The following is a 56365-nucleotide window of genomic DNA, read 5'->3' on the forward strand; positions in this document are numbered from 1 at the left end:
CACATTCGGCTGCCAGGCTTCCACAAACTTCATCTGGCCACCTGCTTGTGCCATGGCCTTTGCCGGGTAGAAGCGCAGCTTGTCGCCCTTCAGGGTGTCTTCAAACACCTTTTCTTCGGGGTCCGAGAAGATCGTCATGCGGTAGCCGTTGTAGATCCAATTCGTTGCCTGGGGCTGGCTGTTCTTGACCAGGGCCTGCTCATACCCACGGGGGTCGTCCTGGGCAGCCAGGAGCGTGATCGGCCCATGGCAGATGGCGGCGGTGGGTTTGCCTTTTGCATGGAAATGCTGCAGCAGCGCCCCAACCTCAGGGTTGTTCGACAGGTCGATCAGCGGTGCGTGGCCGCCCGGAATGAACACGGCCGCATATGCCTCGAGACCGGACTTGATGACTTCGGCCAGGGGCTTGATCTTCCCCGGGGCAGTGAGCTCGGCGACGACGCCCTGGATACGCTGCATTTCAACGGCATTACCCCCGAAGTACATCGGATCAATGGAACTCTGGTCCGGTTTCGGTTGATTACCTTTCGGCGTGACGATTGTCAGTTGGTAACCAGCGCGCAGCAATGCATCGGCGGGAACACCGAATTCATTGAGGTAGTAACCCGACGGGAAGGTCTGGCCGTTCTGCAACGGCAATTCGGTTTCGCTGGAGAGCAAGACCAGCACCTCGCCCTTCGGCGCAGCATGAGAGGTGGCGGAGACGGCAAGTGCCAAGGTCAGCAACAGGGACTTGAATAGTATTTTCATGGCGATCAGTCGATTCATCGTTGAATGGAAGGTGCGTTTTCTCAAGAGCCGAAACGACATCTTGTGTGGAACGAACTTTATTGATCGACGCCATGGAGATAAACTGGCTACAGCGTAATTTATCTATTACACAAAAGAACAAATGAGAACCTTCGACCCCGTCCAACTGGGAAGCATCGAGTTGTTTTGCAAGGCCGCAGAACTGGGCAGCTTTACCGCTGCCGCTGAAGTGCTGGGGCTGACACCCGCTTCAGTCAGCCGCTCGATCAGCCGCCTGGAGTCGAGATTGGGGGTACGGCTTTTCGCTCGCACGACCCGGCACATACGGCTGACCAGCGAAGGCGAGCTGTATCAACAGCAATGCCAGCAAGCCCTGGAGCAGATCGCCGAAGCGGAGCGGATGATTACCGGAACCCAGAAAGTCCCTAGTGGCGTGCTGCGCCTGAGCGTGGGCACGCCTTATGCCCATTACCGGTTATTGCCCTTGCTGCCCAAATTTCAGGCCGCTTACCCGCAGGTTGAAGTCGAGTTGAGCATTTCCAATCGCGTGGTGGACTTCGTCGATGAAGGGTTTGACCTGGCCATCCGGCTGGGCATCCCGCAGGATTCCAGACTGATCGCCCATACGCTGGAGGATGCCTCTCTGGGCGTTTTTGCAGCGCCCTCGTATCTGGCGGCCCGCGGCACCCCCAAGACCTTGGCCGATCTGGATGGCCATGACTGCATCCAATTCGTGCTGCCGAGTACCGGACGCGCCATGCCTTGGATTTTCAAGGATGCTGCCGGCAAGGACATCGATTTCAATTTCCGCAGCCACAAGCGGGTGCATGATGACGTGCTAGGGTGCGTCAATTGGGCGATTGCGGGTGGCGGGTTGTTCCAGATTTATCATTTCATTGCCCAGGCGGCAGTCAAACGTGGCGAACTCGTGGAAGTTCTACAAGGCGCTGGCGGGCGCACGCGCAGGTTCTCCATTCTTTATCCGCAAAACCGGCACCTTTCTGCCCGTGTACGTGCCTTTGTGGATTTCATGGCGCGAGCAGTGCGCCGATGACTCATTAGTGACCACGGTTCACCTGAGATGGGAGGTTAGCCTGGAATCACCCATCGACAACATGCAGGAAACATGCACCCTCCCCTTTTGAAACGAGGCTGTCAGCCCCCCAGCGACTCCCGCAAAAACCCCACCGCAATCCCCGCCGCCTCGGCCGCATCGCCATAGTCGTCGTGGCTACCCGGAATACAGGCCAGTTCAACCTTCGCCTCGCCACGGGCAGCGTGGATTTCTTCGGCTTCGGCGTAGGGAACCAGGTCGTCGCGGTCGCCGTGCAGGAGCAGGACCGGGCAATGGGCGCGGGCGATGGTGTTGACCGGGGCGATGGCGTCGAAGCGCCAGCCGATGGTGCGCTGGACGTAGGCCAGGATCAGCGCGCCGAAGGGGCGGTAGGGAATGCGCTTGGCGGCCAGCCAGCGGCGCATCATCCGCGCCGGGTGGGCGAAGGCGGCGATGCTGACCACCGCCCGCAGGCCGGGCCGGCGGCTGGCGACGAGCAGGGCCGCGCCGGCGCCGACCGAGTGGCCGAGCACGCCCAGGCGGTCGCGGTCGGCTTCCGGCTGCTCTGCCAGCCAGGCCAGTGCGGCTTCGATGTCTTCGGCAAAGCGCGGCAGCGAGGCGAAGCGGTCGCCGTCGCTCAAGCCGTGGCAGCGGGCGTCGACCAGCAAGAGCGCGAAGCCGGCGGCGTTGAGCGGCGCGGCCACCGGCAGCATCAATTCGGCGTTGCCGCCCCAGCCGTGCATCACCACCAGCGCCGGGGCGGCGGCTGTTGCTGCCGGCAGCAGCCAGCCGCGCAGGGTCTTGCCGTTGGCGCCGGCAAAGGCGACGGCGCAGCCGCTGCTGCCCGGCGGCGCTTCGGGCCGGGCGATGCGCTCGGGCGCCAGACCCCGGCGCACCGCCAGGGCAAAACCGGCATAGGCCAGCGGCAAGGCCGCCAGGCCACCGGCCACGGCAAGCAGCCCGCTCATGGATGCGGCTGGAAGATGCGGCCGCTGAGCAGACCGCGCGCGGTGTGCCAGGCGGTCAGGCTCCAGAAGAAAAGCAGCAGGCCCCAGGCGGCAAGGGTGACGACCAGTACGCTGTGCCAGGCCAGTTGTTGCTGCAACAGCAGGCCGGCATTGACGAAGGCGCCAAGCGGAAAGGTGAAGCCCCACCACGACAGCGCGAACGGCAGTTGCCCGGCGCGGCGGGCGGCCAGCGTCATCAGCGATGCCATTGCCAGCCACCAGACACCGAAGCCCCAGCACAGCAGCAGCGCCAGCGTGCCGAGTTCGCGCAGGCCGGGCAGCGGCAGTTGCGCCAGCAAGGCGTTGAGGCTGACCGGGATGACCCCGAGCGGCGCCAGGTGAATCCACACCGTCGGCGTCAGGATGCCCTGCGCCGGCTTGTGCAGATATTTGCGGAACAGGGTCAGCCCGAGCAGGCCGAGATACATCAGGCTGCCAGCACCCAAGCCGACGCCGTTGATCAGCCAGGCCCAGTCGCGCGCGGTTTCGCCCATCGCCGGCAGCAGCGGTGCGCCGGCGAGCGGGATCACCACCAGCCCGACCGCCGGAATGAAATTGGCCGGGGTAACGTGGTCGACCGTGACTTGCTCGCCACGGAACATCTGGTACGGCACCGCCAGGCTGAAACCGAGGTGCAGCAGCGCCCCCAGCCACCACAGGCCGAGCGCGATCTCGATGCAGGGCGTAAACACTCGCCATTGCGCCGCCAGGATCAGCAGCGCAATCGAAAAGGTCGGGTAGAAATTGCCTTGCACCGGGTGCTGCAAGGTCTGCATCGCCTCGGGACGAAAGCGCAGCCAGCGCCACAGCCAGGGGATGGCAAAGAGCAGGAACAGCAGGTTGTTGGCCCAGTGCAGGGCCAGCGCCGGGCCGGCCAGCCACGGCCAGAATTGCGCCAGCCCGTGGGTGGTCAGCGCCAGCACGCCGCTGCCCATCACGGCGGCAAACCAGCCGGGCGCCAGGGTGCGCGACAGGGTGGAAAAATCGGGGTGAGCCATGCGCCTTGCCTCAAAACAGAATTAGACAATTCTAATATAAAGCCTGAGCCAACGCAGCCTGCGGGCGACTCGCCCCCGACTTTGCCGGCAGCACGGCAGCGATGGACGATGGAAAGCGCCCCGCCGCATCGCCGGCTTGCCGCCGCTACAAGCCGCGAAACTGCGCCCGCCAGGCGCTGGGCGCGATCCCGAAACGGCGGCTGAAGTGCAGGCGGAACGAGGCCGGCGAGCCGAAGCCGCAACGTTCGGCAATCTGCTCAACCGACAGCGTGCTGTCTTCCAGCCAGTGCTGCGCTTGTGCCAGCCGTTCGCTGAGCAGCCAGTCGCCGACACTGCCGCCGGTGAGTTGGCGAAAATGCCGGCTCAGGCTGCGCCGGCTGGTTGCCAGCCGGGCGGCCAGGCTATCCAGACTGTGCGGCTGGTCGAGGTGCGCCCGCACCCAGTCGAGCAAGGCTGCCAGCCGCGTATCGCGCGGCGTCGCCGGCAGCGGCTGCTCGACGAACTGCGCCTGCCCGCCCTGGCGGTGCGGCGCCATCACCAGCCGGCGGGCGACGCGGTTGGCGACGGCCACGCCGTAGCGCTGGCGCAGCAGGTGCAGGCAGCAATCAAGGCCGGCGGTAGTCCCGGCCGAGGTCAGCACCGGGCCGTCTTCGATATAGAGCACGTCGGGATCGACCCGGCAGCCGGGGTAACGCGCCGCAAGATCGGCGGTCCAGCCCCAGTGGGTGGTCACCCGGCGGCCTGTGAGCAGCCCGGCTGCCGCCAGCACATAGGTGCCGAGGCAGAGCCCGACCAGTTGCGCACCGCGCGCGGCGGCCGCGCGCAAAGCGGCAAGGAGTTCGGCCGGCGGGGTTTCGGCGGCGTCGCGCCAGCTCGGCACGATCACGATGGTGGCCGCCTCAAGTGCGGCCAGCGAGTGTTCCGGCTGCAGCGAGAAACCGGCGCTGGTACGTAACGGGCCGGGCTCGGCGGCACACACCCGGAGGTCGAAACGCGGCGTTTCGGGGTGGCGGTCGCCGAACACGACGCAAGGCACCGAGAGGTGAAAGGGGCTGATCCGGTCGAAGGCGACGACAGCAACGATGGGCGCCGGCGCAGCATCCGCAGGCGGCGCGGAGGCATGGGAAGAACGGGAGCGCGGAACGGAGGCGACAGGAGCGCCGGACGGGTCGGTGGCAGGCATGAGCGAGGCAGCCAAATCAGGAGAAAAAAAAAGTCGATGGCCCGATCTTAATGAAATTTGACCATCGGGCCACTCGTGGGCGCAGGCCCCTGCCCGCACAATGCCCTCGCACCCAAGCTGCAACTACCCCATTTTTTCAGGAGTTCCCCATGTCTACCGCCCCCCGCCGTGCCCTGCTGGTCGTCGATGTCCAGAACGAATACTTCAGCGGCAATCTGCGCATCGAGTACCCCGATCCGCAACAATCGCTGGCCCATATCGGCCAGGCGATGGATGCCGCGACTGCCGCCGGCATCCCGGTGATCGTCGTCCGCCATCTGGCGCCGGCCGGCGCGCCGATCTTTGCGCCGGGCAGCGTCGGCGCCGAACTGCACCCGGAAATCGCCCGCCGCCCCTGCGACCTGCTGTTCGACAAGCACCTCGCCAGCTGCTTCGCCGGGACCGAGCTCGCCGACTGGCTGCAGCAGCGCGGCATCGACACCCTCAGCGTGGTCGGCTACATGACCCACAACTGCGACGACGCCACCGTCCGCCACGCCGCGCACCACGGCTGGAAGGTCGAACTGCTGCACGATGCCGCCGGTTCGCTGCCCTACCGCAACGCGCAGGGCAGCGCCAGCGCCGAGGAAATCCACCGGGTTTTCTGCGTCGTAATGCACACCGGCTTCGCCGCCGTCTGCTCGACCGCCGATTGGCTGGCGGCCGTCGCCAACGGCCAAGCCCTGGCTGCCGACAGCGTCTGGCAGTCGCACCAGCGGGCACTGGCCGGGAATGCTGCCTGAGCAGGGCCTGAACGCGGCCTGAGCCTGGCTGAACAGCCTCGCCCAGGTCCGATTCGCTGAAAACAAGCCAAGGCCGCTCCATGCTTGCGGCCCGACCTCACCCCGACCTCACCCCGGCCAGAGCCAGGCCTTGCGGCCAAACCCTGGCGGATGGCCTGCCCGGCCCGACGCAATCACATCCACCACGGTCGACTGGCAAAAAAGCCTTTTTTCCCGGTCGACCGTAGCAAGGGCTGCCTGCGTATCGCCAGAGGCAAAGGCAGGTTCTCATGGGGCGGCTCGACAAGCCTGCGGGCAGCGCCGACAATGCGCCACTTATCGTCGCTTGCCAGCCCATCCCCCCTTTTCCAGCCCGATGCCGATGCGCCTCTCCCGCCTGCCCCTCCTGCTTGCCGGCCTGCTGGCCGCCCACGGCGCTGCTGCCCGCGATGCCATCGACCCGACAAGCTGTACGCTACGCGGTCACAAGCTTTACGGCAAAATCCAGGTGGTCAATGCCTTTCCCGACCTCAAGGTGCGGGTAGTCACCGCCTTCCCGCAACTCAAGGTCAAAAAGGTCGATGCCTTTCCTGACCGCTGCGGCGAATGGCGCTATGTCGACTCTTTCCCCGACACCAAGATCCAGTTCGTTGACGCCTTTCCCGATCTCGAAATCGAATTCGTGACCGCCTTCCCCGGCATCAAGTAGAACCGCCACAGCGCAACCCGGCGCTTCATGGCGGGCGGCCTGAACCGCCCCGGCCTCGGCAGTTCACACCCGGAAGTGGTGGACTGCCTCGCTCAGTTCACGCGCCAGTGCCTGCAGGCGGCGAGTGGCATCGGCACTGCCAGCGACGGCGGCAGCGTTGGCCTCGCTCAGGCGGGCAATGTGTTCCACCCGCCCGACCACGTTTTCGCTCTGCGAGCGCTGCCGGCCAAGCGCGTCGCCAATCTCGCCGACTGCCCGCAGAACCTGCTCCGATTTTTCCTGCAGGGCGGCAATCGTCGCCCCGGCCTGCGCCACCTCGGACGACTCGGCACCGACCAGGGCCACCCCCTGCTCCATCCGCTCCACCCCTTGCTGGATGCCCTTGCGCACGATGTCGACCGTGCTGCTGATCTCGACCGTGGATAGCCCGGTCCGCTCGGCCAGCTTGCGCACCTCGTCGGCGACCACGGCAAAGCCGCGCCCCTGTTCGCCGGCCCGGGCGGCTTCGATGGCGGCATTGAGGGCGAGCAGATTGGTCTGGTCGGCAATCTCCTTGATCACCCCGACAATCGCTGAAATCTTCTCCGACTCCTGTTCCAGTTGCGCGATCACCGCCGCCGACTCGGTCACCGAACCAGCCACCCGCTGCATCCCATTGACTACTTCGCCGACCACACGGCTGCCGCTGCGCGACAGTTCGCCGGATTCGCCGGCTGCCTCGCGTGCCGCAGCGGCATGACCGCAGACGGCGCCCATCCCGCCACTCATCGCTTCAACCGCCGTCGCCACCTGCGCCAGGGCCTCGCTCTGTTCACGCGAATGGCCGGCAACTTCGCTGCTGCTACCGGCCAATTGCTCGGTAGCAGCAAGCAAGGCATCGGCGTTGTCGCGAATCTGGCGCACCATGGTCGCCAGTTGCGCCTGCATCCCCGCCATCGCAGCCATCACGCTCCCCGGCTGAGCCCGGCTGATTGCGCAACCGAGATCGCCCGCCGCCACCTGCCCGGCCACCCGGCATACTTCACTCGGATCGCCGCCCAATTGCCGCTGCAAGGTTGAAACAATCCGCCACAGCAACACCAGCGATACCGCCAGGCTTAACAGCAGCATCCCCTCCAGCCACAGTTCGGCTCGCTCAATCGCTGCCACGCTCTGCTGCCGGCCGCTTTCGAGCTCACCGCGCATCAGCTTGATCCGTTCCAGCAAGCTGCCGCGCACCTTGCGCCACAGCGGCGTTTCCTGTCCGTTGATCGCCGCTACCGCCGCTGCCTGATCACCGGCAACGGCCTGTTCGACAATCCGGGCCATCAGCTTCTGGCGCTCGGCCATCTGCCCGCCAAGCTCGTCAAGCAGCCGCAACCAATCGCCCTGACCGGCAGCCAGGCTCCGCGCCTGCTGCAGATGCAGGGAAAACTCCTCCTGCGCCTTGGCCAGATTGCCGTGCCCGGTCTTGTTGGCCGGATCGAGCACGATGTTGCGCAGCGCCTGCCCGCTCTGCAGACCCTGCGCATACATGCCGACCAGAGCCCGCTCCAGCTCGACATCGTGACCGAGATGCCGTTCAAAACTGTGGCGCGCGGAGTACAGACCATACAAGCCAAAGCCGCTGCCCGCGAGAAAGATCGCAAAGACGATGCCGAGCATCAGCACAATCCGCATTTTCAGGCTCATGCCCCCTCCTCATTCCACATAAGAAAATAATTTTCATCTAATGGAACAATAACAACAAAACCACTTCCGGTTAAGGGTTTTATCGGCGATCTGGCCCCCTGTCGTCTTGCCACAAATACCGCTGGCAGGCCAGGCGAGGCGCACGCCCGGGGGCTTTCACGGTACACTGGCCGGATCGGCAAAAAACAATATTCCAATTCACTGCTCCGCCGCATGCCCAACGCCCCGCTTCGCCTTCTTCGCCAGTTCATGCTCGGCCTGCTGTTATTCGCCGCCGGTTCGGCAATGGCCAGTGAAAAACTGGTTCTTGGCATCTTTGCCTATCGCCCGCCGGAAGTCCTGCAGCCGCGCTATCAACCTCTGATCGATTATCTGGCCCGGCAGCTCGACGGCGTCGAAATCGAATTGCGTGTCCTGTCGCAGGAGGCGATGGAAGCGGCACTCGCCGGCAACGAACTCGATCTGGTATTTACCAATCCCAGTCACTACATCGTCATTCGCACCCGCTTTCACCTGACCGGCGCGCTGGCCACGCTGATCAGTCTCGAAAGCGGCCAGGCCACCACCCGCCTGGGTGGGGTGATGATTACCCGCAACCACCCGCAAGCACCAACCGATCTGGCGGCGCTGACCCAGGCCCGGGTTGCGGTACCCGGACGCAAATACCTTGGCGGCTATCAGGCGCAGGTTTACGAACTGATGGCGGCCGGCTTCAAGCCGCCTCAGGAGTTTGAAATCATCGGCAGTCACGACGGCGTCGTGCAAGCAGTGCTGGCAGGCCGCGCCGAAGCCGGTTTCATCCGCAGCGGCGTGATCGAGGAAATGGAACGCGAAGGCAAGCTCGACCCCAGCCAGTTGCGCATCCTCAACGCTCGCCATTTCTCCGGCTTTCCATACCGGGTCTCCACCCGCCTTTACCCGGAATGGGCATTTGCCGCACTGCCGCATGTCGATAGCTGGCATGTCCGCAAGATCGCTTCCAGCCTGATGCTGCTGGAGGCCAGCCACCCGGCGGCGCGGGCGGCCGGGATCGCCGGCTTTGCGCCACCGGCGGACTACCTGCCGGTTGAAAATCTGATGCGTACCCTGCGCACCCCACCTTTCGACCAGAGTGCCGAGATCACCTGGCTGGACGTGTGGAACCAGTACCGAGCCACCGTGCTGGTTGCCCTCGCCTCGCTATTGGCCATTCTCGCCCTGCTTGCCCAGTTGTTCCGCCGCAATCGGGCGCTGCAGGAAGCCCGGCTGGCGGCGGAAACGGCGAACCGGACCAAGAGCGAATTCCTGGCGACCATGTCGCACGAAATCCGTACCCCGATGAACGGCGTGCTCGGCATGGCGCAATTGCTGCTCGACGACCACGTCTCGCCGGCCGAGCGCCGCGACTACGCGCTGACCATTCTCAACTCCGGCCAGATCCTGCTCTCCTTGCTCAACGACATCCTCGACCTGTCGAAAGTCGAAGCCGGGAAAATCGAACTGGAAAATCTTGATTTCAATCTTGCCCAGCTATTGCAGGATACGGCAGCGCTGTTTGCCGAGAGCGCCCGCCAGAAAGGCCTGGCGTTTACCGTCGACTGGCCGGAAAACGCTGGCGGGCTGTATCAGGGCGACCCGGTCCGGATTCGCCAGATGCTGTCAAACCTGATCAGCAACGCGATCAAGTTCACCGCCAGCGGCGGCATCCGGATCGAGGCCCGCTGCCAAGAACAGGCCGGCGACAGTTGCCGGATCGAGTTTGCCGTAGTCGATAGCGGCCTCGGCGTGCCGGAGGAAAAGCGCCACCTGCTGTTCCGCCCCTTCACCCAGGTCGATAGTTCGACGACCCGCCGCTTTGGCGGTAGCGGCCTGGGCTTGTCCATCGTCCGGCGACTGGCCGAACTGATGGACGGCGAGGTCGGCATCGACCCGGTCATGCCCCAGGGTTCGCGCTTCTGGTTCAGCATCCGCCTGACTCGCAGCGACCGCCCGCAGCCGGCAAGCACCCCGGCGCCACTGGCGACGACCGGCAGCCTGCGCCCGCAGCGGATTCAGGACATTCTGGTGGTCGAAGACAACGCGACCAACCGCAAGGTCATCGAACTGATGCTGAAAAAACAGGGCCTGAGTTGCCGCTGCGTCGAAAACGGCCAGCTTGCCGTCGACGCCATCCGCGCCGGCCATCGTCCCGATCTGATCCTGATGGATTGCCAGATGCCGGTGCTGGATGGTTTTGCCGCCACCGAGCAGATTCGTGCCTACGAGCAGGATAACGGTCTCGGCCGGCTGCCGATCGTGGCCCTCACCGCCGGCGCCTTTGCCGAAGACCGCGAACGCTGCGAGGCCTGCGGCATGGATGCGTTTCTGGCCAAGCCGCTGAAGCTCGACGAACTCCTCGCCGTGCTCGCGGCCTGTGCCGCCCCGGCACAGCCTGCGGCAGCCTGACGAGCTTGCCGGCTCGGCAAGCCGCGCGGGGATGAGGCACAATAGCCGCAAACCCCTTGCGGCGCCGGGCGCCGCTCATCCGGCAAGGAGAAGAACATGGTGGCAGAAACCCTGGTCAAGAAGCTGCGTTCGCTGATCGCCCCGAGCGCTGAACGGCAGGCGCTGACCGCGCGCGGCCTGGAACGCTTGCGCGAACAATTGCGCGAATGTGCGGCCGGCCTCGGCGGCGAAGTCTCGGCACGCACCCGTGCCGCCAAACTGGCGGAAACCTATCTCGGACTCAACGACGAAGGCCGCCAACAATTCCTCAAGCTGATTTCGCTCGAATTCGGCCCCGATCCGGCCAAGGTCGCCGCTGCTCACGAGCGCTACCAGGCGGCCGTCGGCAGCGCCGACCAATGGAAAGCCGAGGCGGCACTGCGCGGCGCGATGCGCTCGTCGCGGATCCGCATCCTGACCCAGTTCAATGCCATCCCGCAGGGGGTCAAGTTCCTCGTTGACCTGCGCGCCGATCTGCTCCGTTATCTGGAAGGCAGCAAGGGTAGCGGCGGCGACAAGGAACTCGCCGTGCTCGACCGCGAGCTCGAAAGCCGCCTCGGCGCCTGGTTTGATGTCGGCTTCCTCGAACTGCAGCGGATCACCTGGAATTCGCCGGCCGCGTTGCTCGAAAAATTGATCGAGTACGAAGCGGTACACGAGATTCGCTCCTGGGCCGACCTCAAGAACCGCCTCGATTCGGACCGTCGGCTCTACGCCTTCTTCCATCCACGGATGCCGGCCGAGCCGCTGATCTTCGTCGAGGTTGCACTCACCGACCAGCTCGCCGGCAATGTCCAGGCCCTGCTCGATGAAAACGCACCGGTCTTCGACCACCGCAAGGCCGACACCGCGATTTTCTACTCGATTTCCAATACCCAGGTCGGGCTGCGCGGCGTTTCCTTCGGCAATTTCCTGCTCAAGCGGGTGATCGACGACCTCAAACGCGATTTTCCGAGGCTGGCGCATTTCGCCACCTTGTCGCCGATGCCGGCGCTCGCTGCCTGGGTGCGCAAAAATCCCGAGGTGCTGGCCGAAGCCGGGATCAGCCTCGGGCTGGAAGAACTGAGCAACGGCACCTGGGCCGCTGACGACAAGCAGGCGCGCAGCCTGCGCGACGGGTTGCTGCGGGTTGCCGCGCGTTACCTGACCCAGGCCAAGCAGGGTGGCGCCGAGAATGGCCCGCCCTTCGACCCGGTTTCACGCTTTCACCTTGGCAATGGCGCCCGCGTCGAACGCCTGAATTATCTGGCCGACACCTCGCCCAAGGGTTTCCGCCAGTCCTTCGGACTGATGGTCAATTACCTCTACGACCCGGACGACCTCGAACGTAATCTGGAAGCCTTTGCCAGCGATGGCACGATTGCCGCCTCGGCGGCAGTGCGCCGGCAGGCGCGCAGCAAGGCGTGAGCGCCGGCATCCGGCGATTGGCAGCGGCCGATCTCGACGCGGTGATGCAGGTGCAGGCCGCCTGCTACCCGCCGGCACTCAACGAAACCCGGGCGGTTTTTGCCCGCCGCCTGGCGGCCGCCCCCGACACCGCCTGGCTCGCCGAAACCGCCGGCGGTGTCGGTGCCTACCTTTTCTGCTACCGCTCGCAGCCGGGCGGGATCACGCCCTTGGGCGGCGACTTTGCCCCCAGCCGGGAAGGCACGGCGCTGTACATCCATGATCTGGCCGTTGCTCCTGCGGCATCCGGGCAAGGCCTCGCCCGGCGCCTGCTGGAAACGGCCTGGGCCAGCGCCCGGGCCAACGGGCTGGCGTTCTGTACGCTGGTCGCGGTGCCCGAAGCAATTGCCTTCTGGACCCGGCTCGGCTTCGTGCCGGCGCAAGCGGCGGATCAGCGGCAACAGGCGAATCTCGCCAGCTACGGAACGCAGGTAGCCTATTTGCAGCGTGCGCTGTAAGTAAATCCGCCCATTTCAAGCGGAGGGAAAAACCGCTTTTTCAGCGGTCGACCGTGGCTCCGGCCTCACTGAGCAGGCCCTCACCCTCGGCGGGGAGAACCGGCTGCGGCCGACTCATTGCGTAAAGCACCCCGGCGCAGCAGCCAAAGAATGCGGCCGTGGCCAGGATGCTCGGGGTCCAGCTGTCGCCCAGACCGCGCGTCTGCCAGACCCAGACAAACCCAGCCAGCGCCGGCAGCATCATGAAAGCGCAAAACAAGGCGCTGGCGAGGGCAATTTTCTGGCCGATATGGCGGGGCTTGCGCATGAGCATTCCGATCTCGATGAAGTGGCCGCGATTGTACCGGCGGTAAAGCCGGCAGCGGATTTTTTCTGCCGCCGGGCAAGCGCCCCAGGTCAACCGCCTTTGACGAAATACACCATGCTCAACACGCTGCCGACGATGACCACCGCCCGCCGCAACCAGCGGGTCGGAATCCGCCGCGCCAGCAACACGCCGGTAAAGCCGCCGGCCGTAGCGGCCAGCAGCGCAACCAGCGTATGCGGCCAGCTGATGGCACCGGCGACGATGAAAGTCAGCGCCGCAACGCTGTAATTCACCGCCGAGCAAAGATTTTTCAAGGCGTTCAATTCCTGCATGTCTTCGTAGCCCTGGATCGAAAGCGCGGCCAGCGTCAGAATCCCCAGCCCAGCGCCGAAAAAGCCGCCGTAGATCGCTACCACCAGTTGCAGCAACAGCCAGCCGGGGCCGCGCAGGACACCGGCGCCGGCCTGCCGCCCGAGGCGGGCCTGCACCCACTTGACCAGACGGTTAACCTCGGCGCTGAAGGCAAACAGGCCGGTCGCCAGCAACAGCAGCCAGGGAATCAGCCGGGCGAATGCCGCGTTCGAAGTGGCCAGCAGCAACAAGCCTCCGAGCATGCCGCCGGTCAAGGCGGCAAACATCAGCGCCAAGGCCTGACGACCGCTGCGGCGCACCTCATGGCGATAGGCGAAGGCGCTGGACAGGCTGGCCGGCCACAAGGCCACCGCATTGCTGGCGTTGGCGGTCACCGGCGGCAAGCCCACCGCCAGCAGCGCCGGAAACGAAAAGAAGCTGCCGCCGCCGGCGATGGCATTCAGGTTGCCAGCAAGAAAGGCGCTGGCCGCAACCAGCAGATAATCGAACAAGCTCATCGGGAAAAATTCCGCAATCGTCATCGGAAGGACAGGCCGCCAGGCGGCCCGTCCGCTCACTCAAGCCGGCCAGGCCGGCGCGTAGGGATGCCGCCGCAAGCGGCCGCGCTGCGGCTGGCGCAAGACTCTGGCGATCTGCAGCAAGCTCGGCTGCAGGCGCGACCAGCCCTGCATTTTGCAGACAAAATCGACCGCTCCCAGCTGGATCGCCCGCACCGCCGTCGCCACTTCCCGGGTCCGCGAGAAATACACCAGGTAGAGCGGCAGTGCCTGCCGGTTAACCCTCTCCTGCACCTCCAGACCGCCGAGGTCAGGCAGTTCGCTCTCCAGGATCAGGCAGCCGCGCCGCAGCGTGCTGCTCCGGGCAAGAAAATCCCCGGCACAGGCAAAACGGGTGACGGCAAAACCCAGCCGCTGCAGTTCCGGCTGCAATTCGTCGGCCACCTGCGGATCGGCATCCAGCAGATAGGCCGGACAATGCTCCTCGATGCCCCCCATTCCTGTCTCCTTGCTGCGGGCCGGCTGGCCCATGGCTGGCAACCTTAACGGATCATGGATTTTCCGTCTAACGACAAAAGTACAGCTAATATCTACTAACAGACATCAGCAAGGAGCCGCCATGGCCCTGGACGCATTGCTACAACTGAGTGAATTGCCGCGACCGCTGTACGGCCAACAAGGCAGCTTGCCCAATCAGCCGATTGGCAGCTGGCACCAGCATCCTTGGGCGCAGTTTTCCTACGCCGCCGACGGGGTGCTCGAAGTCGACCTCAAATCCTGCCGCTTCGTCGCCCCGCCCCGCCGTGGCATCTGGATTCCGGCCGGAACCGTACACCGCGTCCGCTGCGCGCCCGGCACCGGCATCCGCAGTCTCTACCTGGCGGCAGCGGCGGCGCCGATGGCCGCCAGCGACGCGCGGGTGGTCGAAGTCAGCCCGCTACTGCGGGAAATGATCTGCCATTTCAGTACCTTGCCGATTGCTTACGACGAAGGTGGCGCCGATGGCCGCTTTGCCCAGGTTCTGCTCGACCAGCTGGCGCAGGCGCAGGCGGTGGATTTTGCGATTCCCTGGCCGCGCACGCCGCTGCTACGACGCTGGTGCCGGACGCTGCAGGCGCACCCGGAACGAGCGACAAGCCTGGGCGAACTGGCAGCCAGCGCTGGCGTGTCGGAAAAAACCCTGAGCCGCTGGTTCCGCCAGGAAACCGGGCTCGGCTTCCGGCACTGGCGGCAGCGGGTACGGCTGATGGCGGCCTTGCCGCTGCTCGAAGCCGGCGCCAGCGTGACCGAGGTCGCGCTGGCCTGCGGCTACGAATCCATCTCGGCCTTCATCGGCGCCTTCCGCAAGCAGTTTGACTGCACCCCCGGCGACTATCTGGTGGAAAGCACGGGGTTTTCACCGATTAAACACGGTCGACCGTAAATCGCGCCGATTTTGCCGCTCGCCGAGCGGCTCAGGCTCAGGCCGTGCCGCCGCCCTCGCTTTCGGCCTGCGGTTGCGGCGGAGGCGGCGGGGTCTTTTTGGCCGGAGCGCGTTTCTTCTCGGCGGCCGGCTTGGCTTCTGCCCGCGCCTTCCTGCTCTCCTCCGGGCCACTGTCGTGGCGGGCAGCGGTGAGTTCGAGCAGGGCCGACACCACCAGATGGTTGAGCGTTCCCGGCGCAACCGCGCCCTGCTCGTCGGGCTGGCCCATGGCAATGCCGGTCAGGATTTCCAGCGCCTCATCAACGTGGCTGACCGCATGCACCGCAAACTCGCCGGCAGCCACCGCTGCGACCACGTCGGGGCGCAGCATCAGGTGGGCAACGTTGGCGGCTGGGATGATCACCCCCTGCCCCGGCTGCAGGCCGCGCGCCCGGCAGAGATCGAAAAAGCCCTCGATCTTCTCGTTGACCGCGCCAATCGGCTGCACGCTGCCATACTGGTTGACCGAACCGGTCATCGCCAGCGTCTGCTTGATCGGCGCACTCGAAAGCGCCGAAAGCAGGACGCAGAGTTCCGCCAGCGAAGCGCTGTCACCCTCGACCTCGCCGTAGGACTGCTCGAAAACCAGGCTGGCCTTGAACGCCAGCGGCATGTTGCGGCCGTAGCGGGCGGCAACGAAGGCCGAGAGGATCAACATGCCCTTGCTGTGGATCGGGCCACCGAGGTCAACCTCGCGCTCGATGTCGATGGTTTCGCCGTCGCCGAGCGCCACCGTCGCGGTCAGCCGCGACGGGTGGCCGAAGGTGCAGCCGCCGTAATCGACCGCCGCCAGCGCATTGATGTGACCGACCGCTTCGCCGCTGGTGGCGATCAGCAGTTCGTCGCGCAGCATCGCCCGCAGGTATTCGCGGCGGGCGCGGTCGTGGCGGGCTTCGCGCGCAGCCAGCGCCGCCGCGATCTGGGCGGCGCCGATCTGCGGCAAACCGGTGCGGCCGGCCTGCCAGTCGGCTTCGATCAGCAGATCGACCAAAGGCGTGAAGCCGGTGGTCAGGCGGGTGTTGTCCTCGATCAGCCGCGAGGCCTGCTCGATGCCGGCGGCGAGGCCGTCGGCGGCGAGCGGGCGCAAACCTTCGCGGCGGGCCAGGGTGGCCAGCAAGCGGGCGTAGGCGGCGACGTTTTCCGGAGTGCGTTCGATGGCGCCGTCGAAATCGGCGACCACCTTGAACAGCGTCGGGAATTCGGGGTCGGCCTCGGCCAGCAGGTAATACACCGAAGGATCGCCGAACAGCACCAGCTTGACGTCGAGCGGAATGTGCTGCGGCTGCAGTTGCTGGGTGCTGGCCATGCCGTAGATTTCACCCAGCGATTCGATGCGGATTTCGCCGGCCTTGAGCAGCCGCTTGAGCCCTTCCCAGGCATAGGGCTGGGTCAGCAGGTGGTCGGCGTCGAGCAACAGGGTGCCGCCGTTGGCACGGTGCAAGGCGCCCGGCTTGATCAGCATGAAGTTGGAGACCAGGGTGCCGAGGTGGGCGATGTGCTCGACCCGGCCGACCAGGTTCTGGAAGGTCGGGTGATCCTCGAACACCACCGGCCGCTGCGCCGCCCTGGCGCTTTCTGCCGGATTTTCACGGTCGACCAGCAAATTGACCAAATAGCGCTGCAGGGAAACGCTGCCGGTGAACAGCAGTGCTTCCATCTCGCCTTCGCTTTTATGGCTGTCGTGCAGATTTTCGCCGACCTCGACAATGTCCTTCTCGACCGCCTGCAGATGCGCGACCACCTCGGGCAGATCGCCGTAACGCGCCTGCAGTTCTTCGATCAGATGCCCGACCGCGCCTTGCAAGGCTTTGGCGGCGGCGGCCTTGAGCTTGCCCTGGGTCTCGCGCCGCCAGCGCGGAAACTCGTGCAGCAACAGGTGCAGGCGCACATCGAAGCGTTCGATCGCATCCTCAAGCTGCTGCTGCCGTGCTGCCGGAAGCGCATCGAATTCATCCTGGCCCATGGTTTCTTCGCCGCCATCCTTTAGCGGCATGAAACTGAATTCCTCGTCGCTGCGTACCAGCGCAATACCTTCGCCCGCCGCCTCGCGCCCCAAAGCGCGCAACGCCTCGTCCTGGCGTGCCTGCAAGGCATCCCGCAAGGCACCGACCTGCTGCCGGTATTCGTCGCTGTCAAAAGCTGCCGCCAGCGCTGGCCCAAGTTCGCCGACAAATTGCCGCATGTCGTCGCGCAACTGGCGACCGCGCCCCAGGGGCAGCGAGAGCAGGCGCGGCTCACGTTCAGACTGGAAGTTATTGACGTAGCACCAGTCGCGCAGCGGACTGCGGCCGGCATCGCCCGCCGGGGCCAACGCGGCGGCGTTGCTCTCTTCCGCCAGCAGCCGGCGCACAATCGCTTCGCGCTGGTCGCCCGGCTCGCCGATCACGAACAGATTGAAGCCCTGGCGGCGCATGCCGAGGCCAAAGCGCAGTGCCTCGACCGCCTGCGGCTGGGCGAACTCCTCGCCAATCGCAGCAAGCGCGCTGCTATCCGGCCATTCCGCCTGCCAGCCGAACTCCTCGGGCGTGCATACCCGCCGCAGCTTCTCCACCGGCAGGGCAAGGCGGGCAGCGGTATCGCTCTTGACGATGCGCACCGGCTCGTCGCCGGCCATCTTGCCGGCCTGGTCTGCGCTATCGGCAGCGGGGCTGGCGGCGCTCATAGCGGCCTTGTCGCCCCCCTTCGCAAGCTCCTTGGCACTCCCTTTGCTGCGGCCCTTGGCCTCGTCCCCGTCCCTGGCCCCGGCCTTTTTCGCCCGGCCCTTGCCGCTGCTGCCTTTGCTCGTTCCCGACTCGCTGTATTTCTTCACTCGACTTCTTCCACTTTCAGCCACAGGCTGCGATTGTCACTTACATCACGGGTGCCGACGCTGAAGCCGTTGCCGGCCTCGCGCCCCTGCGCCTGGCGACCGCTACCGCCGAGTTCCAGCCATTCGCCGAGGCGCCCGGAAAGGGTAGTGCTCAGGCGCTGGCTGTCGACCACGCCCGGCGGCTGCGTGCCCCAACCGGGACGCTGGCCACCGGGCAGACTGTCGGCCTGCTGCGAAATCTCGACCCGCACCCGCTCGCCCTGAACATGCGGCGTGGCATGAAAACCCTGCGCCAGATCGCGATAAACGATACTTTCGCTGATCACCGCGCCGCCCGGCCCGAGCACCACCTGGCGCAAGGGCACCGGCAAGGAACGGCCGACCTGGATGAAGGCCCGCTGGCCGTCGAGGGTTTGCACCATCTGTGCCGAATTTTCGCGGCGCCCGCTGCGGCTGTCCCACACCCGCGCTTCGGCCTCGCCGTGGCGGCTGCTGCCAAGCACCACCTGGCCGCCGGCCTGTGCCCCCCGGCTGCTCTCGACCTGCTGGCGGTCGAAGGCAACGCGGATGATCAGGCTTTTTTGCGGCTGGTCGAGCGCCGCCAGCGCCCGCTTGATTTCTTGCCGGTTGCGCGGCGAAGCGCGCAGGAACAGCTGGTTGTTCACCCCGGTCAGCGTGCCGCCGGGCTCGACCAGCGGCAACAAGGTAGGCAGCACCTGATCGGCGCTGCGCTGTTTTAGCTCAAGGATTTCCAGCCCTTGCGCCCGCGCCGGCAGAACCAGCAGGGTCAGTAGCAGAAAAAGCCCGGTGCACACGGTCGACCGTAAAAAACACCCTTTTTTCATCGCATTCCTCTCCGGCACCGCCGCGCCCGACACGGGGTTGGACCGCCAAACCCGCCACTCATTCAGAGGGAATGTGCGGCAGCGCCAGATATTCGCGCGAATTCATCTCGGTCAGGCGGCTGACCGTACGCTTGAACTCCGAAGCCTGCGTGCCCTCGGTGTACAACTCGTCGGCAGCGCAGTCGGCGGTGGCGATCAGCTTGACCTTGTGGTCGTAGAACACATCGACCAGCCAGGTGAAGCGCCGCGCCTCGGACGCCTGGTGCAGGCTCATCTTGGGAATCCCGGAGAGCAGCACGGTGTGGTAGCTGCGCGAAATTTCCAGATAGTCGTTCTGCGAACGCGGGCCGCCGCAGAGGGTGCGGAAGTCGAACCAGATCACCCCGTGGCCACGGCGGATAGTCGCGATCTCGCGGCCGAGCACTTCGATCTGACCGCCGCGCTTGCCCTCCTCGCCGGCAACCATCTTGAAGTAGTCGAGCATCTTCTTCTCGGCGGCGTCGTCGGCCGGGTGGTGGTAAATCTCGACCTGCTCCAGCGCGCGCAAGCGGTAGTCGATCCCGGCTTCGACCTCGAACACGTCGAGATGCTTGTTGAGCAGCGCAATCGCCGGCAAAAAGCTTTCGCGGTGCAGACCGTTCGGGTAGAGCAGATCGGGCGGGTAGTTGGAGGTCATCACCAGCACCACGCCATGGCGAACCAAGCCTTCAAGCAGGCGGCCAAGGATCATCGCGTCGGCGATGTCGGAGACGTGGAATTCGTCAAAACAGAGCAGCCGGGTTTCCTTGGCCACCTGCTCGGCGATCTTCAGCATCGGGTCCGGCTCGCCCTTGAATTTGTCGAGATCGCGGTGAATCTGCTGCATGAAGGCATGGAAGTGGATCCGCTTCTTGCGGCGATACGGCACCGACTCGAAAAAGCAGTCCATCAGAAAGCTCTTGCCGCGCCCCACCCCGCCCCAGAAATACACGCCCTGCGGCGGCTTGGGCGGCGCCAGCAGGCGCTTGAAGGTGCTGCCGCGATTGACCTTGAACGCCAGCAAATTCGTATACAGGTCCTGCAAAGCCTGCGCCGCCCGCAGTTGCGCCGCGTCGGCGACATAGCCGCGCGCGGCGAGCAGCGCCAGATAGGCGTCAAGCATGCCGTTCTCGGCAACCTTCAGTTTCTTGTGGGGCATGGGGATGATCTTGTTATCGGCGGAAACCCGCTATTTTGCCAAAGCTGGGGCGGCGGGGGAAATCGGGCCGTAGCGCGGGCCGAAGTATCCGGCTGAATGGGCAAGGGCTTGGGCTGCTACGGTCGACTTGGGAAATCGAGGTTTTTTGCGGGTTGACCGTGTGAGGGGGTAGGTGTTGGCTGTCCATGCTTCTTGGTAAGAAGTGATGCCTCACCCACAATTTCGGACAGGCTCGCTTTCAGCAAAAACTGCCACAGTCTCCAAACCCATTAAAAATCAACCAACTGCACTTTTGCCCAAGTTTGCGGCAAAGCAGCAAAAAGCCTTACACCGCCGGGACTTGGCCTCCCCTTCCCCGCCTCACCCACAGACTTATTCACAGCTTTTGGGGATAGAAAACGGGCATGGCCACGGTCGACCGTGAAAATTCGGGTTTTTCAGGAATTCGGAACAAAAAAACGGGCGCCCCCAGGGCGCCCGCCGGTTTGCTGCGGAGGCAGCTTAGAAATGCAGCGCGCGCTTGTCGCAGGCCAGGGCCGCTTCGTGCATCGCTTCCGACAGGGTCGGGTGAGCATGGCAGATGCGGGCCAGGTCTTCGGAGGCACCGCCGAATTCCATCGCCACGACGGCTTCGGAAATCAGCTCGGAGGCATTGACGCCGATGATGTGCACGCCGAGGATGCGGTCGGTCTGGGCGCAGGCGAGCATCTTGATGAAGCCGTTCGGCTCACCCATGCCCAGCGCGCGGCCGTTGGCCAGGAAAGGCATCTTGCCGACCTTGTAGGCCACGCCTTCGGCCTTGAGCGCCTGCTCGGTCTTGCCGACCCAGGCGATTTCCGGGGCGGTGTAGATCACCCAGGGGATGGTGTCGAAGTTGCAGTGACCGGCCTGGCCGGCCATCAGTTCGGCAACCATCACACCTTCTTCGGAGGCCTTGTGCGCCAGCATCGGGCCGCGCACCACGTCGCCAATCGCCCAGACGCCCGGCAGATTGGTGGCGCAGTGACCGTCGACTTCGACGAAACCACGGGCGTCGAGCTTGAGACCAACGGCTTCGGCATTGAGGCCGTCGGTGTTGGGCACGCGACCGATGGAAACGATCAGGCGATCAGCTTCGAGCTTCTGCTCCTTGCCGTCCTTGTCGGTGTAGGCAATCGAGACATCCTTCTTGCCAGCCTTGATCTCGCCGATCTTGACGCCCATCTGGATGTTCAGGCCTTGCTTGGTGAACAACTTGAGCGCTTCTTTGGCGACGTCCTGGTCAGCCGCCGCGAGGAAGTCGGGCATGGCTTCGAGGATGGTGACTTCGGAACCGACACGACGCCAGACCGAGCCCATTTCCAGACCGATGACACCGGCGCCGATGATGGCCAGCTTCTTGGGCACCGATTCCTGGTTCAGCGCGCCTTCGTTGTCCATCACGATCTTGTTGTCGACCGGCAGGTTGGGCAGGTGACGGGCCTTGGAGCCGGTGGCGACGATGACTTGTTTGGCCAGCACTTCTTCGGCACCGACCTTGACCTTCCAGAAATCGCCTTCCTTGGCGACGAAGGAGCCGTGACCGGCGAGGAAGGTGACCTTGTTCTTCTTGAGCAGGCCCTTGATGCCGGCGGTCAGCTGATTGACCACGCCGTCCTTGCGCGCCTTCATCGTCGGCACGTCGATGCTGGCCTTACCGACCTTGATGCCCTGGGCTTCAAAGCTGTGGTTGGCTTCTTCGAACAGGTGCGAGGTGTGCAGCAGCGCCTTGGACGGAATGCAGCCGACGTTGAGGCAGGTGCCGCCGAGACGCGGTTCGCCCTTGGGGTCGGCATAGGGGTTGGATTCGCAGCAGGCGGCGGAGAAACCGAGTTGGGAGGCGCGGATCGCAGCCACGTAGCCGCCGGGGCCACCACCGATAACGAGCACGTCGAATTGCTTGGACATGTAAAAACTCCGAGAGTATTTAGCAAATAGGATCGAGGATCGAGCCGCAGCTCTCTCACTCGATCCTAGGCAACTAGTTCCTGATGGCTACGATCAGACGCCGAGCAGCAGGCGGGACGGATCTTCCAGGGCTTCCTTCATGGTCACCAGACCGAGGACGGCTTCGCGGCCATCGATGATGCGGTGATCATAGGACATCGCCAGGTAGTTGATCGGACGCACGACGACCTGACCGTTTTCAACCACCGCACGGTCCTTGGTGGCATGGATGCCGAGGATCGCCGATTGCGGCGGGTTGATGATCGGGGTCGACAGCATGGAACCGAAGACGCCACCGTTGGAGATGGAGAAGGTACCGCCGGTCAGTTCTTCGATCGACAGCTTGCCGTCCTTGGCCTTGGCGCCGAATTCGGCAATCTTCTTCTCGATATCGGCGATGCTCATCTGGTCGGCATTGCGCAGGATGGGCACAACCAGGCCGCGCGGCGAACCAACGGCGATGCCGATGTCGATATAGCCGTGGTAGACGATGTCGTTGCCGTCAACCGAAGCGTTGAGGACCGGGAACTTCTGCAAGGCTGCGCAAGCGGCCTTGACGAAGAAGCCCATGAAGCCGAGGCGGACGCCGTGGGTCTTCTCGAACTTCTCGGCGTACTGCTTGCGCAGCGCCATGACCGGACCCATGTTGACTTCGTTGAAGGTGGTCAGGATCGCGTTGGTCGACTGCGACTGCAGCAGACGCTCGGCGATACGGGCACGCAGGCGGGACATCGGGACGCGCTGTTCGGTGCGCTCACCGAGGGCAACGCCGGTGTTCGGGGCAGCGATATTGACTGCAGCCACGGCCGGAGCAGCCGCCGGAATGGCCTTCGGCTGGGCGGCAACCGCATCTTCCTTGGTCACGCGACCGCCACGGCCGGAGCCGGAGACATCGGTTGCGGCAATGCCCTTCTCGTCGAGGATCTTGCGCGCAGCCGGGCTGGCAGTGCCAGCCGGCGCGGCGGCAGCAGCGGCCGGCGCGGCAGCGGGTGCTGCTGCCTTCGGCGCTTCGGCGGCCGGGGCGACGGCACCGGCGGTGGCGGCGGTGTCGATCTTGGCGATCAGTTCGCCGGAGACCACGGTCTCGCCGTCAGCCTTGATGATTTCGACGAGGACGCCGGCAGCCGGCGACGGCACTTCGAGAACCACCTTGTCGGTTTCGATATCGATCAGGACTTCGTCGCGGGCGACGGCTTCGCCGATCTTCTTCTTCCACGAAGCGAGCGTGCCTTCGGCAACGGACTCGGAAAGTTGGGGAACTTGGACTTCGATAATGCTCATGGGTTACTCCACTCTGCTCTGGTTCTTAGTACTCGATCTTGCCCAGTGCGGACTCGATCAGTGCCTTGGTTTGTTCGTTGTGCTTGGCCAGATAGCCGACAGCCGGGGACGAGGAGGCCGGGCGCGACACCAGCAGCAGCTTTTGCTTGCCGCTGATCTGGGTATCCAGATGGTGACGCGAGGCGATCCAGTACCAGGCGCCCTGGTTGCGCGGTTCTTCCTGGGCCCAGACGATTTCGGTGGCCTTCGGGTACTTGGCCAGTTCCTTCTCCAGCGACTCCTTCGGGAACGGATACAGCTGCTCCAGACGAACGATGGCGATGTCGTTGATACCTTTCTCGCGACGGGCATTGACCAGGTCGTAATAGACCTTGCCGCAGCACAGGATGACGCGCTTGACCTTCTTCGGGTCGAGATCGTCGGTTTCGCCAATGACGCGTTTGAACTCGCCGTTGGCCAGATCTTCCAGCGAACAGGCGGCGTCCTTGTGGCGCAGTAGCGACTTGGGCGACATCACGATCAGCGGCTTGCGCTGGTTGCGAACAGCCTGGCGGCGCAGCATGTGGAAGACCTGGGCAGCCGTGGTCGGCACGCAGACTTCCATGTTCATCTCGGCGCACAACTGCATGAAGCGCTCCAGGCGTGCGGAAGAGTGTTCCGGCCCCTGGCCTTCGTAACCGTGCGGCAGCAGCATCACCAGACCACAGGCGCGGCCCCACTTGGCTTCGCCGGACGCAATGAACTGGTCAATCACGACCTGGGCACCGTTGGCGAAGTCGCCGAACTGACCTTCCCAGATCACCAGTTCGTACGGGTTGGCCGAAGCGTAACCGTAGTCGAAGGCGAGTACGGCTTCTTCGGACAGGACCGAGTCGTAGCACTGGAAGCCGGCCTGCTTTTCCTGCAGATTCTTCAGCGGGTGGTAGGTACCGACATCCCAGCTGGTGCGGTTTTGGTCGTGGAAGGCAGCGTGGCGGTGGAAGAAGGTGCCACGGCCGACGTCTTCACCGGAGATGCGGACACCATAGCCGGAAACCAGCAGCGAAGCGTAGGCGAGATTCTCGGCCATGCCCCAATCGACCGGCAGTTTGCCCTCGCCCATCGCGGCGCGATCTTCAACGATCTTCTTGACGCGGGAGTGCAGGGTGAAACCTTCCGGCAGCGTGGTCAGGCGCTGGGCCAGACGCTGCAGTTCGGCCATCGGCACGGTGGTGTCGCAGGTTTCGATGTAGGACTTGGTCAGGTACGGCGTCCAGTCGATGGTGTTCGGATGCTTGTAGCCGGCGAGCACCGGGTTGTACAGCAGTTCGCCCTTGTCGAGGTGGGCACGGTACTCGGCAATCATCGCATCCGGACCGTCGGCCGGCAGCACACCTTCGGCAATCAGCTTGTCGCCATACAGCTTGCGGGTGCCCGGGTGCTTGCTGATGATCTTGTACATCAGCGGCTGGGTCACCATCGGCTCGTCCTGCTCGTTGTGGCCGAGCTTGCGGAAGCAGATGATATCGACCACCACGTCCTTGCCGAAGGTCTGACGATATTCGACCGCCAGCTGGGTGACCAGCGCCACGGCTTCCGGATCGTCGCCATTGACGTGGAAGATCGGTGCATCGACCATCTTGAAGATGTCGGTGCAGTAGTGGCCGGAGCGATAGTCGCGCGGGTCGGAGGTGGTGAAACCGACCTGGTTGTTGACCACGATGTGCAGCACACCGCCCACACCGTAACCACGGGTCTGGGCGAAGTTGAGCATTTCCTGGTTGACGCCCTGACCGGCCACGGCGGCATCGCCATGCACCAGAATCGGCATGACCTTCTGCTTGCTGCCTTCGCCACGACGAACCTGACGGGCATAGACCGAACCGGCGACGACCGGGTTCACGATCTCCAGGTGCGACGGGTTGAAGGCCAGGGTCAGGTGACAGGCTCCGCCCGGGGTCGACACATCGGACGAGAAGCCCATGTGATATTTGACGTCACCGGCCGACAGATCGCTCTTCTTCTTGCCTTCGAATTCGGCGAAGAGCATCGACGGGGCCTTGCCCAGGGTGTTGACCAGGACGTTCAGACGGCCGCGGTGAGCCATGCCGACCACCACTTCGTCAACGCCGTTGGCACCACCGGTGCGGATGGCTTCGTCCATGGCGACGATCAGCGACTCGCCGCCTTCAAGCGAGAAGCGCTTCTGGCCAACGTACTTGGTGTGCAGGTAGCGTTCCAGCGTTTCGGCTGCGGTCAACCGCTCCAGGATGCGTTTTTTCTGGTCGGCGTTGTACGACGGACGCGAGCGCATGCTTTCGAGGCGCTCTTGCAGCCAGCGCTTCTCGTTGTAGTCCGTCATGTACATGTACTCGACACCGATGGTGCCGCAGTAGGTCTGCTTCAGGGTTTCCAGAATGTCGCCGAGCTTGGCAGTTTCCGGCAGGCCCTTGAGCGAACCGACGCTGAAGGTCTGATTCAGATCGGCATCGGAGAAGCCGTAGAACGAAGGCTCCAGTTCGTCGATCTTCGGACGGGCCAGGCGCTTGAGCGGATCGAGGTCAGCCCAGCGGGTACCGAGCGAACGATAAGCGGTGACCAGTTGGCCGACAGCCGACTGCTTCTTGTTCTCGACGCCGGCGGCAGCAGGTGCTGCCGGACGGAAGCCGCCGTTTTTGCCGAGTTCGGCAAAAGCTGCAATGACAGGGGCATGAGCCACGTCACGAGCAACAAAGCCCGGCATCTGCGCCAGGCGGTCGAAGTAGTCGCGCCACTCGGCGGGCACGGAGGTCGGATCGTTCAGGAAGTTTTCGTACAGCTCTTCGACAAACGGCGCATTGCCGCCAAAAAACATCGTGCTGTCGAACAGTTGGTTCATTGTAGTCATAGGCGTCCCCTTGAGGGTGTTGTCTTTCTCTGTAGCTGCGGGTTGCAGGACCTTGCACGCCTGCAAGTAAAAAAGGGCGGCCGCATGGCCGCCCAGTTTTTATCAGCCGCGTTGGGCAAGCGGTACAACGTCGCGCTTGGCGGCGCCGATGTACAGCTGACGCGGACGACCGATCTTGTATTCCGGATCGGTGATCATTTCTTCCCACTGGGTCATCCAGCCAACGGTACGAGCCAGCGCGAAGATGCAGGTGAACATCTCGGTCGGGATACCAATGGCCTTCTGAACGATACCGGAGTAGAAGTCGACGTTCGGGTAGAGCTTCTTCTCGACGAAGTATTCGTCTTCCAGGGCAATCTTTTCCAGTTCCTTGGCCAGCTTGAACAGGCGGTCGTTTTCCAGACCCAGTTCCTGCAGGACATCGTCACAGACCTTACGCATCAGCTTGGCACGCGGGTCGAAGTTCTTGTAAACACGGTGACCGAAGCCCATCAGCTTGAAGGAGTCGTTTTTGTCCTTGGCGCGCTTGATGTATTCGCCGACCTTGGAAACGTCGCCGATCTGCTCCAGCATCTGCAGGCAGGCTTCGTTCGCGCCGCCGTGAGCCGGGCCCCACAGACAGGCGATACCGGCTGCGATACAGGCGAACGGGTTGGCACCCGAAGAGCCGGCCAGACGGACGGTCGAGGTGGAGGCGTTCTGCTCGTGATCGGCATGCAGCGTGAAGATGATGTCCAGCGCACGGGAGAGCACCGGATTGGCAACGTATTTTTCGCACGGATTGCCGAACATCATGCGCATGAAGTTCGAAGCGTAGTCCAGATCGTTGTCCGGATACATGAACGGCATGCCGGTGCTGTACTTGTAAGCCATCGCGACGATGGTCGGCATCTTGGCGATCAGGCGGTTGAAGCTGACGTTGCGGTGCTCGGCATCGGAGAAGTCCATCGCGTCATGGTAGAACGCGGACAGAGCGCCGACCACGCCGGTCATGACAGCCATCGGGTGAGCATCGCGGCGGAAACCGGAATAGAACTTGGCGAGTTGCTCGTGCACCATCGTATGGCGCTTGATGGTGCTCTCGAAGTCGGACTTCTGGCCGGCATTCGGCAATTCACCGTTCTTCAGCAGGTAAGCGACTTCCAGGAAGTTGCAGTTTTCAGCCAGTTGCTCGATCGGGTAGCCACGATACAGCAACTCGCCCTTGTCACCGTCAATGAAGGTGATCTTGGATTTGCAGCTGGCAGTGGAAAGGAAACCGGAGTCGTAGGTAAACAGACCGGTCTTGCCACCCAGCGTACGAATGTCGACACAGTCGTTGCCATGCGTGGGGGACATGATCGGGAAATCGACGGGAGCCTGTCCATCGATTGTCAAAGTTGCCTTGCGTTCGGTTGTCATAGTCTCTTCCCTTTACAGGTTTTGGTTGTCACTACACTGCTAAAAAAGCGGTTAACGGGCTGAAGTTAGCCCGCCAACCTTACTCAACTCTTACGAAGCAGCGCCACAATCGGCGCATAACGGGGATCATCGCACTCAGCCTGACCACTGATCAGGTACCAGAGGTCGTGATCCTCCATATCTGCGAGCTCCGCAAACACCTGCTGCTGCTCTGCATTCAGTTGGTCGAACTGCTCGTCGAGAAAGCGCGTCAGCGCAATATCGAGTTCAAGCAGCGCGCGCCGAATGCAGCGCCAGCGCAGGCGTTCGTATTCAGCTCGTTCCATCAGACGGCACGACGAACCATCATGTCCTTGATCTTGCCGATCGCCTGGGTCGGATTCAGACCCTTCGGACAGACATCAACGCAGTTCATGATGGTATGGCAACGGAACAGGCGGTACGGGTCTTCGAGGTTGTCGAGACGCTCGTTGGTCGCCTGGTCGCGCGTATCGGCGATGAAGCGGTAAGCTGCCAGCAGACCGGCCGGACCGACGAACTTGTCCGGGTTCCACCAGAATGACGGACAGGAAGTCGAACAGCAGGCACACAGGATGCACTCGTAGAGACCGTTCAGCTCCTCGCGGTCCTCGGGCGACTGCAGACGCTCGCGTTCCGGTGCCGGATCGTTGTTGATCAGGTACGGCTTGATCGAGTGATACTGCTTGAAGAACTGGGTCATATCGACGATCAGGTCGCGAATGACCGGCAGACCGGGCAACGGACGCAGCACGATTGGCTGCTTCAGTTCGTCGATATCCTGCAGACAGGCGAGACCGTTCTTGCCGTTGATGTTCATCGCATCAGAGCCGCAAACACCTTCGCGGCAGGAACGGCGATACGACAGCGTCTCGTCCTTGGCCTTCAGGCGGGTCAGTGCATCCAGCAGCTTGCGGTCGGTCGGCTCAAGTTCGACCGTGATGTCCTGCATGTAGGGCGCGTCATCCTTGTCCGGATCGTAGCGGTAGATACTGAATTGAACCGTACGTTTGCTCATATTCCTCTCCGATTAGTACGAACGCGTCTTCAGCGCGATGGTTTCGACGGACAGCGGCTGCAGATTGACGCCCTTGTACTTGATGCTGTTGTCGGCAGAATAGAACAGCGTGTGCTTCAGCCATTCCTTGTCGTTGCGGCCGTTCGGGAATTCCGGAGTATCCGGAGCATCGTCACGGACGTGAGCACCACGGGACTCCTTGCGAGCCTCGGCGGAGATCATCGTGGCCTTGGCAACTTCGATCAGGTTCTCGGTTTCGAGAGCTTCGATCCGGGCAGTGTTCCAGACCTGGGACTTGTCCTTGATCTCGAGCGACTTGGCCTGCTTCTCGACTTCGAGAATCTGAGCCGCACCCTTTTTCAGCATGTCACCAAAGCGGAACACACCGGCGTGATCCTGCATCGTCCGGGCGATTGCCTGACGGGCCTCGAAGACGCTGGCGCCGCCCTTGCGGTTGTTGATCGCATCGACACGAGCGAGGGAGAAGTCGGCAGCATCCTTCGGCAGATCGCGATGGGCCAGGCCGGACTTGAGATCGGCCACGGCGGAGTCACCGGCGGACTTGCCGAAAACCAGCAGATCGAGCAGAGAGTTGGTACCCAGACGGTTGGCGCCATGCACGGAAGCACAGGCACACTCGCCGGCGGCGTAGAAGCCCGGGATTTCGACCGACATGCTGTCACCCTGCGGCACAACCACGCGACCGAAGTAATTGGTCGGGATACCGCCCATCTGGTAGTGGCAGGTCGGCACGACCGGGATCGGTTCCTTGATCGGATCGACACCGGCAAACTGGATCGAGATTTCGCGGATACCGGGCAGACGCTTCATGATCGTTGCCGGATCAAGGTGGGTGATGTCAAGCAGGACATAGTCCTTGTTCACGCCACAGCCGCGACCTTCCTTGATTTCGGTAGCCATCGCACGAGCAACCACGTCACGCGAAGCCAGATCCTTGGCGTTCGGAGCATAGCGCTCCATGAAGCGCTCCTTGCTGCTGTTGCGCAGGATACCGCCTTCACCACGGACGCCTTCGGTAATCAGCACGCCGGCGCCAGCCACCCCTGTCGGGTGGAACTGCCAGAACTCCATGTCTTCCAGCGGGATGCCGGCGCGCGCCGCCATACCCAGGCCATCACCGGTATTGATGAAGGCATTGGTCGAGGAGTGATAGATACGACCAGCACCGCCGGTGGCAAAAATCACGGCACGAGCGTGGAAGATCACGATCTGGCCGGTTTCCATTTCCATCGCGGTAACACCAACGACGGCACCATCCGCATCGCGGATCAGGTCCAGAGCCATCCACTCGACGAAGAACTGGGTGTTGGCCTTGACGTTGCGCTGGTACATCGCATGCAGCATGGCGTGACCGGTACGGTCAGCAGCGGCACAGGAGCGGCGCACCGGCTTTTCGCCGAAATTCGACATATGGCCGCCGAACGGACGCTGGTAAATCTTGCCATTGTCGGTACGGTCAAACGGCATGCCGTAGTGCTCAAGCTCAACGACGACTTCATTAGCCTTTTTGCACATGAACTCGATCGCGTCCTGGTCGCCGAGCCAGTCGGAACCCTTGACGGTATCGTACATATGCCAATGCCAATGATCTTCCTCGGAATTACCCAGAGAAGCAGCAACACCGCCCTGTGCAGCAACGGTATGCGAACGGGTCGGGAAGACCTTGGACAGCACGGCGGTCTTGAGACCAGCTTCGGACAACTGGATCGCGGAACGCAGACCGGCACCACCGGCACCGACGATGACCGCGTCAAACTTCAGAACAGGAATACTCACGCTTACAGCCTCCAGAGAATCGCAGCAGCCCACGCGGTGTAGCCCACCAGCGCGGCGATGGTCAGCACATGCAGGGTCAGACGCAGACCCGTCGGCTTGACATAGTCCATCCAGATGTCACGCACGCCAATCCAGACGTGGTAAAACAGGCTGACGAAGAAGATGAAGGTAACGAACTTGATGAAGCCATTGGCAAAAACCCCGCGCCAGGCTTCGAAAGAGGACGGCTGAACGATCAGCAGGACAGCCCCCATGATCACCGTGTACAGCGCCATGATGACGGCCGTGGCACGCTGGGCAATCCAGTCCTTGAGGCCGTAATGCGCCCCGACAACGTTGCGATTGATCACAGCAACACCCCCCAGAAGATCAGGGTCAGCGGAATGCTGACGGCGAACACGACTGCTGCGGACTTGCGTGCCGCTTCCTTCTCGATCCCGACGTGCAGATCAAGCAACAGGAAACGGATACCGGCGCAGAAGTGATGGATGTAAGCCCAGATCAGACCGGCAAGAATCACCTTGGCCGGCAGCGTCGAAAAGACGCCCTTGAAAACCGCGAAGGTTTCAGCCGAATTCAGGCTCGCCGAGAACAGCCAGAGGAGCAGCGGAAAGCAAAGGAAGAGACCGGCACCGCTGACACGATGCAGGATCGACACTTTGCCCGGTAGGGGCAACCGTATGGTTGTCAGGTCCAAATTTTTTGGACGCTTCTTGATGGTCATTTCTGCCATGAACGTCATCCCTCGCGTAAATGTGCGGTTTTACCGCTTGTACGTGGTTTGAAAGGAACCGTAATTATACAATCAATATCGCCCCTTTGACTTCCCCTGCCGGGCGTTTTCAGGACTAGTCACAGCGACCTAAGCTACCCCAGATCGTTGCGGTAATAGTGGCGATGCGTGCAATACAGGCCACGCCGCCATTCAACCGGCCGATTCCCGTAGGTATAGGCAGTGCGCTCAACCAGCAACAACGGCGCCCCAACCTCGAGACGCAGAAGCTGAGCCGTACGCTCGCCAGCAGCAACTGCCCGCAAGCGCTCCTCGGCGCGAATCATGCGCACTCCGTAATCGGCCTCGAAGAGACTGTAAAGAGAGCGCTCGCCGCTGCGCAAAGCTTCCAGGGTCAAACCGGAAAACAAATCAGCGAGGAGATAGATTCGGTCATGAACCACCGCCTCACCATCAAAACGCAGCAGTCGCTCGACGTGCACCACCGGATCACCGAGCGACAACCCCAGAGCCAAAGCCACATCGGCATCCGCTTCAATCAGCGAACAGGAAAGCGGATCACTGACCGACTGAGCCACACCGCCATCATCTGGAACCAGACGCAAAAACCGATAAAAGGAACGGGGGTCGTCATGGGTAGCGACAAAGGTACCCTTACCCTGGCGACGAACCAACAGGTTCTCGGCCGCCATTTCGTCGATCGCCTTGCGCACCGTCCCCTGACTGACGCTGAAGCGGACCGCCAACTCGCCCTCACTAGGGATCGCATCGCCCGGCCCCCACTCGCCATCCTGCAGACAGCGAATGAGGTAATCCTTTATCTGGCGATAAAGCGGGCTGAAAGTCGGGGCTGCTGCGCGGCCGGCCGAACGCTGTGAATCACGAGTCATGCAACCAATTTCAGCACATTTCCGGCCATGCGTCCACGAAAAGTTGTCTTATATAAGACATATTATGCGACTCATGCCGCGAACATATCGAGAACTTCGACCGCAGAATGCAGCTTGCTAGGCATCAAGTGCGCATAACGCTCAGTCATTTTGATTGAGGTATGCCCCAAAAGGTCACGGACCTTCACTAGCTCCACCCCTTCCGACACCAGCCAGGATGCACAAGTATGGCGCAAGTCGTGAATTCGGAAGTCAGAAATCCCCGCCTCTTTCACCGCCTTGCGGAACAGCCAATCTAGCGACTTCACGCGGTCGCCGGATGGCTTTGAAAACACCCACTCAGCACCGACCGGCCCCCGCGCTTTGAGCGCATGCAGAGCACCCAGAGCAGTCTTATTCAACGGGACAGCACGCCGCCGGGCGGTTTTCGTATTTTCCGGGCGCAGGACGAAAAAACGCCGCAACAAATCCACGTCAGACCAGCGAAGCGTCAGCAACTCAGTCTTGCGACAGCCGGTATGCAGCGCAAGGCGTACAAAATCACCCAGGACAGGCCGCAGAGCGTCAGCAGCGGCAATCAAGCGATCAGCCTCGATACGGTCGAGGTAACGCAACCTCAGCGGAGCAGCGCGCAGCCATTGGTACTTGACGGGGTTTTCCGTGACCGACACACCCCAGCGCCTGCAAGCATGATTGATCGCAGCACTGAGAACGGATAGCTCGCGATTAATTGTGGTCGAACGAATGCCGGCAGCGAGGCGCGATTGCGCATAGTCGTGTATGTCCGAGCCGCGAAGGTCAGCCAGCGGCCTGGAAGGATCGCGGGCAGAAAAAGCGCGTATCACGGAGGACACGGAATAGCAGGATTTAAGAGTGCGGATGTCTGACAGATAACGGTCCGCCCAGGCTGCAAGGGTGATCTGTTCCGGCATGCCGTCATTGTATCGCATGCGTCCATACGCATCCGCCGTGCGATCCTGTTCCGATGTGTCCTAGTTACAAGTTTAGGGCCGCTTCGCGGCCCGGACCGCTACCGCGTGTCTCGCCCTGCTCTTTTGCCCTGGGAAAGACTTCTACGAAGTCTCCCCCAGGGCAAACCGCCGGGGAAAAAGTGGTTTCAAGTGTGAGGCGCCTAGCTGGTCTGCAAGGCACGGGGAACAGGGGTGCCGCGCTGAAAGCGATGAAGCCCGCGACGCAAGGCATGGCCGGGGCTTACAAGCTACACCGAAGGAGATAAAACGCCGGGGCGCCCCGGCTGCGCAACGACCGGGCAAACACCAACGGCGCCCGGTCTGCACTTCGACGGACCGGGCAACGGGTTAAACGTGACAGCCACAACAAACCACCGCGGTTGAGCTGCGCGACCACCCCGAAGGACAGAAATGCGGCACCGCCGCCACGAAACGACCGGGCGAACACCAGCGGCGCCCGGCCTGCACTTCGACCGAACGCGCACGGAAATAAAACGCATGGCATCAAATTCTCTCAAAAACACTTGCATATTTTCATAACATAACGTATCATAACATAACTACATAACGTAACGTAACAAAGGAGAAGGAAGATGGCACGAGAAGCAACGATTTCGCAAGAACAAGTCAATGCCGCCGCCGACGCAATCCGCGCAGCCGGCCAACAGCCGACCGCCCGTGCCGTCCGTGATGCACTCGGAACAGGCAGCATGGCAACAATCCTCAAGCTGCTGCAAACCTGGAAGGCCGGGCAAGTAAAGGCTGCACCGACAGATGTGACGCTCCCCCCGGCGCTGTCACGCTATCTAGTCGATTTCGTCGCACAGGAAGTCGCAAAGGGCCGCGCAGAGATTGAAGCCGAGCTTGTGGCCAGCCAGCAGGCAACCGCCGACCTGATCGCGGAAAACGAACGTCAAACCGCACAGATAGAAAACCTATCCGTCAACTGCGAAGCATTGAACGCCGAGAAGGCGGAAATCTCAGGCCGACTAGCTGTCATGGAATCCGACCTGGCAGCAGCACGGGATACTGCACAAGCCGCAGAACAAGCGGCGGAATCCACTCGCACCGAACTAGCAAAAGCCCAGCTTCGCCTTGAAGGCTTACCGCGCCTAGAATCCGATCTAGCCGCTGCCCGCGCTGATTTAGCGGCAGCGCTCAATCGGGCCACAGAGGCCGAGAAATCGGCGGCGGTTGCCTCTGCTCAACTGACCGCCCAGGCCGAAAAATCGGCCCAACTATCCAACGATAAAGCCCTGCTATCGGCCAAGCTGGAGTCGGCAGAGAAGCAAGCCCGCGCCGACACCCAGGAATTGTCGACCTTGCGGCTCCAGGTTCAGGCGCAACAAACCGCCCTGGATACTCAAACGCGAGAACTCACAGATGCGAAAAACACTGTAAAAGAAGCCCGAAACGAGGCCAAAAAATCAGGTGAAATTGCCGCCGAATTGCGCGGACAACTAGCCGCAAAAACGACAGCAATCAAACCTAAATAACGAAACAATCACGATTTATTGACTTCGAGCAGCAGGATTGTTTGACGCTTAGAAACAGTCCTGCTGCTACCGAGCGAAAAGCCGAAGAACGAGCGACCGGCGTCCGAATCCTCGTCGGCATCGAGACCGGCAATCACGATGAGTTCCCCAGGTTGCACCGTCAAATCCGTTTGCAGCTCGCGCTTGTTCAACGTGGGGCTGTTTAGCTGGCTGGTGCTGGTCTGGCGGAAGCCGCTGACCGTCTGCTGGATGCGAAGATCAATACCCCCTTCTTTGACCACCGGCTGCACCTCGAAAATGGTGCCAGCTTGCTTGTAGACGACGGATTGAGTCGCGCCGCCGACATTTGTCGTAACGCCACCGAGGGTCGGCACCTCTTCGCCGACCGAGAACCGCCCCTTGCCACCCGATCGCACACGCACAACAGGACGCGAAACAGAGCGATAGCGGCCATCCGAATCCAGCACCTTTAACACCGCCTCGATGTTCGCGGTTTTGATGGTTAAAGCGTTCGCCCTGGAGATCGACGGCCCGCCCAGGTTAATGCCGAGCTTGCCGCCCAGGATGTTAGCCGTGAGCTCAAAAGCAGAACCGGCGTCAGTCGTGACTGTCACGTCATACGCCACGGCACGCACCTGGAGATTGTCGACCGGCGTATCGATCAACTGAATCAGCTCACGAGCTGCACGCGCATCCTTTGATGCAACACGAAATACCAGCCATTCAGCATCGTCAGCTCGAAAACCCGATTGAGTCTCAGCAGTAGCAGCTTTTGCGCCCTGGACTTCGGACTGGAGAGCCGCAGCGAACCCCCCAGGAGAGGACGAACCGGATTGAACTGCTGACTGCGAAGACACCAGGGACGGAACGGCAGAAGACGAACCCTGCTGCGACTTCTGCACCTGAGCTTGAACTGACGGGAACGCAGAGCGCAGGAGATCAAGGACGGCGGCAGACTGGCGGTGATGGAGCCGGTGAACGATCAATTCATCATCACGCCGAGCGCCAATAAAAACGATCCCCTGGCGCTCTTTGACATCGACGCCGGAAGTCTCCAACACAGCAGCAAGGGTAAAAGCCACCATCGGCTTATCGACGGCCTGAATATTGATGCTGACGGTTTTCTTGCCGACCTCATCGTCGACGACATAGGGGCGCTTCAGGATTTCGGAAAAAACCGCTTTCGCAAGCGATTGAACCTCGATCTTGTCGAAACGCAGGGAGACAGAATCTTGAGCAATCGCAGATGAAATAAACGCGACAGTCACAATAATAAAACGCCACATCAATGCACCTCTTTTGCGTGACGACGACCACCGCCGCCGTTTTCGTTCCAGTCACGATAAAAACCCGTTTCAACCAGGGCTTTGCACATCTCTGGCGGCACATCGAGCCGCGTAGATTGGTCAGTAACGCAGTTGCACCGAGCGCCGACCAGGAAGCAGCCAACCGGGTACGGTGCGCGAGCGGGGTCCGTCACAGACTCATATCGAGGCGCAGTGAACAACAGACCAGGAACCGTGGGCGCGTATTGATCGAGGGGCGACACAGAACGAGCTGGCGACTGATGGCCATGAGCCTGGCCAGGACGACCAGGGAGCAAACTAGAAGTCTCACCGGCAGTTTTTTTCTCAGGCTGGCCAGTAACTTTTGACGCAAAAGACGCTTGCCAGGAAACGAGGAACCAGATGACACCACCGAGTAAAAACGGCGCAACAATGAGCATCAAGATGCGAAGAGGCGGCCGGAATTTGTGGGTGTGCATTTCCGCCGACTTGTAATAACCGAAAACCTCTTTCGGGTATTTCCAGAGCTTCGACTGACTGCCTAATCGCTGTTTGTCGCAGTTTTCGCGGACCTCGTTCCATTCATGAATATTTGCAGCATTGCCGCCGAATGCGCGCATTACGTGAATATGACGACCGCACAGGCGCCGGATATTGCTATCCAGCAACATCGGATGCTGCGTAATCAAGAAAATGTCATAACCGCTATGCCGGTGAGTCTCGAACTTCTCCACAGACTCAGGAACCGCAGCGCCGGCCGGCCGTGGGCGGTATTGCCGCTGCACTTCGTCGAACACAATGATTGACCCGACAGGCAGCTTATGCCACTCCATCGGGTCTTGCATTTCGGTCCAATCAAGCGTGAGGTCAGCAATCCCCGTATAAAAAACAGGCCGCCCCTCTTTCTCGGCATATTGTTTAACCAGCCAGATCGCATGCAAGGACTTGCCGGCACCAGGCTGACCAGTAATTAACGTCATCATTTCGAGAGCCTCCCGAAAACGATCTTCATGCCGATCAATGACGCCGCCGCCATGTAGCCGGAAATGATGATATTGAGCGCATCGAATAAACCGCAGAAAGCGGCGACCTGAAGAAATATCCCGGCTGCTGCACCACTGCCGCCAGTATCAACCGAACCGACCATCGACGAAATCAAATTAATATCGGAAATCACATAACCTAAAAACGCCTCGAATGATTTAACGCCAATAATCGTCAGACCGAGCCCCGCCAGCATTGCGCCAGCTCGCGTAGCAAAAAATGAAGTAAGCCCCGCAGCAACACCAGCACCGACTGAAACAAATAAAGCAGGAATCGCCATAAAACCCCCCCCCGTATTAAACAAGCGTGCGATGCATCAACCGCAAAACAATTAAATAAGCGGCAATGTGCATAATTAAACGAATGAATTTACCGAACTCGCAGAGAATGGATAAATCAACCGTCAATAAATTGCCGTAAATATTGACCGGCACAGAAGAAATGCAGCCGGCTGCAAATGAAAAATATTCCTGGCGATTTTTCTGGAACGCTTCCATTACATCGAAATCAAAAAGACCGTTTTTATTTAATGCGTCATCGCCTTTTTGTTTGAAATCGTCTGTTCCAAATGGCCTGTTTGGATCAAATACGGAGTTGTCGTTTCCCTCAAGAGAATTGACCTGCTCGGCAATACATCGAGCCATCCATGCCTCACGCGCAACACCGCACTGGACGGCATCGCCGGTACAAAGAAACGAATCCGCGCAGCGATTCTGGCCATATATCCCTGCGGGGCCATCCCCGGGACCAGCGCCGGTCCCGGTGCCGGTCCCGTCGCCGGTCCCAGGGCCGCTAGTGCCGGGATCAGTGCCAGAACCAGATGTTCCACCGGTAGGAGAACCACCTGATGTCGACGTGGAATCACCAGGCGCAGCACCACCAGAATCGCCACCAGTACCGGTAGATGTCGACGTGGACGACGACCAGGAATCACCAGCCTGAGTTGTTCCCGATGTAGGTTTTTTTGGGGTATCCGTCAACGAACAATTAGCGCCAGTAAATCCAGCCTGTTTAACGTAACAAAAAAGCGGCAGAGGATTCTCTTTTGACGCGCCCGTTCCAGCCACACAACCGCCGAATAGATTTTTACCCGCGTCCGTCAAATCAACCAGAACGCGGCAACCATCCTCACAACGATAATCAGTGTAACCAGAAGGCCAAGCTGCGCCGGTTTGACAAGATAAAGTCGACTGGTCGCATATAGTCCACGCATTGGTCTGATAGAGATAAGGTTCAATTAATCCACCAGCAACAACGGAACAATCACGATAACACTCAAGACTGGAATTCACCGCCCAGCCATCACCAATTGCACCACAGCGAACAACATGAATCTCATAGACTTCAGAACCGGTGGAATTATTGAAGAATACCGTACTACCCAAACAGCGTTCCGCATAGGTATCACTAGGACTATAAGAAGCCGATGGGCAATCGCCACTACTTGAGATAAAACGCCACGGAGCCGACGGGAACGAATAACTATAAGTGCTGTATAGATCGACGCCGTATTTCTGGCGCATATATGTCGCATACGCAGTCTGACCTTTGTGCTGAACAACCGTAAAAGCACCCGCACCAGTTCCACCGCCAGCAGATAAACAGGAATTCGAGATTAAAAACAGAATTAAAAGAATCAATCTTTTCATAATTGTCAGTGGAATAAAATCCACCCCGCGCCGATTATTCCAACAACAACATAAAATCCCATTTGCGCCCCCTGGACGAAAAAAAAGGGCGGCAAATTGCCGCCCCGTGACAGTCACGCGATTACAGAGCGCGACGAATCCACTTGTACACCGAGGCGGTAACGAGAACGATCAGAACAGCCGCACCGATGGCGGAAATCGGGGCAACAGCACCGTTGATGGCGGTAGTGACGGAGGAAACATCCATTTTTCAATCTCCAGAATGAGAAGAGGATTTAAGAAATTGCCCTACCTGGCGAAACGTCCAAGCCACAGCCCACAAAAGGAGGATCGCCACCCCCACTTGTGCGCCCTGGTCAGCCGTCAGTGCGAAGGGCGAAGCACTGATTAAGCGGTATTCCAAGCCGTCAACAACGACTAAGGAACAAGTTGTTTTGTCGTCCGGCTGCGGATCGCTGACCGCGAAGCCGGAGATATAAATTCTTGCGGTGCCGGTAGGACCGGGGAAGGCGTAAAAGCCGACGTTTTCGACGCAGACGGCCACTAGAGCACCCCGCGTCCGATAAATTGCGCAGGCAGCCCCACATCGCGGCCGGCCTGTTCCGCTTTCGTGACAGTCACATAAAGCAAGATGGCAAAACAGGCGGCGAGAAAGAGATAAGCTTTATTCATGCTCTTCTGGCCTATCAGAAAGACAAACCAAACGAAACAACGAAGAGAAGCGCGACTGTAAAAGAAGCGTTAAAGAAACACGCTCAATAAAAAGCTGATGCTCAGGCCCCATGGCGGCAACAGAGGCACCAGCCTCGTCGATCTGTTTTTTGAAAGCGACATGCGAGGAATCCATTTTTATGCCGACACCCTAAAATCATGGGAATTAGCCGGCGGTCTGCCAGCGATCCAAAAAACATCATTGAGTGATGACACCCACATGTTGCAATCGACGGTCACGCCGGTCAGGAATTGCAGCATCGAGTAAGCCTCTTTGATGGCCTCCGGCATGGATGCGCCGCCGATCCAGTAGCGTTGCTTTTCGGGCAACGTAATGTCGCGTGCATGCCAGTAACGTTTTTTCTCTGAGCTGGAGGTGTCGAAAGTCTTTGCGAGGTACTTGGTCAGGTAGCCAGCGAGCTTGTTGACCTTCCACTGGCGCCCCGTATGGCCCCACCTCTTGCGGTCGGGATTGGTCACATTGACCGCGCCGGGGGTTTCGCTTCCGGCCTCGTCACCGCGACCGCCGAGCGCCTTGTACCAGCACTGACGCAGGTACTTGACCCTTTGCCAGCCCTTGACAGCACAATGGATGTGGAAAGCGCCACGTTCCTGGAGTTCAAGGACGGCAACGTATTGCCAGCCGGGGATACCCTCTTGACCACGCCAGCCGTGACGAACGTACCGAATGAAGCGCTTGAAGTCTTCGCGGACCTTTTCACGGTCGGTCACGTTTTCGCGGTAAGACAGAGTGAAAAGGCGATCTGCACACATGGCTTTAGCAAGCCATCGGATGTTCTGTTTCGCCCGCCGAACAGCGCGATTGTGGTTGGATTGATGGTCAAAATCGGTCTTTTCTTCGTCCGGTTTGACACGGAAACTTGTAAAGCCACTACGCGAGGTTTCACCCTTTTCAGCACAGGCGGCAGCGTAGGACGTGCCAGCAATACTATGCTTAATGAGTTCCTCAGACATTGGCTTTACAACTTTCATCACGGCCTCAAACTCCCCGCTTGAAAACTGACGTAAATTGATGTAGTAATTTGCTGATTCTTGGGCGTATAATTCGCTCATGCCATCGACCTACTTGCTCTAGGTTTTGGTTAGAAGCCCCGGACAGCGCCAACTGATCCGGGGTTTCGCTTTTTGGGGGTCAGGGTTTCTTAGGGGCTTCAGCAGCTTTGGCTTCCGCTGCCTTTGCAGACTGCTGCTGCGCTTCAGCGATGGACGACGCTACAGACGCCCCGCCGACGCGTTCGAACGTGCACATCACGCCAACCATTGCATCCTCTTTAAACGAACGACCGGCGCAGTAATCGACGAGGTAATCACCCGGAGTAACCCCGTTTGGCGCAAGGGCTTCCGGCACTTTCATGGTCGATACATCAATGGTCCCGTCGTGCTTGAACAGAATGACCTTGCAGACATGGGAAGTAACTTCGCGGGGAGCGCCACCGGACTTGGAGGGATAAAGCGCTTTGCGGGTTTCAGATGCGACGACAGTGACGCGTGATTGCATGGTGATAACTCCAGGACGGACGAACGTTGACAGGCACGGGGTTTCCCCCTAGCTTAGATAGTGGCAATTAAGGCCCTTGTGTATATGTATTTACATATAAGCATGACGATACATGGGCAATTACCCATAGTCAATAGCACACGGAGATATTCATGGAACTGAGCGACTACATCCGACAAGCAGCAGAGAAGGCCGGAAGCATTTCTGCACTAAGCCGCGCTCTAGGAATCAACCAGCCCGAAGTCAGCAAGGCCGCAAACGGTCGAGGACGCCTACCACTGGATAAAGTCATCCAGATCGCAGACATGATTGAAGCGGACCGGATTGCAGTGATTTCGGCTAACGAGCTGGTCACAGAAAAGAAGCCAGAGAAGCGCGATTTCTGGAGCCACCTTCTAGCGTCGCCGTCTAGTGCGTCTTATATAAGACATATGATGAATTGACAGGCAGAGCGCTAACTTCTAACATCGAAGTCTCGCCCGCAAAGCAAGGGGAATTGCCCGCGATTCCTGCCAGGCGAGCCGATAGAATTATTTCCACCACGCTGTTTGATACAGGAGCGACATATGTCCAAAGCCCCCATGCGCGTTGCCGTTACCGGCGCCGCCGGCCAGATCGGTTATAGCCTGCTGTTCCGCATCGCCTCTGGCGAAATGCTCGGCAAGGATCAGCCGGTGATTCTGCAGTTGCTGGATCTGCCGCAAGCCCAGCAAGCCGTCAAGGGCGTGATGATGGAACTGGACGACTGCGCTTTCCCGCTGCTCGCCGGCATGATCGCCACCGACGACCCGAACGTTGCCTTCAAGGACGCCGATGTCTGCCTGCTGGTTGGCGCCCGTCCCCGCACCAAGGGCATGGAACGTGCCGACCTGCTGACCGCCAACGGCGCCATCTTCACCGTTCAGGGCAAGGCCATTGCCGAGAATGCCAAGGAAGACGTCAAGGTTCTGGTCGTTGGCAACCCCTGCAACACCAACGCCTACATTGCCGCTGCCGCTGCCAAGAAAGTTGGCCGCACCAATCCGGCCAATTACCACGGCATGCTGCGCCTGGACCACAACCGTGCCCTGTCGCAACTGGCCGAGAAGACCGGTCGCCCGGTCTCTTCGTTCAAGCAGCTGGTCGTCTGGGGCAACCACTCGCCCACGATGTACGCCGACTACCGCAACTGCACCTCCAACGGCGACAACGTCAAGGCCCTGATCAACGATCACGCCTGGAACAACGACGTTTTCCTGCCGACCGTCGGCAAGCGCGGCGCGGCCATCATCGAAGCCCGTGGCCTGTCCTCCGCTGCTTCTGCTGCCAACGCCGCCATCGACCACGTTCGTGACTGGGTCCTCGGCTCCGACGAATGGGTCACCATGGGCGTTCCGTCCGATGGTTCCTACGGCATCCCGGAAGGTATCGTCTACGGCTTCCCCTGCAAGTGCGTGGGTGGCAAGTACGAAATCATCCAGGGCCTGGAAATCGACGAGTACAGCCGCGAGAAGATGAACATCACGCTCAAGGAACTGACCGACGAAGCCGAAGCCGTCAAGGACATGCTGTAAGAGCGAGCGATTAGCTACCAGCTCTTAGCAGTTAGCAAAACGCGAGGCCGCAGTAAAATACTGCGGCCTTTTCTTTTTACTAACAACCAACAACTCGATCCTGACAACTAGCATGCGCCATCCCAAAGACGTTTTGTTTGCGGGCGAAAAGCCCTTCCCGGTCCTGCCCGCCGTCGATCACTACGCCGGCTCGGAAAAGCTGATGAAGAAAGCCCTGCAGTTGCAGAACGAACTCGGGCCGATCTTTGACATCACCTGCGACTGCGAAGATGGAGCGCATGCCGGTGCCGAGCGCGAGCACGCCGAAATGGTCGCCGCACTGATCAACAGCGCGGACAATCACTTCAATCGCGTCGGCACACGGATTCACGACGTAACCCATCCGCACTGGCAGCAGGATCTCGAAATCCTGGTTGGCCGCGCCGGCAACCGCCTGCCCTTCATCACCCTGCCCAAGCCCTGCTCGGCCGAGGATGTCGAAATCCAGCTCGAAGCCCTGCGCGACACCGAACGCAAGCACGGGATCGAACGGCGCATCCCGGTGCACGTCCTGATCGAAACCCACGGCGCCCTGCGTGAAGTCTGGGAAATCGCCGCCCTCCCTGGTGTCGAATCGCTAGACTTCGGCCTGATGGACTTTGTCTCCGGGCACCACGGCGCGATCCCCGGCAGCGCCATGCGCAGCCCCGGCCAGTTCGAACACCCGCTGATCACCCGCGCCAAATGCGAAATCACCGCTGCCGCACTGGCCAATGGAATTGTCCCGGCACACAACGTCACCACTGAACTCAAGGACCTCGACCTGATCCGCAGCGATGCCCGCCGCGCCCGCAGCGAGTTCGGCTACCTGCGGATGTGGAGCATCCACCCCAACCAGATTGTCCCGATCATCGAGGCCATGCGCCCTGACTTTTCCGAAGTCGAAGCCGCCAGCGAAATCCTGTCCGCCGCCCAGGACAAGGACTGGGGGCCGATCCAGCACGCTGGCAAGCTGCACGACCGCGCCTCCTACCGCTATTACTGGGAATTGCTTGATCGCGCACAGATTACCGGAATGGCTATCCCGGCTACCGCCAAGGAGCGCTTTTTTGCGTGATCCGGCTGTTGACCGTGAAAACCCCTCCCTAACTGAGGCGGAACCGGAACTTTCCATTCTCTACCGCGACCGCTGGCTGGTCGTCATCGACAAACCGCCCAGCCTGCTCGTGCACCGCTCGGAGATCGACCGCCACGAAACCCGCTTTGCGATCCAGATTCTGCGCGATCAGATCGGCCAGCGCGTCTGGCCGGCGCATCGCCTGGACCGCGGCACCTCAGGAACCCTGCTGTTTGCACTAAGCCCGGAAATCGCCAGCCAACTCGGCCGCCAGTTCGAAGCCGGGACGGTGGACAAGCGCTACCTGGCCGTAGTCCGGGGCCACCCTGCGGCGAGCGGCGAAATCGACCACCCGCTGACGCGGCAACGTGACGATTTCGAATTCCAGGGCGAACGCTCAAGCCAAGAAGCCCAGCCAGCGCTGACTCGCTACCGCAGACTCGCCAGCATCGAATTGCCGGTCGCCGTCGACCGCTACCCGAGCAGCCGCTACGCCCTGCTCGAACTGGAACCGGTTACCGGCCGCCGTCATCAATTGCGCCGCCACCTCAAACATCTGGCCCACCCGATCATCGGCGACGCCACCTACGGCAAGGGGCGGCACAATCGCTATTTCGCCGAGCAACTGGCCTGTCGACGACTGCTGCTGGCCGCCACCCAACTGGCTTTCGACCACCCGGAGGATGGGCGCCGAATCAAAATCGACGCGCCAGTCAGCGGTGATTTTGCCGCCTTGCTGGCGCGTTTCAACTGGACGGAAGCGATCGGGGAACCTTCCGTCCGCACATCGGATAGTCAGTAGCCGATCGAATTTTCCAGTTCGCTCAGGCGCGCCAGGTCACGCTCCAGTTCAACCATATCCTGCCCCAGCGCATCGCGGGCTGAGACCATCCCCAACGGCGAACCTGCGGCATCAACCACCGGCACATGCCGAAAACCAGCCTCGGCCATCATGTGCAGCGCATAGGCAAGCGGCTTGTCGGGACCGATGGTCTGTAGCTTGCTAACCATGACCTGTACCAGCGGAGTGGTATCGGCATCGAGACCGGCTGCCAGCACCTTGTTCAGTGCATCGCGTTCGGTAAAAATCCCCGCCAGCCGCCCACCATCAAGAACCAGTACCGCACCCACCCGCTTCTCCGCCATCATTCTGGCGGCTGCGCGCACCGTCGTTTCGGGTGCAGCGGTGACCAGAGTCTGGCCGGCAATCACTTGGCTGATCATTCTTCTCGGCATGTTTTGTCTCCTTGATCGTGCATGGAATATGCCTCTGTAGTCTGGCATAAAGCCGTCACCGGCAGGACAAATTTATTGCGAGCGGATCACCGCCACCGCGATCCCGATAAAAATCACAACCAAGCCAATCAACTCAAGATAAGCCATGGTGCGCCTCAAGGTTTCAACTCATAGACGACCCGGACCCGCGCATCGGCATGGCGCAAATCGACGTAGCCAACCCCGCCCGGCCGCTCGGTAACCCAGCGCAACATTTCCTCACTGGTCTTGAGCTGCGGCGGAGGCTGCAGACGACCGGTGAACAACTGCCGCGACCAATAGGCATTAACGTCGGCCAATTCCTTTCCGACCAGCGCCCGATAAAAACGCTCGCGATCGGGGTGAGCATCCTGCAGATCGGCGACCTGTGCCTCGATTCCGTTGAACAACTGCCTGCTGCGTCCGAAAAAGAGATTGACCACCTCCCCCCGGGTCATCGCCGAAACCCCGCTGCGAGCATTCACCACCACCACCAGTTCGGCTTGCGGCGCGCCCGCCGGCAACAGCCAGGCAAGCACCACCAAGGCTAGCAGCAGATCACGGCGACTCATCGGAAAACGTAGTCCAAGGTTACTGAATAGACGTTCATCCGGCCCGACCAGCGGCCAGTTGCCGGATCATCGCGAAAAGGGAACAACGATGTCGAAGCAGCCCGGATGCCATCCCACTGAAACTTCAGCGCGGTATGCCGGGCCAGGTCCCAGCGCAGGCCAGCGGTCGCAGTCCCCTGCTGCACGTGACTGTCAGCCAGAACCCGGTCCACCACCGGGTTCAAGCGCTCCCGTTTGGGCGAAGAGCGCGCCAGACTGTAGCCCAGGTACGGCGTGAATGCACCGAAACGACGCCCCAGCAACAGCGATGCAGCGTACGAACTCTCGAATGCCGCGCTCTGCTGCTCGATCCGATTCACCATCAGCTGAGCCTGCCAAGGACCGTCGTCATAAACCGCCCCCAGCGAGTAAAAGTCGGAACGCCGGCCTGCCGTCTTGAGATACGCCAGCGCCTCGGCCAACCAGGGCTCTGGCAAGCTCGGCGCCAGCGCTCCAGCCAGCGGCAGATCATGACTGAAACGCAACGCGGCATACCCGGCCCGCCACTGCCAGCTGCCTTGCTGCCAATCAAGATAACCGCCTGCCATCGGCGATCCGGCAATCTTCCACTGCTCCTGTGCCAGAGGCAAATGCGCCGATGGCGCGCCATAAAACAACTTGCCGCGCAACACGGCGCTGCCGAAGACGCGGCTGGCAACCAGGTCGACACCGTCAATCGAGGAAAACGGCAAATGCCAGAAAAAATCCCCTGCCGGCCGCACCGTCAAATAGGAGTAACCGATCAGCCGCGAGTCTGCCAGCATGAAGAAATCAGTTCCCAGACGCCCGGCACGCCAGGTCAACGCTGGCGTTGGTTCGTAGCGGAGAAAAGCCCAGGCCAGTTCCGGGGCATAGCTGCGATCATGGCGATAGCGACTGACCGCCTGTACCGTCAAGGACAACTCTGGCGCCAGGCGCCAATCGGCCTGGACTCCGGCAACGCTATCGACGCTCGGCGTCCATTCCCGGCGCGCCCCACGAGGCTGGCTGAGATCGCGCACGAACTCGAGTTCGCGGCTATTGCTGCGGGTTGCGCCGAGGGTAGCAAAGCCCTGCACCGTGAAGGCTGCCTCTTCGGCCACAAGAGGTCCCGCCAGAAAAATCGCCAGGCTGCTGACAGCAACCCCGCACAGACGCGGGAGGAGGAAACGGAGAACAGACATCAGGCTGCTTTTCCGAAAAGGTAGCCGTCCATCATACCAGCCGGTCAGCAGGGCTTTCCAGCCTGGCAGCCCTTGAGTATCCACAATGAAATGATGCCCGAGACCTCATGCGCCATCGCCTTCCGCGCCATCGAGGTGGGATCTCGCCCGGCATTAGTCTTGGCCTGCGGATCCGCGCCGGCCTCGAGCAGGTAGCGCGCATGCTTGGCGTTCTGCGCGTAAGCAGCAATATGCAGCGGGGTCGAACCCTCGCCATCGCGGACATTGGGATCGGCACCGGCCGCCAGCAGGGCTTGCAAGGCGCTCGGATCGGGGTTGGCGGCGGCCAGATGCAGCGGTGTCGAGCCTTGCGCCGTCCGCCGGTCGCGGGCCGCCGGCTCCTTCTGCAGCAGGGCGCTGATGGCCCGCCCGTTGTCGAGCCGCGCCAGATCGTGAATCGGATGTTCGTTGGCGCCGATTGGCACCTCGGCCACGGCGGCAAACGCGACGCTCAGCAAGAGCGCCGCAAGAAGACCGGTTTTGCGCATCGCGCCGCTCCTCGCAAGAAAAGCGGACAGTCTAACCGGCGGCAAGGGGCTTGCCTTGACCTCGCTCAAGCCCCGGCCGGGCCGGGGCTTGCCACGCTTCAGGCGGCAGTCGCAGCCGGCAACGCGACCTGCTGGTCGACGCTGAACTGGTAATCCTTGAAGATATGCTCGGCAGACGGTACCTGATAGCTGCCGTCGGCAAGACGATTGGTGGTGTCCTTCAAGCGCCAGGTCAGTTGGCCGCAGGTCCAGATGTCAAAGTTGCGCATGTGCGTGCACAGGCAGGTCTTGTCCATCACCTTGATCTTGCGGGCTTCGGGATGCGCCGCGACTTCGCGGTTGTAGGCGGCGACGTAGGAGCACTTGCCGCTGGCGTCGAGCAAGTAGCCGTAGGCTTCGCAGTTCGGGCGGATACCGGAACCGATCCCGGGACTGCTCTTGATCATCCGCATCGGGTAACCGGTCGGCGACAACTGGTTAACCTCGATGTCGTCCTCGGTCGCCTTGAAGTATTCCTGCTTGGCAGTCGCCGGCAGGCCGCACTCTTCGGCGACGGTGAAGCGGGTCGCCACCTGGACACCCGCTGCACCCATTTCCAGGAACTGGGCTGCATCGGTGCCGGTGAAGATGCCACCAGCCGGGATCACTGGAATATCGAGATGCTCGTCACGCAGATACTGCAGCACTTCGGCGACGATGGTCGCCAGATCGTACTGGGCCCAGTCCATGCCGAAGCCAAGGTGGCCGCCAGCAAGCGGACCTTCAACCACGACATAATCGGGCAAGCGGTTGGTGCGAGCCGATTTCTTCAGGAACAACTGCAGTGCGCGCACCGATGAGACGATGATCCCCAGCTTGGCGTCGCGGAAACGCGGGTGCTCCTCGATCAGGCCGAAAGAGCCGAGGTGCAAGCCGGCGGCCAGCGTGATCCCGTCGATACCGGCATCGAGCGCAGCTTCCATGCGCACCTTGAGCGTCTCGCGCGGCGCGTTCATGGTCAGTTTTTCCATGCAGTTGATCAGAACCAGGCCATCACCGCGCTTGCGGGTCATCGTCGCCTCGACGTGCAGACGGGTTGCCTCCTCGACGCGGCCGAGGTCGAACTTGACCGGCGACTTGTCCTCGTTATTGACGTTGTATTTGTAAAGCGCCAGTTTTTCCTTGACGTGCTTGGTGTCGTAGCGACGGTCGGACACGGTATTGATCATGGCATCGGAGATGTGGCCGACGCCGCCAAGGCGAGCCGCCTCCAGCGCCAGGTCGGCCGTCGAGATGTCGACCCCCATGCCACCAATCATGATCGGCACCAACTCATGCTTGCCCAAACGCAAGCGGAAATCGTCCACACGCTTCATATCATCCTCGGGAAAACTGGCCGGCCCCCCTCGCATTCGCGAGCCCCGGCAGAGGCGGGAATTTTACGCGATTGTGACCGGCCTTGCTTGCCTCTCCGGGATAAATCAAGTTAGCCGATTGACACAATCGTTAAACTTGCAACGCCCCGTCCGCGCGCCGTGCGCCCCCGCACCCGGTCGCCGGCGCTTCCGCTTCACGAAAGGCCTGCAATGAACCTTCTCCGGCATCCCCTGTGGCTGGTCGGCTTCCGCCCCTTTTTCACCCTCGCCTGCGTCGCCGGCGCGCTGTTGCCGCTCCTTTGGGTACTCGTCTATCGCGGTGCGCTGCCGCCGCCGGCGCGTTTCAGCCCGCTGCAGTGGCATGCCCACGAAATGTTCTTCGGCTTCGGCTGGGCGGTGCTCGGCGGCTTTCTGCTGACCTCGACCAAGAACTGGGTCAATATTCGCGGCTACCACGGTGCCGCGCTGGCCTGGCTGACCTTCTGCTGGCTGCTCGAACGCCTGGCCATGAGTTTTGGCGGCAACTGGCCGCAACCGCTGTTCCTGCTCGCCAATCACCTGTTCCTCGGCAGCATCGTCGCGATGCTGATGTGGACACTGATCCGCCATCGCGACAGCGACAGCTACCGCGACAACGCGATCTTCCTGGTCATGCTGCCGGCCTTTCTGGTGGCCAAGAACCTGCTCCTCGGCGAACAGCCGGGAGCAGGCTACAGCATGGCGCTGGCGCTCTACCGGGTCGCCTTCCTGGTGATGCTGGAACGTACCCTGACCCAGTTCATGAAGGCAGGCTTCCAGGTTCAGATCCTGCGCACGCCCAAACTCGACCTGCCGATCAAGCTCCTGGGCCTGCTCCTGGTCTTTGAATTTTGGCTTCCCGACACGTTGACCGTGGCAGCCAGCCTGCTGCTGGCGACGCTGCTGCTGGTCCGCTTCTTTTTCTGGCATCCGGCCAAGGCCTTCACCCGGATCGACATCGGCATCATGTACGTCGGCTATCTGGCGATTGCCGGGCAACTGCTGCTCGCTGCGCTGCAGACGCTGACCCCGCTGGCGCTGACCGGCACCGTCGCCACCCATTTGTTCACCTTCGGCGCGATGGGCTGCGTGATCCCGGCGATGATTGTTCGCATCAGCAACGGCCACACCGGGCGCAAAGTCGTCTTCGCCCCAGCCGACCGCGCCGTGCTGTGGCTCATGCTGCTGGCGCTGATCCTGCGCCTGCTCGGCCCGCAACTGGCACCCGCTGCCTATCTGCGCTGGCTCGACGCCGCCGCCCTGTGCTGGCTGCTGGCCTTCGGGCTGCTCGGCTGGCGCTGCATCCCGATGCTGTGGCAGGCGCGGATCGACGGCCGCGAACACTGAGCCATCGCGCCCGCTCGGCTGCCCGACTGCCGCCCCACCGCCAGCCAAACGCCGGCCGCCCCGGCGCCGGGCAGCGGCCGCAATCCCACGGCAACGCCCGGCCGTGGGATACTGGCGCCCTGAAGACAGGACATCCCCATGCACCCACGCAACAAAAATGCCGACGGCTACGACCTCGCCGCACTCAGCACCACCTCCGCCGCACTGGCGAAATACCTGACGACCACCCCGGCCGGAACGCCGAGCATCGACTTTGCCAACCCGGCGGCGGTCAAGGCGCTCAACCGCGCGATTCTGATGCATCACTACGGTGTCCAGGGCTGGGAATTGCCCGCTGGCTACCTGTGCCCGCCGATCCCCGGTCGCGCCGATTACCTGCATGCCATTGCCGATCTGCTCGCCACCTGCAACCGCAAGACCATTCCCAGTGGCCCCGGCGTCCGCCTGCTCGACATCGGCACCGGCGCCAACCTGGTCTATCCGCTGATCGGCCACGCCGAATATGGCTGGTCATTCCTCGGCAGCGATATCGACGAAGCGGCGCTGGCCAACGCCAGCAAGATCGTCGGCAAGAACCCCGGCCTGGCCGAGTTCATCGAACTCCGCCACCAGCCGGTCTGGGACAACATCTTCACCGGCCTGCTGCGCTCCGGCGAGAGCTTTGAAGCCACCCTGTGCAACCCGCCCTTCCACAATTCGCCCGACGAAGTGCTGGCGGTCAGCCAGCGCAAGTGGAACAACCTCGGCAAGCCCGGCGCCAAGAAGGGCACGGCGCAGCCGCGCCTCAACTTTGGCGGCGGCGGCACCGAACTGTGGTGCAACGGAGGCGAACGCGCCTTCGTCAAGTCGATGATCGAGCAGAGCACGCAGATCCCCAAACGGGTGCTGTGGTTCACCAGTCTGGTGTCGAAGGCCGACAACCTGGTGCACCTCGAAGCCGCGCTGAAGAAGGCCAAAGTCGTTGAATCGCGGATTCTCGAAATGAATCAGGGTCAGAAGAAAAGCCGGGTGCTGGCCTGGACCTTCTGCGCCAACGGCGAACGCGAAAAATGGCGACGTGAACGCTGGGCCGCCCCGGCATTGGCCGAATCACCGACGGCACCGCAAGGCGAAGACGAGTAAGCCCGAACCGAGACAACAAAAAAGCCCGTTTTCACGGTCGACCGTGAAAACGGGCTTTTTTCGTGCGCGGGCCTTTTTCGTCCGGCGTCCGAGCGCCCGCCAGCCTTGACCGGCGCTGGCGCCAAGGACGGCTTACTGCGGCAGTTCCTTGGTTCCCATCATCTCGTTGCAGGTCGCGCGGCCAAAGGCCTCGGCTTTTTTCGGACTGGTGATCTGCGGCTCTTCGTAAATCCGCCGGATGATGTGGTTGGTGATCCTTGGACCGGGGCTGCCATCCTCTTCAAAATGCTTCATCGGACGCCCCTTGTCGCGGTCATAAAAAGCCTGCAGCGCAAAATCACGGACACGCTCACAGAAGCGGATCTTCTGCGCGTCGGGCATGCCGTCGTCGACCTTGCCAGCATGCGCGTGCGCCCAGGCGCCGCCGCTGGCCAGCAGCAGCGCGACGAGAATCAGGGAGGGAGTGCGCTTCATTCCTTGGGCTCCTGCAAAGTGGTCAGATAGGCGAGGATGTCGTTCACATCCTTTTCCTGCAGCGTGTTGAGCACGCCAGTGGTACCGTCGTCATCGTGCGGCCGGTCGCCCTTCAGGTACAAATCGACCTGGCGCTTGAGGTAATTGGTGTATTGCCCGACCAGCATCGGGAACATCCCCCGCCCCTTGCCGGCCTTGCCGTGGCAGGAGGCGCACTTCTTCTGGTAAAGCGCGCCGCCAGCATCGACATCGCCTTCCGCGCGCGGCACGATCATCACCTTTTCGACCATCTGCAGCCGGGTCAGCGCGTCCTCGTTGCCGGTAAAGGTCGGCATTTTGGTCGGCAACTCGATCTGCGCCAGATAGGCGGCGACTTCCTTGATGTCCTCGTCCGGCAGTTCGCGCTCCTGGGTATAGGGGAACATCGGGATATTGACCCGGGTCCGGGCGCGGAAGCTGCGCAACTGGCTTTCGATGTACTTGACCTGCTGGCCGGCAATCCTCGGGTACTCGCCCTTCTTGCCGCCGGCGCCAAATTCGCCGTGACAGGCGGCGCAGGTCCCGTTGATTTCCTTGCCGGCGGCCTTGCCGCCTTCCATTTCGACGGCACCGAGCGGCATCGCCACCAGCCCGGCGACTGCGCCCCACCACCATTTGCGTAAAGCCATGCGCATTGCTCCAATATTCCGATTGCGGCGGATTGTCGCAGTTTGCGTGGCGGGAAAAATTGATTTACGTCGGTGCCGGCCGGGCACGACAGTTTTACGTGCAATTCACGGTCGACCGTGAATTGCACGTAAAAAGCGCCTTACCACTTGGCTTCGAGGGTCACGAAATAGCTGGCGACGCCCTTGATCCGGTCGTCTTCCTGACGCAACGGGGTGCCACTGCCGTCGATCTGGTAAAGGCTGCCGGTGCGCTCCTCGCGGGTCACGTTCTGCGCCGAGAAACGCAGGTTCATCTGGCGGTCGAGCTTGTACAGCGCATAGAGATCGAGCTGGCGCCTGGCCCCCTGGTATTGGCGGATCAACGCGCTGCTTTCGCGGTCGATTGCCGAAACGTAGGTAAAGGTACCGCCCAGGGTCAGGCGCTGTTCGCTCCAGTCGTAATCCCAGCCGAAGTTGGCGCTCTTGCGCGGACCTTCCCCGGCGCCCAGGCCGGGCACCTTGTCGAGCATCTGCGTGCGGGTATAGGCCAGGTTGCCGCGCAGTGTCAGCTGCGGCAGCCCCCAGGCCAGGAGGTTGGCCTTGTAGTCGAACAGCGCGCCGCGCAGTTGCGCGCGACCGACGTTGTAGGGGCGCTCGATCCAGCGCCCGCCCTCGTCGGCGATCAGGCGCTGGATGTAGTTGTCGATCTCGCGGTCGAAGACCGAGAAACCCAGCGTGCCGGCACGTTCGGGCAGGAAGTGCTCGACCCCCAATTCGATGCTGCGCAGGCGCTCGGCTTCGAGATTACCGTTGCCGCCGCGATCCGGGTTGCTCGCCGAATTGCTGCCGCTGGCCGGGCGCACCAGCGGGCTGAGATCGCGCGAAAACGGCGCCTTGGTATTGCGCGCGATACTGGCGCGCAGATTCCATGTGTCGCTGACCTGCCACAGGTAATGCAGCGAGGGATCGACGCTGTGCTGACGGTGTTCGACATTGCCGGCGCTGGCGCTCTCGACGCGGGTATCCAGGAACTGGTAACGCAAACCCGGCGTCAGCACCTGGCGCTCGCTCAGCTGCCATTCATCCTGGATCCAGGCGACCCGGCGCTGTTCGGTCATCTGCGCGCTGTTGTCGGCTCCGCCGCCCTGGCGGCGCTGCTCGTCGTCGGTGGTCTTGTGCCGCCATTCGAGCGCACCGGTCACCAGGTGGCTGTCGCCGAACAACTGCTTGCGCCGGGCTTCCAGCATCTGCTCACGCTCCTCGCGCAGCGTGTTTTCCTTCTGGAACGCGGTTTGCGCGCCGCCGCTGTCGAACTTGCCGGTACGCCGCTCGCTTTCGTCGCGCTCGGCCTGCAACATCCCGCGCAGCGTCGTTTCGGTACCGCCGGCAGCGTTCTGCCGCCATTCGCCGCTCAGCCGGCCGCTGGTCCGGCGGCCGTCCTCGGCGATCAGGTCGCGGCTGGAAATACCGTTGCTCAGCCGGTCGACCGTCGCTGAACGATCGGTTTCGGTGTGAGTCAGGAAGGGCGTCAGGGTAAAGCGCTCGCCGTTGCCCAGATTCCACGAAAAACGCGGACTCAGCGTCAGGTTGCGATCCTCGCCGCGCTGCGTCGCCTTCTCCTGCAAGGTGCCGCCAGCAAACAGGTTGGCGTTCATGGTCTGCTCGCCGACCATCGGCCGACTGTTATAGGCGCCGGAGAGCAGGTAACCGAAGTCGTTGCGGTCGGGTTCACCGTACTGGCCTTCGAGGCGCAGCGCCGGACGGCCATCGATGGCGCCGACGCCGAGCTTGGCGCCAGCCGTCTGCTGCTTGGGCACGTCGCGCAGGATCAGGTTGATCACCCCGCCCGGCCCGAGCACCGGGAACTCCGGCGTGCTGTTGCGGATGATCTCGACCCGCTCGATCAGATCGACCGGCAGACGCAGCGCCGCCATCGGATTGCGGCCGCCGCCGGGCAAAGGCTGACCATCGACCAGAATCTGCGGCATGAAGCGGTCGGGCGAGCGCATGCGGCCGCGCGGGCCGCCGTCGAGATCGGCCGAAAGACCGGTGCCGGGCAGCTTGGAGAGCAGTTCGCCGGTGGTGGTGGCATCGAGGACATCGATTTCCTCACGGTCGTAGACAATTTTGCCGGCCGTCGCATTGCGCCGGATTTCCTGGCTCTGCGAACGCTTGGCCTGGACCTTGACCTCGCCGAGGACGGTTTCCTGGGCGCTCAACCAGGGAGAAGCCACCAGCAGCGAATACATCAGGGGCGTAGCCAGCAGGTTTGGTTTTCTTGTTTTCATCATTGCAATGGGAGCAGATCGCTAAAAGTTGGGGAAGCCGCCAGCCGCACGGAGGCTGCGAAAGAGGCCGCATCGTAACAAGCTGCCGGCATTTTGTGACGCCCCTTTACAAAGCCTTAAACTTTTTACAAATGCTTAATAATCATTATCTTGAATGCAAAAATCCCGGCGCTGAAAAAGCCGCCGGGGAGACTGCCGAAGGACTCGGCGTAGCGTTTAGAACGAGGTCGACAAGGTCAGGCGGGCATTCACCGGCGCCCCCACCGAAATGTTGTTGTCGCTATGCGCGGTCGGCGTGTACTTCTGGTTGGTCAGGTTCTCGACATTGAGCGCCAGGCGGGTCTTGCCGTCGGCAAAGCGGTAGTACACCGCGCCATCGACTCGGGCAAACTCGGGCAGCTTGACGGTATTGCTGATCGAGGCATAGCTCTCGGACTGGTAGATCACGCCGAGACCCAGGCCCCAGCCGCCGGCCAGGTCGAACTTGTTCCACACCGACAGGGTGTTGCGCGGCACCAGGCCAACGCGACGGCCGGCCGGGGCATCGTTGGTGCCCTTCTCGATCAGCGCGTCGAGGTAGGCATAGCCGGCGTAGACCTTCCAGTGGCTGGTCACTTCGCCCTGCAGGCCGACTTCGACCCCTTCGGTGCGCTGCAGGCCGCCGAGGACCAGGCGCTGACCGGTGGGATCGCTCGGATCCTTGGTCTTGACGTCGTCGCGGTCGGTACGGAAGACCGCTGCCGACAGCGTCATCTTCGGCAGCACGTCCCAGCGCGCACCGAGCTCGTAGTTGAGCGCGCTTTCCGGCTTCAACTGGGCGTTGGTGGTAGCCAGCGACAGTTGTTCGCCCTGCGGCAGGAAGGAATAGCTATAGCTGGCGTAGTAGGTCGACACCGCATTTGGTTGCCAGATCAGGCCGAGGCGCGGGCTGAACTCCTTGTCGGTGCGACCGAGGTCGGTCGGTGCCGCGCGGCGGTCGTCGAACTTCAGCTTGTAGTAGTCGTAGCGCAAGCCGGCCAGCAGCTTCCACTCCTTGGTCAGCGTGATCTGATCCTGCAGGTAGACTGCGGCGGTATCGGCGGTCACCTGGTTGTTGGCATCGGAGGCGGTAGCGGCGAAGCGGGTGGCACGGCCGTAAGGCGCGCCGGCGGCGACGGTCAGGCTGGTGGCGTTGCCGAAATAACCGGTCTGGCGGGTATTGCGGCTGTCCTGGTGGCCGAGTTCGAGACCGACCAGCATCTGGTGCTCGATCGCACCGGTATTGAACTTGAAGCTCAGGTCGGTCTGGTTGAAGTAATTGGTCCGGTCGTTGCCGCTGTTGTAGGCCGAGAGACTGAGCGTACCGTTGTTCTGCACCGCGCTGCCGGCGAAGACGTTCTGGTAGAACTTGTCGTAATGGCTGACGCGGAAGCTGTTCTTCAACTTGACGTTATTGTTGAAGGCATGGTCGAGGACGGCGGCCAGGCTGTTGACCTCGGTCCGCGCCACGCTTTGCTCGGTGTTGCCGAAGAAGCGGCTGCGCGCGGTGTCGTAAGGACGCCCGGCAAACGACGGCTGGCCGCGGTCGGCGGTGCGCTCGTCGAAGAGATATTCGTAGGACAGCGACAGCAGGGTGCTGTCGCTCAGCTTGAACGCGGCCGTCGGGTTGAAGCCGTAGCGCTTGAGGTCGACGCCGTCGCGGAAGCTCTCGGCCTGCTCGCCCATCAGGTTGAGGCGCCAGGATGCCGCTTCCGACAGACGACCGCCGAGGTCGCCGGTGGCCCGCACCTGACCATCGCTGCCGAGGGTCAGGCCGGCATCGGCGTGGCGGGTGAAATCGGCGCTCTTGGTCACCCGGTTGACCACGCCGCCGGCACCGCCACGGCCGAAGGCCATGCCCGCCGGGCCCTTGATCGCCTCGACCCGCTCGACGTTGTAGAGATCGCGGTAGTACTGGGTATCGTCGCGCACGCCATTAACGAAGAAGTCGGCCGTGGTGTTGATGCCGCGAATCACCATCTGGTCGCGGTTGCCCTCACCCTGCGCCATGCTGGCGCCGGGAACGTAACGCAGCACATCGCCCATGCCGCGCATCGCCTGGTCCTTGACCAACTCTTCGCCGACGACGGCGACCGAGGCCGGCACGTCCTTGAGCGCGGTATCGGTCTTGGTGAAGGAGGCGGAACGGGTGGCCCGGTAACCGGCCACCGGACCATCGGCGACTTCGCCACGGTCCTTGACCACCACCGGGGCCAGCGATTGTTCTTGCGCCTGGGCCACGGCAACGGCGGCCAGGCCGGCAACAACGGCCAGCAGC

55 protein-coding genes (2 of these 55 cut by a window edge) are annotated in these 56365 nt (G+C 61.8%); 14 read left to right on the forward strand and 41 right to left on the reverse strand.

The annotated features are described in order from the left end of the window. Positions 1–768, reverse strand: the 5' portion of a protein-coding gene (locus VX159_RS10395) for a type 1 glutamine amidotransferase domain-containing protein (protein ID WP_371322813.1). 90 nt of this gene lie to the left of the window's left edge; only the first 768 of its 858 coding nucleotides appear in the window; it begins with the start codon at positions 766–768; its stop codon lies beyond the left edge, outside the window. Positions 769–892: 124 nt separating this feature from the next. Between VX159_RS10395 and VX159_RS10400 the strand changes: the two genes are divergently transcribed. Beyond that, entirely contained in the window at positions 893–1804 is a 912-nt protein-coding gene (locus VX159_RS10400) for a LysR family transcriptional regulator (RefSeq protein ID WP_371322814.1), read from the forward strand. Positions 1805–1905: 101 nt separating this feature from the next. Here the strand turns inward: VX159_RS10400 and VX159_RS10405 are convergent, their stop codons facing one another. The 3 genes from VX159_RS10405 to VX159_RS10415 all read right to left on the reverse strand — a co-directional run bounded on the left by VX159_RS10405 (position 1906) and on the right by VX159_RS10415 (position 4992). Next, positions 1906–2772, reverse strand: a complete 867-nt coding sequence (locus VX159_RS10405; RefSeq protein ID WP_371322815.1) for an alpha/beta hydrolase — start codon at positions 2770–2772, stop codon at positions 1906–1908. Beyond that, positions 2769–3809: a C4-dicarboxylate ABC transporter gene (locus tag VX159_RS10410; RefSeq protein WP_371322816.1), complete on the reverse strand. Its 1041-nt coding sequence runs from the start codon at positions 3807–3809 to the stop codon at positions 2769–2771. Before VX159_RS10410 ends, VX159_RS10405 begins: the two co-directional genes overlap by 4 nt. Positions 3810–3954: 145 nt before the next feature. After that, entirely contained in the window at positions 3955–4992 is a 1038-nt protein-coding gene (locus tag VX159_RS10415; RefSeq protein WP_371322817.1) for a GlxA family transcriptional regulator, read from the reverse strand. A 149-nt stretch (positions 4993–5141) separates the two neighbouring features. On the opposite strand from VX159_RS10415, the gene VX159_RS10420 reads away from it, so the two are divergent. Further along, positions 5142–5774 carry a cysteine hydrolase family protein gene (locus VX159_RS10420; RefSeq protein ID WP_371322818.1) on the forward strand — a complete coding sequence of 211 codons (633 nt, stop codon included), beginning with the start codon at positions 5142–5144 and terminating at the stop codon, positions 5772–5774. 361 nt (positions 5775–6135) lie between these two features. Then, a complete protein-coding gene (locus VX159_RS10425) occupies positions 6136–6462 on the forward strand; it encodes a hypothetical protein (protein WP_371322819.1) in 327 nt (108 codons plus the stop codon). Between the two features lie 63 nt (positions 6463–6525). On the opposite strand, the gene VX159_RS10430 is transcribed toward VX159_RS10425, so the two are convergent. After that, complete coding sequence (locus VX159_RS10430) at positions 6526–8133, reverse strand: methyl-accepting chemotaxis protein (protein WP_371322820.1); 1608 nt, start codon at positions 8131–8133, stop codon at positions 6526–6528. A gap of 213 nt (positions 8134–8346) precedes the next feature. On the opposite strand from VX159_RS10430, the gene VX159_RS10435 reads away from it, so the two are divergent. From VX159_RS10435 to VX159_RS10445, 3 genes are all read left to right on the forward strand, one after another. Continuing rightward, positions 8347–10557, forward strand: coding sequence for a PhnD/SsuA/transferrin family substrate-binding protein (locus VX159_RS10435; protein ID WP_371322821.1), 2211 nt, complete (start codon positions 8347–8349; stop codon positions 10555–10557). A 96-nt stretch (positions 10558–10653) separates the two neighbouring features. Next, positions 10654–12003 carry a malonyl-CoA decarboxylase domain-containing protein gene (locus tag VX159_RS10440; RefSeq protein WP_371322822.1) on the forward strand — a complete coding sequence of 450 codons (1350 nt, stop codon included), beginning with the start codon at positions 10654–10656 and terminating at the stop codon, positions 12001–12003. Then, a complete protein-coding gene (locus tag VX159_RS10445) occupies positions 12000–12500 on the forward strand; it encodes a GNAT family N-acetyltransferase (RefSeq protein WP_371322823.1) in 501 nt (166 codons plus the stop codon). Before VX159_RS10440 ends, VX159_RS10445 begins: the two co-directional genes overlap by 4 nt. 40 nt (positions 12501–12540) lie before the next feature. Here VX159_RS10445 and VX159_RS10450 read toward each other — a convergent pair whose 3' ends face one another. The 3 genes from VX159_RS10450 to VX159_RS10460 form a co-directional block, all read right to left on the reverse strand. Beyond that, positions 12541–12807 carry a hypothetical protein gene (locus VX159_RS10450; protein WP_371322824.1) on the reverse strand — a complete coding sequence of 89 codons (267 nt, stop codon included), beginning with the start codon at positions 12805–12807 and terminating at the stop codon, positions 12541–12543. Positions 12808–12896: 89 nt separating this feature from the next. Next, positions 12897–13676, reverse strand: a complete 780-nt coding sequence (locus VX159_RS10455; RefSeq protein ID WP_371322825.1) for a sulfite exporter TauE/SafE family protein — start codon at positions 13674–13676, stop codon at positions 12897–12899. 60 nt (positions 13677–13736) lie between these two features. Next, positions 13737–14174, reverse strand: a complete 438-nt coding sequence (locus tag VX159_RS10460; protein WP_371322826.1) for a response regulator — start codon at positions 14172–14174, stop codon at positions 13737–13739. 121 nt (positions 14175–14295) lie between these two features. Between VX159_RS10460 and VX159_RS10465 the strand changes: the two genes are divergently transcribed. Next, a complete protein-coding gene (locus VX159_RS10465) occupies positions 14296–15099 on the forward strand; it encodes a helix-turn-helix transcriptional regulator (RefSeq protein ID WP_371322827.1) in 804 nt (267 codons plus the stop codon). A 37-nt stretch (positions 15100–15136) separates the two neighbouring features. On the opposite strand, the gene VX159_RS10470 is transcribed toward VX159_RS10465, so the two are convergent. The 14 genes from VX159_RS10470 to VX159_RS10535 all read right to left on the reverse strand — a co-directional run bounded on the left by VX159_RS10470 (position 15137) and on the right by VX159_RS10535 (position 32870). Continuing rightward, positions 15137–17947: a Lon protease family protein gene (locus VX159_RS10470; protein ID WP_371322828.1), complete on the reverse strand. Its 2811-nt coding sequence runs from the start codon at positions 17945–17947 to the stop codon at positions 15137–15139. Continuing rightward, positions 17944–18792 (reverse strand): secretin N-terminal domain-containing protein, encoded by an 849-nt coding sequence (locus VX159_RS10475; RefSeq protein WP_371322829.1) that lies wholly within the window; start codon positions 18790–18792, stop codon positions 17944–17946. The genes VX159_RS10470 and VX159_RS10475 overlap by 4 nt, the downstream gene beginning before the upstream one ends. 58 nt (positions 18793–18850) lie before the next feature. After that, positions 18851–19969, reverse strand: a complete 1119-nt coding sequence (zapE, locus tag VX159_RS10480) for a cell division protein ZapE (RefSeq protein ID WP_371322830.1) — start codon at positions 19967–19969, stop codon at positions 18851–18853. 501 nt (positions 19970–20470) lie between these two features. Beyond that, positions 20471–21895: a dihydrolipoyl dehydrogenase gene (gene lpdA / locus VX159_RS10485; RefSeq protein WP_371322831.1), complete on the reverse strand. Its 1425-nt coding sequence runs from the start codon at positions 21893–21895 to the stop codon at positions 20471–20473. A gap of 93 nt (positions 21896–21988) precedes the next feature. Next, a complete protein-coding gene (gene odhB, locus VX159_RS10490; RefSeq protein ID WP_371322832.1) occupies positions 21989–23215 on the reverse strand; it encodes a 2-oxoglutarate dehydrogenase complex dihydrolipoyllysine-residue succinyltransferase in 1227 nt (408 codons plus the stop codon). 25 nt (positions 23216–23240) lie between these two features. Continuing rightward, complete coding sequence (locus VX159_RS10495) at positions 23241–26081, reverse strand: 2-oxoglutarate dehydrogenase E1 component (protein ID WP_371322833.1); 2841 nt, start codon at positions 26079–26081, stop codon at positions 23241–23243. 102 nt (positions 26082–26183) lie between these two features. Beyond that, on the reverse strand, positions 26184–27482 hold the full coding sequence (gene gltA / locus VX159_RS10500) for a citrate synthase (RefSeq protein WP_371322834.1): 1299 nt from the start codon (positions 27480–27482) through the stop codon (positions 26184–26186). 83 nt (positions 27483–27565) lie between these two features. Then, positions 27566–27808 (reverse strand): succinate dehydrogenase assembly factor 2, encoded by a 243-nt coding sequence (locus tag VX159_RS10505; RefSeq protein WP_371322835.1) that lies wholly within the window; start codon positions 27806–27808, stop codon positions 27566–27568. Then, positions 27808–28518 (reverse strand): succinate dehydrogenase iron-sulfur subunit, encoded by a 711-nt coding sequence (locus tag VX159_RS10510; RefSeq protein WP_371322836.1) that lies wholly within the window; start codon positions 28516–28518, stop codon positions 27808–27810. The genes VX159_RS10505 and VX159_RS10510 overlap by 1 nt, the downstream gene beginning before the upstream one ends. Before the next feature lie 12 nt (positions 28519–28530). Beyond that, on the reverse strand, positions 28531–30315 hold the full coding sequence (sdhA, locus tag VX159_RS10515; protein ID WP_371322837.1) for a succinate dehydrogenase flavoprotein subunit: 1785 nt from the start codon (positions 30313–30315) through the stop codon (positions 28531–28533). A 2-nt stretch (positions 30316–30317) separates the two neighbouring features. Further along, entirely contained in the window at positions 30318–30665 is a 348-nt protein-coding gene (gene sdhD, locus VX159_RS10520) for a succinate dehydrogenase, hydrophobic membrane anchor protein (RefSeq protein ID WP_371322838.1), read from the reverse strand. After that, complete coding sequence (gene sdhC / locus VX159_RS10525) at positions 30662–31048, reverse strand: succinate dehydrogenase, cytochrome b556 subunit (protein ID WP_371322839.1); 387 nt, start codon at positions 31046–31048, stop codon at positions 30662–30664. Before sdhC ends, sdhD begins: the two co-directional genes overlap by 4 nt. 134 nt (positions 31049–31182) lie before the next feature. Then, positions 31183–31938, reverse strand: a complete 756-nt coding sequence (locus tag VX159_RS10530; RefSeq protein ID WP_371322840.1) for a GntR family transcriptional regulator — start codon at positions 31936–31938, stop codon at positions 31183–31185. Positions 31939–32009: 71 nt separating this feature from the next. Further along, positions 32010–32870: a tyrosine-type recombinase/integrase gene (locus VX159_RS10535; RefSeq protein WP_371322841.1), complete on the reverse strand. Its 861-nt coding sequence runs from the start codon at positions 32868–32870 to the stop codon at positions 32010–32012. 632 nt (positions 32871–33502) lie between these two features. Between VX159_RS10535 and VX159_RS10540 the strand changes: the two genes are divergently transcribed. Beyond that, the gene (locus tag VX159_RS10540) at positions 33503–34405 is read left to right on the forward strand and encodes a DNA-binding protein (RefSeq protein WP_371322842.1); all 903 of its coding nucleotides are present in this window, start codon (positions 33503–33505) and stop codon (positions 34403–34405) included. An 8-nt stretch (positions 34406–34413) separates the two neighbouring features. Here the strand turns inward: VX159_RS10540 and VX159_RS10545 are convergent, their stop codons facing one another. The 10 genes from VX159_RS10545 to VX159_RS10590 form a co-directional block, all read right to left on the reverse strand. After that, positions 34414–35691 carry a type II secretion system protein GspD gene (locus VX159_RS10545; RefSeq protein ID WP_371322843.1) on the reverse strand — a complete coding sequence of 426 codons (1278 nt, stop codon included), beginning with the start codon at positions 35689–35691 and terminating at the stop codon, positions 34414–34416. Next, a complete protein-coding gene (locus VX159_RS10550) occupies positions 35691–36674 on the reverse strand; it encodes a zonular occludens toxin domain-containing protein (RefSeq protein WP_371322844.1) in 984 nt (327 codons plus the stop codon). The genes VX159_RS10545 and VX159_RS10550 overlap by 1 nt, the downstream gene beginning before the upstream one ends. Continuing rightward, the gene (locus VX159_RS10555; RefSeq protein ID WP_371322845.1) at positions 36671–37015 is read right to left on the reverse strand and encodes a hypothetical protein; all 345 of its coding nucleotides are present in this window, start codon (positions 37013–37015) and stop codon (positions 36671–36673) included. The genes VX159_RS10550 and VX159_RS10555 overlap by 4 nt, the downstream gene beginning before the upstream one ends. A 16-nt stretch (positions 37016–37031) precedes the next feature. Further along, positions 37032–38408, reverse strand: coding sequence for a hypothetical protein (locus VX159_RS10560; RefSeq protein ID WP_371322846.1), 1377 nt, complete (start codon positions 38406–38408; stop codon positions 37032–37034). 97 nt (positions 38409–38505) lie between these two features. Further along, positions 38506–38631 carry a major capsid protein gene (locus tag VX159_RS10565; RefSeq protein WP_371322847.1) on the reverse strand — a complete coding sequence of 42 codons (126 nt, stop codon included), beginning with the start codon at positions 38629–38631 and terminating at the stop codon, positions 38506–38508. A gap of 3 nt (positions 38632–38634) precedes the next feature. Then, positions 38635–38928 carry a hypothetical protein gene (locus VX159_RS10570; protein ID WP_371322848.1) on the reverse strand — a complete coding sequence of 98 codons (294 nt, stop codon included), beginning with the start codon at positions 38926–38928 and terminating at the stop codon, positions 38635–38637. Continuing rightward, complete coding sequence (locus tag VX159_RS10575) at positions 38928–39056, reverse strand: hypothetical protein (protein ID WP_371322849.1); 129 nt, start codon at positions 39054–39056, stop codon at positions 38928–38930. The genes VX159_RS10570 and VX159_RS10575 overlap by 1 nt, the downstream gene beginning before the upstream one ends. After that, positions 39049–39231 carry a hypothetical protein gene (locus VX159_RS10580; RefSeq protein ID WP_371322850.1) on the reverse strand — a complete coding sequence of 61 codons (183 nt, stop codon included), beginning with the start codon at positions 39229–39231 and terminating at the stop codon, positions 39049–39051. Before VX159_RS10580 ends, VX159_RS10575 begins: the two co-directional genes overlap by 8 nt. Positions 39232–39233: 2 nt before the next feature. Beyond that, the gene (locus tag VX159_RS10585; RefSeq protein WP_371322851.1) at positions 39234–40169 is read right to left on the reverse strand and encodes a hypothetical protein; all 936 of its coding nucleotides are present in this window, start codon (positions 40167–40169) and stop codon (positions 39234–39236) included. A gap of 79 nt (positions 40170–40248) precedes the next feature. Then, positions 40249–40614 carry a hypothetical protein gene (locus tag VX159_RS10590; protein ID WP_371322852.1) on the reverse strand — a complete coding sequence of 122 codons (366 nt, stop codon included), beginning with the start codon at positions 40612–40614 and terminating at the stop codon, positions 40249–40251. Positions 40615–40766: 152 nt separating this feature from the next. On the opposite strand from VX159_RS10590, the gene VX159_RS10595 reads away from it, so the two are divergent. The 4 genes from VX159_RS10595 (at position 40767) to VX159_RS10610 (ending at position 44065) form a co-directional block, all read left to right on the forward strand. Next, positions 40767–41057, forward strand: a complete 291-nt coding sequence (locus VX159_RS10595; protein WP_371322853.1) for a hypothetical protein — start codon at positions 40767–40769, stop codon at positions 41055–41057. 123 nt (positions 41058–41180) lie between these two features. Next, complete coding sequence (locus tag VX159_RS10600; protein ID WP_371322854.1) at positions 41181–42167, forward strand: malate dehydrogenase; 987 nt, start codon at positions 41181–41183, stop codon at positions 42165–42167. Between the two features lie 112 nt (positions 42168–42279). Continuing rightward, complete coding sequence (locus VX159_RS10605; RefSeq protein ID WP_371322855.1) at positions 42280–43263, forward strand: CoA ester lyase; 984 nt, start codon at positions 42280–42282, stop codon at positions 43261–43263. Continuing rightward, a complete protein-coding gene (locus VX159_RS10610; RefSeq protein WP_371322856.1) occupies positions 43256–44065 on the forward strand; it encodes a tRNA pseudouridine(65) synthase TruC in 810 nt (269 codons plus the stop codon). Before VX159_RS10605 ends, VX159_RS10610 begins: the two co-directional genes overlap by 8 nt. Here VX159_RS10610 and VX159_RS10615 read toward each other — a convergent pair. The 5 genes from VX159_RS10615 to VX159_RS10635 all read right to left on the reverse strand — a co-directional run bounded on the left by VX159_RS10615 (position 44059) and on the right by VX159_RS10635 (position 48173). Then, complete coding sequence (locus VX159_RS10615) at positions 44059–44499, reverse strand: CBS domain-containing protein (protein ID WP_371322857.1); 441 nt, start codon at positions 44497–44499, stop codon at positions 44059–44061. The genes VX159_RS10610 and VX159_RS10615 overlap by 7 nt on opposite strands. A 155-nt stretch (positions 44500–44654) precedes the next feature. Beyond that, positions 44655–45089, reverse strand: coding sequence for a hypothetical protein (locus tag VX159_RS10620; protein ID WP_371322858.1), 435 nt, complete (start codon positions 45087–45089; stop codon positions 44655–44657). Beyond that, positions 45086–46291: a hypothetical protein gene (locus VX159_RS10625; RefSeq protein WP_371322859.1), complete on the reverse strand. Its 1206-nt coding sequence runs from the start codon at positions 46289–46291 to the stop codon at positions 45086–45088. The genes VX159_RS10620 and VX159_RS10625 overlap by 4 nt, the downstream gene beginning before the upstream one ends. A gap of 44 nt (positions 46292–46335) precedes the next feature. Beyond that, positions 46336–46818 (reverse strand): ankyrin repeat domain-containing protein, encoded by a 483-nt coding sequence (locus VX159_RS10630; RefSeq protein ID WP_371322860.1) that lies wholly within the window; start codon positions 46816–46818, stop codon positions 46336–46338. A gap of 98 nt (positions 46819–46916) precedes the next feature. Next, complete coding sequence (locus VX159_RS10635) at positions 46917–48173, reverse strand: nitronate monooxygenase (protein WP_371322861.1); 1257 nt, start codon at positions 48171–48173, stop codon at positions 46917–46919. Positions 48174–48383: 210 nt separating this feature from the next. Here VX159_RS10635 and VX159_RS10640 point away from each other — a divergent pair, with 210 nt between their 5' ends. Both VX159_RS10640 and rlmF read left to right on the forward strand, forming a co-directional pair. Then, the gene (locus VX159_RS10640; protein WP_371322862.1) at positions 48384–49538 is read left to right on the forward strand and encodes an NnrS family protein; all 1155 of its coding nucleotides are present in this window, start codon (positions 48384–48386) and stop codon (positions 49536–49538) included. Between the two features lie 138 nt (positions 49539–49676). Continuing rightward, on the forward strand, positions 49677–50660 hold the full coding sequence (rlmF, locus tag VX159_RS10645; RefSeq protein ID WP_371322863.1) for a 23S rRNA (adenine(1618)-N(6))-methyltransferase RlmF: 984 nt from the start codon (positions 49677–49679) through the stop codon (positions 50658–50660). A 132-nt stretch (positions 50661–50792) separates the two neighbouring features. Here the strand turns inward: rlmF and VX159_RS10650 are convergent, their stop codons facing one another. The 4 genes from VX159_RS10650 to VX159_RS10665 form a co-directional block, all read right to left on the reverse strand. Beyond that, entirely contained in the window at positions 50793–51134 is a 342-nt protein-coding gene (locus VX159_RS10650; protein WP_371322864.1) for a hypothetical protein, read from the reverse strand. After that, a complete protein-coding gene (locus VX159_RS10655) occupies positions 51131–51802 on the reverse strand; it encodes a cytochrome c (RefSeq protein WP_371322865.1) in 672 nt (223 codons plus the stop codon). Before VX159_RS10655 ends, VX159_RS10650 begins: the two co-directional genes overlap by 4 nt. A gap of 140 nt (positions 51803–51942) precedes the next feature. Continuing rightward, entirely contained in the window at positions 51943–54030 is a 2088-nt protein-coding gene (locus VX159_RS10660; protein WP_371322866.1) for a TonB-dependent receptor plug domain-containing protein, read from the reverse strand. A gap of 255 nt (positions 54031–54285) precedes the next feature. Continuing rightward, positions 54286–56365: the 3' portion of a TonB-dependent receptor gene (locus tag VX159_RS10665; protein WP_371322867.1), read on the reverse strand. 26 nt of this gene lie beyond the right edge of the window; only the last 2080 of its 2106 coding nucleotides appear in the window; the start codon falls outside the window, past its right edge; it ends in the stop codon at positions 54286–54288.

It is taken from the genome of Dechloromonas sp. ZY10, from assembly GCF_041378895.1.
Classification (GTDB): Bacteria; Pseudomonadota; Gammaproteobacteria; order Burkholderiales; family Rhodocyclaceae; genus Azonexus; species Azonexus aquae.

Bases quoted from the DNA above. Each gene is read 5' to 3' on its own strand.
- VX159_RS10400 (WP_371322814.1), top strand. From the start codon at position 893: ATGAGAACCTTCGACCCCGTCCAACTGGGAAGCATCGAGTTGTTTTGC.
- VX159_RS10405 (WP_371322815.1), bottom strand. From the start codon at position 2,772: ATGAGCGGGCTGCTTGCCGTGGCCGGTGGCCTGGCGGCCTTGCCGCTG.
- VX159_RS10410 (WP_371322816.1), bottom strand. From the start codon at position 3,809: ATGGCTCACCCCGATTTTTCCACCCTGTCGCGCACCCTGGCGCCCGGC.
- VX159_RS10415 (WP_371322817.1), bottom strand. From the start codon at position 4,992: ATGCCTGCCACCGACCCGTCCGGCGCTCCTGTCGCCTCCGTTCCGCGC.
- VX159_RS10420 (WP_371322818.1), top strand. From the start codon at position 5,142: ATGTCTACCGCCCCCCGCCGTGCCCTGCTGGTCGTCGATGTCCAGAAC.
- VX159_RS10425 (WP_371322819.1), top strand. From the start codon at position 6,136: ATGCGCCTCTCCCGCCTGCCCCTCCTGCTTGCCGGCCTGCTGGCCGCC.
- VX159_RS10430 (WP_371322820.1), bottom strand. From the start codon at position 8,133: ATGAGCCTGAAAATGCGGATTGTGCTGATGCTCGGCATCGTCTTTGCG.
- VX159_RS10435 (WP_371322821.1), top strand. From the start codon at position 8,347: ATGCCCAACGCCCCGCTTCGCCTTCTTCGCCAGTTCATGCTCGGCCTG.
- VX159_RS10440 (WP_371322822.1), top strand. From the start codon at position 10,654: ATGGTGGCAGAAACCCTGGTCAAGAAGCTGCGTTCGCTGATCGCCCCG.
- VX159_RS10450 (WP_371322824.1), bottom strand. From the start codon at position 12,807: ATGCGCAAGCCCCGCCATATCGGCCAGAAAATTGCCCTCGCCAGCGCC.
- VX159_RS10455 (WP_371322825.1), bottom strand. From the start codon at position 13,676: ATGAGCTTGTTCGATTATCTGCTGGTTGCGGCCAGCGCCTTTCTTGCT.
- VX159_RS10460 (WP_371322826.1), bottom strand. From the start codon at position 14,174: ATGGGGGGCATCGAGGAGCATTGTCCGGCCTATCTGCTGGATGCCGAT.
- VX159_RS10465 (WP_371322827.1), top strand. From the start codon at position 14,296: ATGGCCCTGGACGCATTGCTACAACTGAGTGAATTGCCGCGACCGCTG.
- VX159_RS10475 (WP_371322829.1), bottom strand. From the start codon at position 18,792: ATGAAAAAAGGGTGTTTTTTACGGTCGACCGTGTGCACCGGGCTTTTT.
- zapE (WP_371322830.1), bottom strand. From the start codon at position 19,969: ATGCCCCACAAGAAACTGAAGGTTGCCGAGAACGGCATGCTTGACGCC.
- lpdA (WP_371322831.1), bottom strand. From the start codon at position 21,895: ATGTCCAAGCAATTCGACGTGCTCGTTATCGGTGGTGGCCCCGGCGGC.
- odhB (WP_371322832.1), bottom strand. From the start codon at position 23,215: ATGAGCATTATCGAAGTCCAAGTTCCCCAACTTTCCGAGTCCGTTGCC.
- VX159_RS10495 (WP_371322833.1), bottom strand. From the start codon at position 26,081: ATGACTACAATGAACCAACTGTTCGACAGCACGATGTTTTTTGGCGGC.
- gltA (WP_371322834.1), bottom strand. From the start codon at position 27,482: ATGACAACCGAACGCAAGGCAACTTTGACAATCGATGGACAGGCTCCC.
- VX159_RS10505 (WP_371322835.1), bottom strand. From the start codon at position 27,808: ATGGAACGAGCTGAATACGAACGCCTGCGCTGGCGCTGCATTCGGCGC.
- VX159_RS10510 (WP_371322836.1), bottom strand. From the start codon at position 28,518: ATGAGCAAACGTACGGTTCAATTCAGTATCTACCGCTACGATCCGGAC.
- sdhC (WP_371322839.1), bottom strand. From the start codon at position 31,048: ATGGCAGAAATGACCATCAAGAAGCGTCCAAAAAATTTGGACCTGACA.
- VX159_RS10530 (WP_371322840.1), bottom strand. From the start codon at position 31,938: ATGACTCGTGATTCACAGCGTTCGGCCGGCCGCGCAGCAGCCCCGACT.
- VX159_RS10535 (WP_371322841.1), bottom strand. From the start codon at position 32,870: ATGCCGGAACAGATCACCCTTGCAGCCTGGGCGGACCGTTATCTGTCA.
- VX159_RS10540 (WP_371322842.1), top strand. From the start codon at position 33,503: ATGGCACGAGAAGCAACGATTTCGCAAGAACAAGTCAATGCCGCCGCC.
- VX159_RS10545 (WP_371322843.1), bottom strand. From the start codon at position 35,691: ATGTGGCGTTTTATTATTGTGACTGTCGCGTTTATTTCATCTGCGATT.
- VX159_RS10550 (WP_371322844.1), bottom strand. From the start codon at position 36,674: ATGATGACGTTAATTACTGGTCAGCCTGGTGCCGGCAAGTCCTTGCAT.
- VX159_RS10555 (WP_371322845.1), bottom strand. From the start codon at position 37,015: ATGGCGATTCCTGCTTTATTTGTTTCAGTCGGTGCTGGTGTTGCTGCG.
- VX159_RS10565 (WP_371322847.1), bottom strand. From the start codon at position 38,631: ATGGATGTTTCCTCCGTCACTACCGCCATCAACGGTGCTGTTGCCCCG.
- VX159_RS10575 (WP_371322849.1), bottom strand. From the start codon at position 39,056: ATGAATAAAGCTTATCTCTTTCTCGCCGCCTGTTTTGCCATCTTGCTT.
- VX159_RS10580 (WP_371322850.1), bottom strand. From the start codon at position 39,231: ATGGATTCCTCGCATGTCGCTTTCAAAAAACAGATCGACGAGGCTGGT.
- VX159_RS10585 (WP_371322851.1), bottom strand. From the start codon at position 40,169: ATGAGCGAATTATACGCCCAAGAATCAGCAAATTACTACATCAATTTA.
- VX159_RS10590 (WP_371322852.1), bottom strand. From the start codon at position 40,614: ATGCAATCACGCGTCACTGTCGTCGCATCTGAAACCCGCAAAGCGCTT.
- VX159_RS10595 (WP_371322853.1), top strand. From the start codon at position 40,767: ATGGAACTGAGCGACTACATCCGACAAGCAGCAGAGAAGGCCGGAAGC.
- VX159_RS10600 (WP_371322854.1), top strand. From the start codon at position 41,181: ATGTCCAAAGCCCCCATGCGCGTTGCCGTTACCGGCGCCGCCGGCCAG.
- VX159_RS10605 (WP_371322855.1), top strand. From the start codon at position 42,280: ATGCGCCATCCCAAAGACGTTTTGTTTGCGGGCGAAAAGCCCTTCCCG.
- VX159_RS10615 (WP_371322857.1), bottom strand. From the start codon at position 44,499: ATGCCGAGAAGAATGATCAGCCAAGTGATTGCCGGCCAGACTCTGGTC.
- VX159_RS10620 (WP_371322858.1), bottom strand. From the start codon at position 45,089: ATGAGTCGCCGTGATCTGCTGCTAGCCTTGGTGGTGCTTGCCTGGCTG.
- VX159_RS10625 (WP_371322859.1), bottom strand. From the start codon at position 46,291: ATGTCTGTTCTCCGTTTCCTCCTCCCGCGTCTGTGCGGGGTTGCTGTC.
- VX159_RS10630 (WP_371322860.1), bottom strand. From the start codon at position 46,818: ATGCGCAAAACCGGTCTTCTTGCGGCGCTCTTGCTGAGCGTCGCGTTT.
- VX159_RS10635 (WP_371322861.1), bottom strand. From the start codon at position 48,173: ATGAAGCGTGTGGACGATTTCCGCTTGCGTTTGGGCAAGCATGAGTTG.
- VX159_RS10640 (WP_371322862.1), top strand. From the start codon at position 48,384: ATGAACCTTCTCCGGCATCCCCTGTGGCTGGTCGGCTTCCGCCCCTTT.
- rlmF (WP_371322863.1), top strand. From the start codon at position 49,677: ATGCACCCACGCAACAAAAATGCCGACGGCTACGACCTCGCCGCACTC.
- VX159_RS10650 (WP_371322864.1), bottom strand. From the start codon at position 51,134: ATGAAGCGCACTCCCTCCCTGATTCTCGTCGCGCTGCTGCTGGCCAGC.
- VX159_RS10655 (WP_371322865.1), bottom strand. From the start codon at position 51,802: ATGGCTTTACGCAAATGGTGGTGGGGCGCAGTCGCCGGGCTGGTGGCG.
- VX159_RS10660 (WP_371322866.1), bottom strand. From the start codon at position 54,030: ATGTATTCGCTGCTGGTGGCTTCTCCCTGGTTGAGCGCCCAGGAAACC.